The 57,671-nt window shown below is 46.7% G+C and carries 49 protein-coding genes and 2 pseudogenes (2 of these 51 cut by a window edge); 23 read left to right on the forward strand and 28 right to left on the reverse strand.

Annotated features, from left to right (window positions below):
- The 19 genes from V7D18_RS11320 to V7D18_RS11410 form a co-directional block, all read right to left on the reverse strand.
- Positions 1–556, reverse strand: the 5' portion of a protein-coding gene (locus V7D18_RS11320; protein WP_426154383.1) for a hypothetical protein. It extends 116 nt beyond the left edge of the window; 556 of the gene's 672 nt are visible here — the first part of the coding sequence; it begins with the start codon at positions 554–556; its stop codon lies off the left edge, out of view.
- Between the two features lie 20 nt (positions 557–576).
- Complete coding sequence (gene mobP3 / locus V7D18_RS11325; protein ID WP_426154444.1) at positions 577–1,797, reverse strand: MobP3 family relaxase; 1,221 nt, start codon at positions 1,795–1,797, stop codon at positions 577–579.
- A gap of 25 nt (positions 1,798–1,822) precedes the next feature.
- The gene (locus V7D18_RS11330) at positions 1,823–2,317 is read right to left on the reverse strand and encodes a hypothetical protein (RefSeq protein ID WP_426154384.1); all 495 of its coding nucleotides are present in this window, start codon (positions 2,315–2,317) and stop codon (positions 1,823–1,825) included.
- 10 nt (positions 2,318–2,327) lie between these two features.
- On the reverse strand, positions 2,328–2,822 hold the full coding sequence (locus V7D18_RS11335) for a hypothetical protein (RefSeq protein ID WP_426154385.1): 495 nt from the start codon (positions 2,820–2,822) through the stop codon (positions 2,328–2,330).
- A 5-nt stretch (positions 2,823–2,827) separates the two neighbouring features.
- A complete protein-coding gene (locus tag V7D18_RS11340) occupies positions 2,828–3,505 on the reverse strand; it encodes a hypothetical protein (RefSeq protein WP_426154386.1) in 678 nt (225 codons plus the stop codon).
- Positions 3,506–3,535: 30 nt separating this feature from the next.
- Positions 3,536–4,576, reverse strand: a complete 1,041-nt coding sequence (locus tag V7D18_RS11345) for a DUF5688 family protein (protein ID WP_426154387.1) — start codon at positions 4,574–4,576, stop codon at positions 3,536–3,538.
- Positions 4,577–4,626: 50 nt separating this feature from the next.
- The gene (locus V7D18_RS11350) at positions 4,627–5,046 is read right to left on the reverse strand and encodes a hypothetical protein (protein WP_426154388.1); all 420 of its coding nucleotides are present in this window, start codon (positions 5,044–5,046) and stop codon (positions 4,627–4,629) included.
- Positions 5,047–5,061: 15 nt separating this feature from the next.
- Positions 5,062–5,532: a hypothetical protein gene (locus tag V7D18_RS11355; RefSeq protein WP_426154389.1), complete on the reverse strand. Its 471-nt coding sequence runs from the start codon at positions 5,530–5,532 to the stop codon at positions 5,062–5,064.
- A 339-nt stretch (positions 5,533–5,871) separates the two neighbouring features.
- Positions 5,872–6,909, reverse strand: a complete 1,038-nt coding sequence (locus tag V7D18_RS11360) for a DUF3991 domain-containing protein (protein ID WP_426154390.1) — start codon at positions 6,907–6,909, stop codon at positions 5,872–5,874.
- Positions 6,910–6,952: 43 nt separating this feature from the next.
- Entirely contained in the window at positions 6,953–7,495 is a 543-nt protein-coding gene (locus tag V7D18_RS11365; RefSeq protein ID WP_426154391.1) for a hypothetical protein, read from the reverse strand.
- 13 nt (positions 7,496–7,508) lie between these two features.
- Complete coding sequence (locus tag V7D18_RS11370; RefSeq protein ID WP_426154392.1) at positions 7,509–8,195, reverse strand: DUF3846 domain-containing protein; 687 nt, start codon at positions 8,193–8,195, stop codon at positions 7,509–7,511.
- Positions 8,196–8,268: 73 nt separating this feature from the next.
- Entirely contained in the window at positions 8,269–12,408 is a 4,140-nt protein-coding gene (locus V7D18_RS11375) for a hypothetical protein (protein WP_426154393.1), read from the reverse strand.
- Complete coding sequence (locus V7D18_RS11380) at positions 12,405–13,484, reverse strand: hypothetical protein (protein WP_426154394.1); 1,080 nt, start codon at positions 13,482–13,484, stop codon at positions 12,405–12,407. Before V7D18_RS11380 ends, V7D18_RS11375 begins: the two co-directional genes overlap by 4 nt.
- Positions 13,460–13,783, reverse strand: coding sequence for a hypothetical protein (locus V7D18_RS11385; protein WP_426154395.1), 324 nt, complete (start codon positions 13,781–13,783; stop codon positions 13,460–13,462). The genes V7D18_RS11380 and V7D18_RS11385 overlap by 25 nt, the downstream gene beginning before the upstream one ends.
- Complete coding sequence (locus tag V7D18_RS11390) at positions 13,773–14,444, reverse strand: hypothetical protein (RefSeq protein WP_426154396.1); 672 nt, start codon at positions 14,442–14,444, stop codon at positions 13,773–13,775. Before V7D18_RS11390 ends, V7D18_RS11385 begins: the two co-directional genes overlap by 11 nt.
- A gap of 11 nt (positions 14,445–14,455) precedes the next feature.
- Positions 14,456–14,896: a hypothetical protein gene (locus tag V7D18_RS11395; RefSeq protein WP_426154397.1), complete on the reverse strand. Its 441-nt coding sequence runs from the start codon at positions 14,894–14,896 to the stop codon at positions 14,456–14,458.
- Between the two features lie 9 nt (positions 14,897–14,905).
- Positions 14,906–23,119: a DUF6908 domain-containing protein gene (locus tag V7D18_RS11400; protein ID WP_426154398.1), complete on the reverse strand. Its 8,214-nt coding sequence runs from the start codon at positions 23,117–23,119 to the stop codon at positions 14,906–14,908.
- The gene (locus V7D18_RS11405) at positions 23,116–24,132 is read right to left on the reverse strand and encodes a ParB N-terminal domain-containing protein (protein ID WP_426154399.1); all 1,017 of its coding nucleotides are present in this window, start codon (positions 24,130–24,132) and stop codon (positions 23,116–23,118) included. Before V7D18_RS11405 ends, V7D18_RS11400 begins: the two co-directional genes overlap by 4 nt.
- 2 nt (positions 24,133–24,134) lie before the next feature.
- Positions 24,135–24,947, reverse strand: coding sequence for a ParA family protein (locus V7D18_RS11410; protein WP_426154400.1), 813 nt, complete (start codon positions 24,945–24,947; stop codon positions 24,135–24,137).
- Positions 24,948–25,645: 698 nt separating this feature from the next.
- Here V7D18_RS11410 and V7D18_RS11415 point away from each other — a divergent pair.
- The 13 genes and pseudogenes from V7D18_RS11415 (at position 25,646) to V7D18_RS11475 (ending at position 37,632) form a co-directional block, all read left to right on the forward strand.
- Positions 25,646–27,097: a ParB/RepB/Spo0J family partition protein gene (locus tag V7D18_RS11415; RefSeq protein WP_426154401.1), complete on the forward strand. Its 1,452-nt coding sequence runs from the start codon at positions 25,646–25,648 to the stop codon at positions 27,095–27,097.
- A gap of 302 nt (positions 27,098–27,399) precedes the next feature.
- On the forward strand, positions 27,400–27,753 hold the full coding sequence (locus V7D18_RS11420; protein ID WP_426154402.1) for a hypothetical protein: 354 nt from the start codon (positions 27,400–27,402) through the stop codon (positions 27,751–27,753).
- Positions 27,746–28,453 (forward strand): antirestriction protein ArdA, encoded by a 708-nt coding sequence (locus tag V7D18_RS11425; RefSeq protein ID WP_426154403.1) that lies wholly within the window; start codon positions 27,746–27,748, stop codon positions 28,451–28,453. Before V7D18_RS11420 ends, V7D18_RS11425 begins: the two co-directional genes overlap by 8 nt.
- Positions 28,454–28,527: 74 nt before the next feature.
- Complete coding sequence (locus V7D18_RS11430) at positions 28,528–28,998, forward strand: PcfB family protein (protein WP_426154404.1); 471 nt, start codon at positions 28,528–28,530, stop codon at positions 28,996–28,998.
- Positions 28,988–30,145: pseudogene (locus V7D18_RS11435) on the forward strand (VirB6/TrbL-like conjugal transfer protein, CD1112 family); the annotation flags it as partial. The gene V7D18_RS11430 and the pseudogene V7D18_RS11435, both read left to right, overlap by 11 nt.
- A gap of 315 nt (positions 30,146–30,460) precedes the next feature.
- Complete coding sequence (locus V7D18_RS11440) at positions 30,461–30,922, forward strand: septation protein SpoVG family protein (protein ID WP_426154405.1); 462 nt, start codon at positions 30,461–30,463, stop codon at positions 30,920–30,922.
- Positions 30,923–30,976: 54 nt separating this feature from the next.
- Positions 30,977–31,360: pseudogene (locus V7D18_RS11445) on the forward strand (DUF7007 domain-containing protein); the annotation flags it as partial.
- Positions 31,361–31,405: 45 nt separating this feature from the next.
- Positions 31,406–31,801 carry a PrgI family protein gene (locus tag V7D18_RS11450; protein WP_426154406.1) on the forward strand — a complete coding sequence of 132 codons (396 nt, stop codon included), beginning with the start codon at positions 31,406–31,408 and terminating at the stop codon, positions 31,799–31,801.
- Positions 31,749–34,112, forward strand: coding sequence for a VirB4-like conjugal transfer ATPase, CD1110 family (locus tag V7D18_RS11455; protein WP_426154407.1), 2,364 nt, complete (start codon positions 31,749–31,751; stop codon positions 34,110–34,112). The genes V7D18_RS11450 and V7D18_RS11455 overlap by 53 nt, the downstream gene beginning before the upstream one ends.
- Positions 34,113–34,434: 322 nt before the next feature.
- Positions 34,435–36,096: a C40 family peptidase gene (locus V7D18_RS11460; protein WP_426154445.1), complete on the forward strand. Its 1,662-nt coding sequence runs from the start codon at positions 34,435–34,437 to the stop codon at positions 36,094–36,096.
- 21 nt (positions 36,097–36,117) lie between these two features.
- Entirely contained in the window at positions 36,118–36,387 is a 270-nt protein-coding gene (locus tag V7D18_RS11465; RefSeq protein WP_426154408.1) for a DUF4315 family protein, read from the forward strand.
- Positions 36,384–37,061 (forward strand): DUF4366 domain-containing protein, encoded by a 678-nt coding sequence (locus V7D18_RS11470; RefSeq protein ID WP_426154409.1) that lies wholly within the window; start codon positions 36,384–36,386, stop codon positions 37,059–37,061. The genes V7D18_RS11465 and V7D18_RS11470 overlap by 4 nt, the downstream gene beginning before the upstream one ends.
- Before the next feature lie 205 nt (positions 37,062–37,266).
- Positions 37,267–37,632, forward strand: coding sequence for a cysteine-rich VLP protein (locus tag V7D18_RS11475; RefSeq protein ID WP_426154410.1), 366 nt, complete (start codon positions 37,267–37,269; stop codon positions 37,630–37,632).
- A gap of 146 nt (positions 37,633–37,778) precedes the next feature.
- Here the strand turns inward: V7D18_RS11475 and V7D18_RS11480 are convergent, their stop codons facing one another.
- Positions 37,779–38,693, reverse strand: a complete 915-nt coding sequence (locus V7D18_RS11480; protein ID WP_426154411.1) for an FRG domain-containing protein — start codon at positions 38,691–38,693, stop codon at positions 37,779–37,781.
- An 87-nt stretch (positions 38,694–38,780) separates the two neighbouring features.
- On the opposite strand from V7D18_RS11480, the gene V7D18_RS11485 reads away from it, so the two are divergent.
- On the forward strand, positions 38,781–38,966 hold the full coding sequence (locus V7D18_RS11485) for a DUF4316 domain-containing protein (RefSeq protein ID WP_426154412.1): 186 nt from the start codon (positions 38,781–38,783) through the stop codon (positions 38,964–38,966).
- The gene (locus tag V7D18_RS11490) at positions 38,963–39,310 is read left to right on the forward strand and encodes a plasmid mobilization protein (protein WP_426154413.1); all 348 of its coding nucleotides are present in this window, start codon (positions 38,963–38,965) and stop codon (positions 39,308–39,310) included. Before V7D18_RS11485 ends, V7D18_RS11490 begins: the two co-directional genes overlap by 4 nt.
- Positions 39,311–39,459: 149 nt before the next feature.
- Here V7D18_RS11490 and V7D18_RS11495 read toward each other — a convergent pair whose 3' ends face one another.
- Positions 39,460–40,104, reverse strand: a complete 645-nt coding sequence (locus tag V7D18_RS11495; protein WP_426154414.1) for a hypothetical protein — start codon at positions 40,102–40,104, stop codon at positions 39,460–39,462.
- A 223-nt stretch (positions 40,105–40,327) separates the two neighbouring features.
- Between V7D18_RS11495 and V7D18_RS11500 the strand changes: the two genes are divergently transcribed.
- Complete coding sequence (locus tag V7D18_RS11500) at positions 40,328–40,663, forward strand: hypothetical protein (RefSeq protein WP_426154415.1); 336 nt, start codon at positions 40,328–40,330, stop codon at positions 40,661–40,663.
- On the forward strand, positions 40,587–41,987 hold the full coding sequence (locus V7D18_RS11505) for a relaxase/mobilization nuclease domain-containing protein (protein ID WP_426154416.1): 1,401 nt from the start codon (positions 40,587–40,589) through the stop codon (positions 41,985–41,987). The genes V7D18_RS11500 and V7D18_RS11505 overlap by 77 nt, the downstream gene beginning before the upstream one ends.
- A gap of 251 nt (positions 41,988–42,238) precedes the next feature.
- Here V7D18_RS11505 and V7D18_RS11510 read toward each other — a convergent pair whose 3' ends face one another.
- Positions 42,239–43,075 (reverse strand): helix-turn-helix transcriptional regulator, encoded by an 837-nt coding sequence (locus V7D18_RS11510; RefSeq protein ID WP_426154417.1) that lies wholly within the window; start codon positions 43,073–43,075, stop codon positions 42,239–42,241.
- A 167-nt stretch (positions 43,076–43,242) separates the two neighbouring features.
- Between V7D18_RS11510 and V7D18_RS11515 the strand changes: the two genes are divergently transcribed.
- From V7D18_RS11515 to V7D18_RS11540, 6 genes are all read left to right on the forward strand, one after another.
- Positions 43,243–44,436 carry an MFS transporter gene (locus V7D18_RS11515; RefSeq protein WP_426154418.1) on the forward strand — a complete coding sequence of 398 codons (1,194 nt, stop codon included), beginning with the start codon at positions 43,243–43,245 and terminating at the stop codon, positions 44,434–44,436.
- 391 nt (positions 44,437–44,827) lie between these two features.
- Positions 44,828–47,092 carry an ATP-binding cassette domain-containing protein gene (locus tag V7D18_RS11520; protein WP_426154419.1) on the forward strand — a complete coding sequence of 755 codons (2,265 nt, stop codon included), beginning with the start codon at positions 44,828–44,830 and terminating at the stop codon, positions 47,090–47,092.
- 12 nt (positions 47,093–47,104) lie between these two features.
- Positions 47,105–47,527, forward strand: coding sequence for a MarR family winged helix-turn-helix transcriptional regulator (locus tag V7D18_RS11525; RefSeq protein ID WP_426154420.1), 423 nt, complete (start codon positions 47,105–47,107; stop codon positions 47,525–47,527).
- A gap of 570 nt (positions 47,528–48,097) precedes the next feature.
- Entirely contained in the window at positions 48,098–48,517 is a 420-nt protein-coding gene (locus tag V7D18_RS11530) for an RNA polymerase sigma factor (protein ID WP_426154421.1), read from the forward strand.
- 699 nt (positions 48,518–49,216) lie between these two features.
- Entirely contained in the window at positions 49,217–49,480 is a 264-nt protein-coding gene (locus V7D18_RS11535) for a DUF6870 family protein (protein ID WP_426154422.1), read from the forward strand.
- A gap of 83 nt (positions 49,481–49,563) precedes the next feature.
- On the forward strand, positions 49,564–51,243 hold the full coding sequence (locus tag V7D18_RS11540; RefSeq protein ID WP_426154423.1) for a recombinase family protein: 1,680 nt from the start codon (positions 49,564–49,566) through the stop codon (positions 51,241–51,243).
- Here the strand turns inward: V7D18_RS11540 and V7D18_RS11545 are convergent.
- From V7D18_RS11545 to V7D18_RS11570, 6 genes are all read right to left on the reverse strand, one after another.
- Positions 51,172–51,858 carry a hypothetical protein gene (locus tag V7D18_RS11545; RefSeq protein WP_426154424.1) on the reverse strand — a complete coding sequence of 229 codons (687 nt, stop codon included), beginning with the start codon at positions 51,856–51,858 and terminating at the stop codon, positions 51,172–51,174. The two genes, V7D18_RS11540 and V7D18_RS11545, sit on opposite strands and share 72 nt — an antisense overlap.
- Positions 51,859–52,055: 197 nt before the next feature.
- Entirely contained in the window at positions 52,056–53,537 is a 1,482-nt protein-coding gene (locus tag V7D18_RS11550; RefSeq protein WP_426154425.1) for an L-fucose/L-arabinose isomerase family protein, read from the reverse strand.
- A gap of 61 nt (positions 53,538–53,598) precedes the next feature.
- Positions 53,599–54,225 carry a DUF4867 family protein gene (locus V7D18_RS11555; RefSeq protein ID WP_426154426.1) on the reverse strand — a complete coding sequence of 209 codons (627 nt, stop codon included), beginning with the start codon at positions 54,223–54,225 and terminating at the stop codon, positions 53,599–53,601.
- A gap of 20 nt (positions 54,226–54,245) precedes the next feature.
- Positions 54,246–54,899, reverse strand: coding sequence for a fructose-6-phosphate aldolase (gene fsa / locus V7D18_RS11560; protein ID WP_426154427.1), 654 nt, complete (start codon positions 54,897–54,899; stop codon positions 54,246–54,248).
- A gap of 42 nt (positions 54,900–54,941) precedes the next feature.
- Positions 54,942–56,465 carry a xylulokinase gene (gene xylB, locus V7D18_RS11565; RefSeq protein WP_426154428.1) on the reverse strand — a complete coding sequence of 508 codons (1,524 nt, stop codon included), beginning with the start codon at positions 56,463–56,465 and terminating at the stop codon, positions 54,942–54,944.
- 101 nt (positions 56,466–56,566) lie between these two features.
- Positions 56,567–57,671: the 3' portion of an ATP-dependent nuclease gene (locus tag V7D18_RS11570; protein ID WP_426154429.1), read on the reverse strand. The gene runs 752 nt beyond the window's last position; 1,105 of the gene's 1,857 nt are visible here — the last part of the coding sequence; the start codon falls outside the window, past its right edge — the gene reads right to left on this strand; the stop codon is at positions 56,567–56,569.

The following is a 57,671-nucleotide window of genomic DNA, read 5'->3' on the forward strand; positions in this document are numbered from 1 at the left end:
TGTCCAGCATAACGCATCTTGCGCAGCAGGACATCAGCACACGAAGCTCGTCATGGGAAAAGGAAAGGGTTGGAGCCATTTTCAGACCGCTGCGCTCCATAAAGCTGTCCTGAGCCTGTGCCGGATCATAAAACAGCAGTTCCCGATAATATTTCCTGCTGTTGTGCTTTGGAAGTGCTTTCTGACAGGTGACAAACTCATAGCCGAACAGCCCGGTACGGCGGCAGAGCAGAACGGTTCCGGCACTTTCAAATACCTTGATGTAAGAGCCTCCTGTCAGCAAAACAGGCTCCATCCGCTCCATGTCCGCAAAGGGCGGCTGTGTACACCAGCCCAGCGAGGCACGGGATTCCTCTGCGGCCTGCTCCAAAATCCTCGCTTTGCCGCTTTCATATTTTTCAAAAATAAGCTCCCCGTCCTGTGTGACCACACAGAAAAGGGAGCTTTCGTCATATACCTCGGCGGCAATATCGCTTTCCATGATACGTTCCACCCGAAAGCCGTTATCAGTCAGCCGAGTGAAAAAATCGCCAAAAAAATCTTTTTTTGTTTTCAATCCATTTTCCTCCCTGATGATTAATGTTCATAGCCCTTATCCTGAAATTTCAAAAACAGTTCCTTTTTGGCTTCCTTAGATAAATCCCCATGGTGAAGTTTCAGCCAATCCTCAAAGCGCCGGTCATTGTCGCGGCTTATACCAGAGAGCATATCCAAGGCTTCCATCAGCATACGCTCGGCATAATAGGCGCGGCGGACGCTTTGGTATTCCTCACGGCGCAGTTCGGATTCCAATCGGTTCAGAGCCTTTACCATGCCTAAAATACGGTTTGCGATAATCTTATCCGCTTCCCCGGCAAAGCGTTCCCGCTGTTTTTCAAGATACTCCTCGCTGCCGCCATAAAGCAGAGCCATCTTCATTTTGCTGTCAATATAGCTTTCTTTCTGCTCCCTGAGAGCGGGAGTGCTTTTCAGAAGATAGATAACCAGTTCATCCACCTGTGTTTTGATTTCAGGGGGTAAAAGCTGATAGGCAATCCTGCCTGTGGGCGGCAGGGTCGCTTTGATCTTGAATACCCGGTCGGCGGTTTCATTCAAAATCTCATCATCAAAATCAAAGCTGCCGGAAAGCTCGCTGTCCTCGTCATAGTCCTCCCGCAGCCGCTTGTACTGGTTTTTATTAAGCCTCCGTAAATGCTGTTCAAATTCATCCACCAGCTCATTGCTGATATTGCGGAGTTCTGCGGCAGATTTGTTTTTCTGCTCCCCAAAGGCACGGATTTTATCGGCAAAGGTATCCTTAATGAGCTGTCTGCGGATAGCGTTTGGAACTGCCGGTGGGGTAAAGGGGTTTTTGACCTGTGACGAGGTATCCCAAAACACCACATGGATATGGGGGTGGTGCTTCTCCTTGTGAAGCGCACATGCCCACTGCAAATGCTCGCGCCGGATATTGTTTTTCTCGGCAATGGTCATAATGTGATTTTCAATATACCGCTGCCATGTTTTCTGATCCGTCAGGTTCAACTCGGCGGCCGTTTCCTCGTCAAAGGAAATCACGCTGCGGTACATGGTGATGTGTTTTTTGGAATTGGCATACACCAGCCTTGCCACATCACGCCAGTCCTCAAACTCTGTGATAGGGCCAGGCATGAGCTTACCGAACAGGCCGTGGCTCATGCCCTCGTTTTTGGCGACCCTTGGGCGAGTGGCGATATACCGTACATGAGCATAATTTTTACTGGCGGTGCTTTTATAGTTGGGATTCTTGAAACGCTGCTTATAAACTAAACTGGAAATAAGCCCTCACCTCCGTCCGAAAGGGCTATCGTTCCCAATCTCCATCCTCCGGCTGACTGTATTCCTCGTCCTCGGCGGCCTTACACGCAAGGGCATAGTTTTCCATGGTGGTGCGGTATCGTCTTGTTTCCTCCAGAATAAACTTCATGCCCTCCGCCATGCTGGGCGGCAGGGTTTCATAGGACTTGTAGAACGCATAGCGATTATACTGCTCCTGTGGTCTTGCACACAGCATATCCAAAAATCCCTCGTACCCAAAGGGGCAAACCCGGCTCACTTCCTGACATGCCAGATTCACACCTGATAGGGTATCGCTGTCCCGGAGCTTTGACAGAATCAGTTCGCCAACCGATTCATTTGCTGCCAATTTCACTTCAATTTGCTCCGTGCCGTGAGCCAAAAGCTCCGATGCGGGCGTGCGAATGCCAATACTGCCTAAATGCACCGCCAGCTCATAGGCTTTGCAGGGAAGCTCCACCACCAACGTACCGCGTTGATAACGGATTACTCCAGTAATCATAAGAATCACCTTACCTTTCCGAATCTGTGGCCTCGTCCAATGTTATATCCGCAGCCATAGTACGGGAAAGCTGTTCAAGTTGGCTGCAAATACGTTTAGTGTTTTGATAGTGGGAATCGTCCAAAGTCATTTTTGCCTTTCCGTCCTGCCTCTGCGAAAGCACCACCTGAACCTCTCCGGCAGCAATATAAAAGGCATTGCACACCAGTTCCATGTAAGGATAGCCCAGCCTTGAAATATCAAAGGGGGTTGCATTGCACTTGCTGTTCCATGAAAACAGGCTGTGGGCAATGTCCACCACCTGCCTAGTGCGCTCGTCAAAATCACGTGTTGCCCGTTTCAGACCGGTAAAGCTGATGCCGTCCACCGTAACATACCGGCTGGCCGTCTCCCACAATTCAGGGTCGTGGGATAACAAATAAAAGGCCGCATGATAAGAGGAATCAATGGTGTCTGTCCTCTTAGTCAATGCGGCCAGCTTCATATATCTGTCTGCTTGTGTCATGGGCTTTAATACTCCTGTTCTGCTTCGTAATAGAAGCTGATAAAATCGCTTTGAATAGGGTCAATGCCGTATTCTTCGTCCAGTTCTTCTGTGTACTGTTCGATAATGGTAAGTTCGTCCTCGTCAGGATACTCGCTTTCTCCGCGCCCTACAGAGTAAGTGTAAACGCTGGTATTGACATCCGATTCGGCGGCGTCCTCCATAAACTCCTGAAAATGGTCGCTTGATTCCAGACTGTCACGGTCGCAGATACCTGGCATCAGAAAGCAGGTATAGCCGAAATCAGTGCGGACCTCCACCATAGAGTAGGTTAGACTGCGACTGTTAAGCCCCAGCTTTTCAAGCTCCGCCTTGGCCTTTGCCCCGGTAAGTTCCTCGTAGACCACAGCCGCTTCGGGGAACTCCGCAAGGGAAACCGGCTCCGTAATCTGCATATCCTCATAGGTCTGCACAAAGCCAAAATTGAGCTTATTAAAATTCACTTCCTCATTTTTGAAATCCTTTTGAAAGCAATGCCACGCTTCCTCACCGGAAAAACCGCCGTATTCCATATCTCCGGCCTTAATTTTGGCGGCAAGCATAGCATGAAGCATGGTTTCGTCGGTGGTAACGCCTAAAATGCGCATACTGTCTGTGCCTGCCCATGCGTCGCAGGCAGAGAAAATATAAATATTAGATGGCATTCATAACCCTCCTGTCATTTTTAATCCAAGTTAAAGCTCATGCTCCATATCCCTCTCTGGCTTCAGACCGATATAGTTCGACGTTTGCTCCAACCTCTGTTTTAGTTCAGCCGTTTCCTCCTTCACAGTAGCCATGGAAAGGGTATGTTCCTTCCCGTCATAGTAATAGACTTCATCTGACAAGCGATCTTCTATTGGTACAGCCTCCTGATTTACACCCATGACCATGGCCTGCAGCTCCGCTGCATTCAGTTCTCCGTTATCTTTCATCAAAAGCAATTCATGGATACTGCTGGGCAGGATAAAAAAGCTGGACTGTATATTATCAGATAGCTGCTGTAACACCTCTGGATACAGCAAGGTAGCAGCCCCGAACATTTTATCTGGATTGGTGAGTACATATTGCTCATACGGCTCCATTTTACAGGTTTCCGGCTTTTCCCACTTTACTTGATTCTGAAAAATAGGAAGCTCAAGCAGCTCTCTCATCATGGAGCTTAATGTTGTAAGTTGTGCCGGATTTTCCCTTATGGTATTGGCAAGGGCATCCTGATACACTGTTTCCAAATCCATCCCCCACGATGCCATCAGCTCATTCGTCACCCTTATGGTGGCCGTTCCTCGCTCATCGGTTTGAAGGGGAATTCTAAAAACAGCCGCTAAATCCGTGTCAGCAATTCCTTTGCCGGGAACCTTCTCCAGCAGGGCTTGATTCATGACTTGATTGACCAACTGAACCATAATCCGGTCTTTTATCTGCTCGTAATCCAACACGTTCTCAGGCAGATTTTCAAAAGGCCGGACTGTACTCTGAAAATAAGTAGACGATATTGCCATTAAAATTTCAGATAAGCTGACGCCGTTTTCATACAGCTCAAAATACCCGTTGAGATAAATTTGAGGAACCACCTTATCCTGCTCACGCCGTATGACCAGTCCATCCATCTCCTGATCATTGGTTTTCACGATATGGTTCAATTCCACCTTTGCATCCTGATAGCGTTCCGGAAAGTAGTCCTTAATCTGCTTACACACCTGTTCCAAAAATTCCGGATAATTCAATAAATTCATAAAATACTCCTTTCCTGTCTGCCGGGCGCAGACAAGTACATCATTATTTGTTACTCGAGAACCGCGCTCTTATCTTCGGCAAGGTAATATGCCATAAATTCCGCTACCAGCATAAGCCGCTTGGTCTGGCGCTCGCTAGCTTCTACGGTCTTAGGAGCTTCCAGCAGCCGTTCCAGCCCATACCTCCGCCCAAACGCAAGCTGGGTTTCCCTTGAAATCCCCGTCAGATAAGTAATCGCCGCAACATATTCACCTCGGAAATCCCGCAGCCGCAGGGATTCTGCGATTTCATGCAGGGCTTTTAGTCTGCGGTCGATTTCACAGGTTAAATGCAGGCGGTAGGGCTTTTCTATCAGTGCCTGAAAGCCGCCTGCGTCAATATATTCCCCCATCAGTTTCCGGTGGATGTTCCCCACCGGGAGAATTTTGTACAGCAGTTCTTCTAACTGCCCTGTATCCTTTTCTATCATCTGCGCTCCTTTCCGTCACAGCTTATCGGCAAATCGGCGCAGATTGTCCGTGTCCTGCAAAAAGCTGTTGATCTGAAAATCCTTTTTCTGCATATAGTCCACGCCCAGCGTGACGGCCTCATTCAGCATTTGGTCAAACTGATCCTCCGTACCCTCATGGGCTATGTTCATCAAAACCTTAATGAGCAGAAAAAAAGCAGCGGCGTCCACCTTGCCAGACTTCATGTGCATTTTGGCAATGCGGTTGGTTTGCTGCTCCACAATAGCTTTGATATCCTCAAGATGATAGATTGCCATAAACTCCTGCCGGATAATCCTTGCGATAAAATCAATGTCCTGACTATATCCCTCCACAGATAGCCCTTTCTCCACAAACTGGCGGACCAACTCCGAGGTCGTGGTACTGTTCTTGGCAGCAAGGGTATCCAGTGTTTTTAAGGTTTCCGGTGAAAAATTAATAGAGCGTTTCAAGCTCTTTTCGGGCATAAACAGCCTCCTTTCCATGGTGTTCCATTGGGAACCCCGCGATATAATGGAGAACCCCGTTACAGGCTTTGCCTGTAAGCTGTTTTCTTGGTGGGTGGAACCCGCCTATTCCTGCCTTAACTCCAAAATCTTAGATTTTGGCATTAAGTAGTCCCCACCGGCAAGCGGTGGGGGCATTGGTCGCTTCGCTCCCTGAAAAAGCGAAAAAAGAAGTATGGCACCGGCATCAGTAATGTTCCATGAACAAGGTCGCAGTCCTGCATACCTTAGTTCCATGGGCAACTGCCAATACGACTAAAATAACAACGGTGGCGACTGCACCGCCAATCAATAATACTTTCATCGAATTTCCTCCATTTCATTTTCCCTTTGAGAATAGCTCATCTCTGCCGCCAACAGTTCCAAAAAAGTAGTCAAATCCTTGTTGAAATCTTTGGTATTCGGCGTCTGAATAAATGTGGTATAGCCTAAATCGGCAAATATCTCTGAGGAAATTTCCGCACGGACCTGCCCATGATTATGGGGAGTACCGTCAGGAAGCTGTCCGTCCACATCGTTATCGTAGCAGAACACGATTTCGTCAATTTCCGGGTGGCGTTCCAAATAGCGATACAAAGCCTTATCCGACAGACAGCCTTCTGCTACCCTATGATCTTCCTGCCAGTCAATGCCGTTCAGCTTGCAGAGGGTTGCATGGCTCATGGCGTCGATGGGCGCCTCAAACTCAAAGACACGGTTAGAATGACCCTCCATACAAAATCCATAGGTCTTGTCTGAATTTTCTACATCCTGTCGAAAGCTGCTGTTTTCGCTGGGGGCGCGTAAAGCACAGTACCTTGGTCTGTTATTCTCATCAAAGCCAACGAAAGCACAATTTTGAAATGTATATCCGCTTTTTTCCGTCACCGCCTGATACACCTTGCCTTGATTTATCAAGGCATAGACAATCTCCTTATCAATGCCACGGGTTTGGGTCAGATAGGCAATGGTACGATTATAGTTTGTGGCTTTCGGCGGCAGTATAAGATCGCCTCTCGGCTTTTTTTCGGTTGGTGGCACATAATGTTCCGTCTGCTCATAAGCCCGGCAGCCTAAAATCATTTCAACCGCCGATTTGAAATCCTTTGCGCCCATATATTCCTGCACAAAGGTAATAATATTCCGCTTTTGCCCACTTGTGGTCTGCTCACTAAAGCACTTATAGCCACGGCCATGCTTAAACAGATATAATCCGCCGCTGTGTTTGACATGAACGGTGTTTGCATCACCTTTTTCAATCTCAAAGCCGTTCTGTACGGCAAAATCAATGATATTCGTGTCAAAGACCTGTTTCATCTGTTCTTCGGTAAATGGCATGGGCCTTGACTGTTTTCTCAATCTCACTCACCTCCATCATAAAACCGCCCTGCAAGCAGGACGGTCAGCGTTCCATATCCATATCCTTATTTTCTTCAAACAAAAGCTCCGCCGTATGCTCCTGAAAGGTTTTCAACATCTCCCTGATGCCCTCCGGCAGTCTACTCTTGGAGATATGAATATCACCGGCAATATCCGCTGTGTAGCAGTAGTCATAGGGCAAATACCTTGCGGGGATTTCCCCGGCAAGAGCTTTGGGTAAATCGTTATGCCCCTGTGAAACTACGCCATATTTACAGAGAAATTCCGTCTGACAGTGTTCACCGGAGGATGACAGGTCTATGCCCAGCAGAGCAAGGGCGATTTCTCCGGTTTTCTTCCCCTGTATCACGCCGGGAACCACGGCATAGTCCTCTTGTATATCGCCATGGCCGCAAACAAGCCGGGTATCCCCATACTGCTCCAGCATAGCCGTGTGCAGACGGTTCAAAATGCCTTTTGCATACTCTTTTTCTGCCGTTTGATAAGAGCGGTCAAGTTCATTGTAATCAATGAATGGCAGAATATATGCATTGATATAGTCAATGTATTGATCCAATTTACTCATAAATTTCTCCTGTTTATCGTTCCATTTCATCGTTACCGCCCAAAAACCCCAGCATACGCAGAACATCTTCCATATCATTGCTGGCAGGCGGCATCACTTTGATCTCATATTCGAAATGATGGGCTTCCTCGTCGGTGTACTGTTCCGGCTCCTGAAACCGTTCCGTGTAGTATTGGAGCTGCTTATCATTCAGCGAAATATCATTACCCTCTCCATCATCAGCACAAATGAAAAAGGTGCCACAGATAATATCACCGTGATCCATACGGCGGTTTCCGGGCAGGCCGTTCAGCTTGCCCTCGTCATTGCAATATAGGTGGCAATCCGGCTCCGGCAGCGCAACAAATTCGATACAACCGTCCACAAGCTTCTGCATTGCCCGGTAGTCATTCTCTATCTGCTTGGCATAGGGCGTTTTTCCCGGCTCCACCACCAACACCCGGATTTGATTTTCCTCCTGCTCCTTCTTTTGCTCGGCTTGAATGATATGAAACCGATCTTCGTTTGGAATAAGAGAAAGGGTTCTCCCATTATCCCAGCTCATTCCGAGCTGGCCGGCGTCATCCACATATTGAACAGTCCCCTTGAGTCCCACCGGCATATCTCGCTCGTTATCCATGCCGTCCAGTTCAATTCTTGTTCCGGGCGGGTATTTCTTCTTAATTTGCTCCACCTGATAAGGCTTCAAAAATCCTTGCATTTTGTCCTCCTTTTCCAACAAAAAAATTGGGGGCATCACCATTATCGGTGATGCCCCCAAGCGCTTTAATCACTTATTCAAAGAAAAATTCCACGCTATATGTGATATTTGACTTATTATACATACAGGTATGGGGCGTGTAGTAATACATTTCCAGCTTGGTATAGATGCCGGGCTGCAACGTGCCATACATATAAACCCCATTATAACTGTAAACCCGTGCAGGGTTTCCATCCGTAGCAGCAAAGGATGATCCGATTGAAGAATCGAAGGACACGGTTGGCAACTGCTCCCATCTTCCGGTTAAACGGTTGTAGCCTCTCACTTGGCCGTAATCATAGCTTGCGCTGTGTCCGCTGACAGCCGGAACCGTAAATGTCCATGAGGTTATGGTTGCACCATCTACGCCATCTTCAATAATCGTCGATTCCGGGCCGGTTAAGGTCATACCCCCGCCACGATTGGGATCAGCGACAAAAAAGATAATTGCCGCCCACGAAGACTCAGCACCTGTACTGTCTACCGCTTTGACACGAACAGTATTTTTTCCAAGGGGATAGGTCTGCGTTTCCGCATTCCGCCCTTCCCAAACATAAGTAATGGCGTCACCATCGGGATCGGTAGAAGCCGCTCTGATGGTAACTGCTGTTCCGGGCGCTACGCTGTTACCGCTTGGCGTTCTGGTAATCACCGGCGTTGTCGGCGCGGAGTTGGAAATCGTAAAGGTTGTTTGCACCCACTCCGACACGCCTCCATAATTATCCTTGGCTCTCACTTGTACGGTATGTGTGCCTGACGGATAATAATTATCGGCGGTCTTATTCTGATATTCATAGGTAATGACATCTCCATCAGGGTCTGTACTGTTGACAGAAATATTTACCAAGAATTTACCGCTTTTCACAGTCCTTGTTACGCTGGCAGTAATCGTCGGCTTGGAAGGGGCAGCATTTGAAACGGTGAAGGTGACAGCCGTCCAGTCAGATACGCCGTCAAACCCATCTTTTACGCGAACCTTAACCGTATGCGTACCAAGGGCATAGTAGTTATCCGAAGCCCTGCCATCAAATTCATAGGTAATCGGATCGCCGTCCGGGTCGGTGCTGGCGGCAGTCAGGTTTACAAGGAATTTTCCGTTCGAGTATGTTCTTGTGACATTGGCTGTTAGTGTCGGCTTGGTGGGGGCAGTATTGGTAACTGAGATATTCTGAGCGGCAGTAAAAACCCTGTCCAGCTCATCTGTTATCGTTGCGGTGAGCGTATAACTGCCGGATACATCGACGTGTACCGTACCGCCGTTGTTAGCCAAACCGCCCTTGAAGAACTCGGAAATGGCTGCCGAATTGCCGTCCTTAGTCAGCGACCAAGCGATGGATTTACCGTTCAGCTTTACATCGCTGCCCATATTTACGGCAAAGCTCTGCCCTGTATGAATGGTGCTGGGCATGGAGAAATTGCAGTTATACAGGGGATAGATGCTGATTTTCCCACTGTAACTGAACACTCTGCCCAGCGCATCGGTCATGGATGCGGTCAGGCGGTATTCACCAACCTCCGGGAAACGGATTTTGCCGCCCTGTGTGTTCAGGGTGCCGCTGACTGCCTGATCCAATGGGATAATCTCGCCATTCTTCATCAGCGTCCATTCCACCGGCAGCACGTTATTGTTGCCCCTTGTACGCAAATCAATCTGCGTATCTGTGTAGCCGTTAGCAGGTAATTCAAAGGATAGGGAAAGCACAGGCAGGACTTCCACTTTTCCGCTGTTAAAGAAGAATACCCGTCCTGTCGGGTCAGTCACACGGGCCTGTAAGTCATAGACCCCGGCACGCTTGAAACGAATAGAGCCGCCATTGTTGGTTAGCTTACCGTCTACATAGGTATCCCAATCCTGAAAACCATAAGTATTGTCTACATACCATACCGCTGTTAAGCCCTCCATGTCGGTCAGAACTGTGTTTACCGACAGGACATCATCTGTGTGAACGGCTCCCGCAAGGTCAAAAGTGATGTTCGGAACGGGATAGACCGTGATATTTTTGCTGTCGGTGAAAGTGCGTCCGGCTTCATCGGTGACAGAAGCGGTAACAGTGTAATATCCCTTGTCCGTAAAGTTGATGGTGCCGCCCTCATTGTCAAGGGTATTTTCAGCGGTTACGGGAATATTGCTTTTGCTCATGCTCCAAGACACCGGAAGTGTCCCGGCGTTCGTCAGCTTGACAGAAGCCGCAGCCGTGCGGTCGGTATGGGTTTCCTTTGCCAACTCCATGGACACGGTGATAACTGGATAGACCGTAACCGGAGCCGTGTAGGTAAAACTGCGGCCTGTATTGTCCGTAACCATGGCGGTCAGTTCATAGCTGCCCACTTCCTTGAAGCGGATTTTACCGCCGTTATCATCAAGCGTACCCTCAAAACCATCTGCCAGCAGGATTGTTTTTCCGTCCTTTTTCAAGCTCCAAACAGCGTTTAGTCCGTCGGCTTCCTTGAAAGAGGTTTTCACCTCAACCGTGGTATCCGTATGGGTCTTTTCAGGCAGATAAAAGCCGGTTTCTGCAACGGGATATACCACGATATTGTCCTCATGGGTGTAGGTGCGCCCGGTTTCGTCCGTCAGCGTCACTTTGAGAAGATAGCTGCCTTTTTTCGTAAAGCGGACAGAACCGCCCTCATTGGTCAGCAGCCCCTCCAGCACACCGGAAAGCGATATGCTCTCCCCATTGTAAACAACCGTCCATTCCGCTTTCATTTCCTGTATTTCGCTGGAAGTAACCGATACCGTGACGGCCTGATCGGTGTGAGCGGTTTCCGGCAGGGTAAAGGAAAATGCCGCCACCGGGTACACCTTGATTTCTTCTGCGACGGTGAACACTCTGCCGGATTTGTCGGTAACAGCAGCAGTCAGCGCATACACACCTTTTTCACGGAAACGAACACTGCCGCCCACGTTATGCAGCATTCCCTCGGCACAATCAGAAAGCGCCGCTTCCTGCCCGTCCTTGGTAACACTCCAATTTACCGAAAGCTCGCCCAACTCCTTGGTTTCTGCGGTAATAACTGCGGGAGTGTCCGTATGAGCGGTTTCCGGCAATTGCAGGCTGAGTTCCACAACAGGCAGCACCTCAATCTCAGCCTTGCCTGAAAACTCCTGGCTGGTTTCATCAAAGGCGGTGGCTTTCAAGGTGTATTTCCCTTTGTCTTTTAACTGAATGGAGCCGCCTGCATTAGTAAGTGTACCGGTGACGGTATCTGCCCAGCTTACCTCATTCCCATCCTGGTAAATATGCCAGTTAAGCTGCTGTTTTACATTTTTCGAGAGAGTAGTGCTGACGGTAAACGCCTGATCGGTATGGGCATACTGCTCTGCGGTTACGGCAATTCCAAACACCGGATATATGGTGATGGCTTTGGTAAAGGTATAAGTGCGGCCTCCATAATTCTTGGCCGTGGCGGTTATGGTATAGTTTCCGGGTGATGAAATTGTGATCTTACCGCCATTTTTATCCAGAGTACCTTTTAAGAAATCGCTTTGCTTGGCATCACCGCCGTCCTGTGATACTGTCCATTCCAACGATTTTACATTGCGCAAGGACGTTTTAACCTCAAATTCCGTACCGGCATGGCTGTATTCCGGGGTGATAATCTCTACCACCGCGGCGGGGTAGCTGACATGACCACCGCCGGAACCGCCGCTGCCGGAGCCGCTGTCATCATCATCAGAACGGTCAGGCTTGGTGGGTTTGACTGGCTCTGTCGGTTTTACCGGTTTGGTGGGTTCTGTGGGCTTCACCGGAACCGTGGGGGTCGGCGTAGGCTGTACAGGCTTCACCGGCACAGTAGGATCAGCCGGTTTGGGTGTTGGCGTTACTGGTTTGGGTGTGGTAGTAGATGGCTTGGTGGGCTTTGATGGTTTTTTATTGTCTTGTCCGTCCTGTATCTCGGTTGATTTGCCAGCCTCCGGTTTTTCATTGGAATCAGAAGAATCCGAGGGGGTATCCGATTCATTGCTGCCCTCTCTGTCTTTTGGGATGGTCACAGTTTTATCATCAGGAACTGCGCTTGGATGATTGGGTTCGTCCGTGATTGCCGGACGGCCATCGGACTGCCGGAGCTGCATGGAGCAGCTCCCAATACCCGCAATTAAAATAAGAAGGGCGATTATGGATAGCACCACAACCGCCCGTTTAGTTTGAGGGTTCATTTTTTTCTTCATAGCAAATCCTCCCGATTATATTCATTTTCTTGTTCAGGGGCATAGCCCTGTTCTTCCTGCGGTAGCATACATTCCACTTTATGAATGATTTTATCAAGCAGATGGCTGCGGTCAGGGTCATTTTCCATTCCGGCCTGCACCGCCAAAGCACAGATTTCCCGCATTTCCTCCGTTGTAAAAAGTGGGGTGCAGTCCTGTTTGAAATACTGCAAAGTAGAGCGTTCTTCTACGGTCATTCCGAATAATGCACCTTTGAAATGGCGTTTCTGATAGTCCTCCCGCCCATGAATCAGCTCCTTAGAGTTATCCGGGTAAAGGGCATAACAGGAAAGACCGTTTGTTACCGCTTTTTCTGCATCCAGTGGGCCGGTCAGCATTAAATCATCGGCGGTATACCCATAATCATGGAGCCGGTCATGTTCCAGCCGTTTGGCATAAGTATCAACATCCATGGGTTCGGCGGCCTCCCAAAACAGACCATGTGCAAGGGCAGCGGCACGGGACAACTCATAGGGATCTGCCACAAGAAAAGATACACGCTGCACGGTTCCGTACCGCTGGGCAATGGATTGAAAGTTCTGGTCGTATTCTTGGTAAGAAAAGGTGCGTACATCATTAGGGTGTTTAAATACGATTTCCACCGCAGACGGTTCAAAGGAGTGGGTGCAGAGATAGTCCAAATGCTTTTGATAATCCAGCTCCACAATATCGCCCATAACCGTTTCATCCCGCATACCCTTCAGATCAATCCAAAAGGTTTTAACATGCTCACTTTTGTTTCCGGCACCGTAAAAGTTCCATGTGTTGTGCTGACTGGTTCTGCGGGTATAGACCTCCGATTCCGTAAAGCACCATGTTCCTCCGCTGCGGCTCATCCAGAAAAAGCGCCGTTCGGCATTGCGGTCTGCGGCAGCTTCCCGCAGCTTCTCCGCATCATATCGAAAATCCGACTGGTAATAGTCCGTGTTCTGCTCCATAATTTTTTTCAGGGTTTCCAGTACATCCACGTTCAGAAAACTGGCATTGTTTCGCAGGGCATAGCCCTGTCCTTTCAACTCGTCCCGCAGTTCTGCCATAATATCCTCACGCCTCCCCCGGACAGAGCTGCCGTTATACCGCATTCTGTCCGCAAAATTCTCGCCCATATCCACAGAAAACAGCTGTAGGCCATGCTGTGAGGAAAGACAAAGTGGCAGATGGATTCCGGCTGTTCCTCACCGGAGGGCACCGCTTCAAAAATATCACGCAGATTGCCTTCTGATAAAGGGGCATTTTGCCGGATTTCATGGATTTTTTCACGGGGCAGGGTGAGCGTCCATAAGGAGTAATCGTCCGGACCGAATTTGGTCAGGGTGTTAATCTGGCTATATTCCATGTTCATCCTCCTGTTCCTGTGCGGCTTCCTGTGCGATACTCTTCTGGGGCAGATTGCTTTCTAGCTTTTCTACAACGGTATGCAATTCCTGTTCGCTCTCAAAGGTCAGGTCATCGTCATGCCGCCCGCGAAATACGCAGGAGACATATAAGACCGTCATTTCTTCCGCTGAGAAAAGCTGGTTTTCGTCAAGCAGGCCGGAGCGCACGGTATAATCTTTGAGCGCCCCCTGATAATTGGTTTCAAAGTAGTGTCCGAAAGTCACACCGCTGCGGTCATAATCATACTGCCATGTGACAAAGCGGATTTCATTGTCCTTGGACCGCTTGGCAGCAAGAAGATGATTGCCAAACTCCGAGATTAGGCGAAAATCCCGGACACCCTCACAATCCAGCGGCTTTGCGTTCAAATACAGGTCATTGCGTTCCTTTAAATCCAATAGCAGACTGTGAAGCTCATTCCGTTCTTCTACAAAAGGGCTGTCCCGCCAGAAACGCATAGCGCCGGTCTTTTCAAACCGGCAGATTTCCTCCTGTCCTTTATAAGCGGTGAGCATGACTTTGGGATCGTGTTCATCCGCTTCTTTGTGGATGGAGTAGCCCATAGCAGCTGCCTTTTTCACAAAAAGCTCCGCAAGTTCCGAGGTAATGTCGTGCTTCAAAAAAACACCTCCTATCTATCCATTTCTTCTGAATCTACTTCAACAGGTTCATTTTCCATCTCCAGCAGGCTTTTTCGGAATGCCGGAAAGTCCTCATCTGTAATGCCGTAATCGCGCCAAGCGTTCCAATCAGGGAGCGGGGGCGCATCCTCCATGGTCAGTTCAGAGTAATCCGTTATAGCCACTACTTCCGGTATATCACGTTCGCCCATCTGCATAGGGGCAAGAACGGGAATAAGCTGTGTGGCCAGATAGGTCTGGTCGTAACACTTGTCAATGAAGCCCAGACGGGTATTCAAAAGAAAATGACCATCCAAGGTTTCCATGGTGATTTTCGGAGCAAAGGGATATTTCGCAATAAAGGCAGCTATGTTTTCTGCATTAGCTTTGATACAAAGCTGTACATCCTCATTCAGCCCCTGTGTGTAAACTGCTAAGTATTTCTGATTCATACATTCCTCCTACCTTTCAAATTCATTTTCGTCCTCGGTTTCCGATTCGGATGCGTATACAGAAACCTTTTCTGGCTCAAATCCTTGACTGACAATGTTGGTAAACCATTGTGACATAAAATCCTTCAAATCCTGTACCATAGACGGCTTTGCCTGTGCTGTTTCATAAAAAAGCCCTATATCGTCCTGTAAGAACGATGTAGGGTGAATGGAACGATTCTGTTTGTCAATGGTAAAGGTAATTTCAGGGTCACGCATGGCGTCCCCGTTTTGCGTGTAATAGTGGGCAATGCTGTATTCCCCGCCGCCGATGGCTTCCAGCACCAAATCCTCAAAGCCATCGCTTTTCAGCTTCATATAATAGGCTTCTCCGTCAAGAATCGGGCCTGCAAAAACCGCCAGCTTTTGATACAGCTTTTGCTCTAATGTAAACCGTGTGGATGAGAGCTGTATCGTGACTGAATTGCTTTCCTCGCCATTTGTCTCATCTTCCAGTTCTTCCGTACTATCTTCATCTGGTTCTATAATCTCATCGGCGCTGTCTTTAAACTCTAGGGCAAGATCAAGCTCCACCTTTTTTCGCTGAAGCTGCGCCAGCTTTTCCTCGCTGTGAAATGGCTTCTGACTTTCCAGCTTCGCTGCCTCAAGCTGTCGGTGCAAATCTGCAAGCTCACCTTGGGAAACTTCTAAATCTCCTGCAATATGATCCGCCAGATTTTCGATACGGGTGATGTTGCCAAGGGCCGACTCTCCCATATCGGTGGAATAGCTGCGCTGACCGTCCAAAACAATCCGTACACTGCTCATCATGCCGCGCTGTAAGGAAACCGAAAAGCCCGCATAACTGCCCATATCCAGCGTATCGCCTGTTTGCCGCCCCAGCTTGCGGGCGCACACCATGAAATGCTCGGCAGCTTTGGTTCGCTCGTCATGGGTTCTGCCGTCAATCATCATCTGAAATTCAGCCGGTTTGTTTTGCCGGTAGGTTTCAAGGTCGGCGGTCATTTTTACAATCTTCTTTTCCGTACTTGTGATTTCACTTGGATATCGTTTAGAAATATCGTATTGCAAGCCATTGCGCTGACTCTGCCATGCAGATTTCAGCACAGTCAAACGGCTGATTTCGTTGTCCGTTTCCATCTTTTCCTTAATCCTTGGGTCAGAAACGGCAAGGGCTTTAAACTCGGCATACTGGAGCATGGTGCTGTCCACATCCTCACAGCTTCTGAGGGTGGAGCGCCCGGTCATGATCTGGCTGATATACCGCTGTTTTTGTTCGAGTATCTGCCACAGGTACGCATCAAAGGTCTGTTCCGTAATGTAATTGTAGATAGAGATTTCCGGATTATCATTGCCCTGTCGGAGAATGCGGCCGTTGCGCTGAATGAGGTCGGAGGGGCGCCACGGCACATCCAGATGATGGAGTGCAATCAATTTGTTCTGCACATTCATACCGGTTCCCATCTTGCTGGTGCTGCCCATCAATATACGGATTTCACCGGTGCGGACTTTTTCAAAAAGCTGTTCTCGCTGTACGTCCGTTCGCGCGTCATGAATGAAGGCGATTTCCTCCGGTTTTACACCTTGTGCAATCAAAGCTTCCTTTGTGGCCTCGTAGAAGTTAAAGCTGCCGTCCCCCTTCGGTGAGCCCATATCACAGAAAATAAGCTGGGCAAGCCGCTTTTCAGCGGTTTCGTGATAAATCTCCGCCGCTTTCCGGGCGCAGACATTAAGTTTGGTATTAGGATCGTCCGGCAAATCCGGGCCAATGGCTCTTGGATCAGTGGATAATAGGCGAGCCTCCAGCGTGAGCTTTAAGAAATTGTCCTCTGAACTGTCTACCTCACCGTTTCTGATTTTCTCCGCTCGTTCCCCAAGCTCCATGACAATACGTTTCTGTTCCGGTGTGATTTCCGTCTTGATGACCTGTACTGCGCCGGTTTTTAATTTCGGGGTAGGTAAATCCAGCATATCGGCAGTTTTTATGTCGGCAATCATCAGGAACATATTCATAAGTTCCGGTAGATTGTGAAACTTTGCAAACCGGTTCTTCATTTGATAGCCGCTGCCCTCCGGCTTGATTTCCAGAGAGGATTCAATCACGCCGTAGGTACTTGCCCAGCTATCGAACATCAGCAGACCACGTTCCTCCAGCGCTTTGGGCTGCAAGGTCTTTTGCAGTACATACAGCTCCCCCATGGTATTGGAGATCGGTGTACCGGTGAGATACACTACGCCTCGTCCGTTATTCAACTCATTGATATACTGGCATTTTTGGTGCATATCCATGGCACGTTGGCTGCTTACTCCTGTGATTCCTGCCACATTGCGCATCTTCGTATAAGAAAAGTTGTTTTTGTAGGCATGAGCTTCGTCCACAAACAGGGCATCTACGCCGAGTTCCTCAAAATTGACAATATCATCTTTTTTCTCTGCCTTGAACAGTCGGTCGTATCGAAACTGGAGATTGGATTTAAAAATCTCCATCTGCTTGAGCGTCCAGTCTTTGCCGTCACGGAATTTCTGCTCTGCAATGGCGTTAGTGATGGCTTCCAGCTCTGCCTCCATTGCCGCAAGCTGGCGCTCTCTGGATAAACCGATCAGTTCAAAACTACTGTGTCCCATAATAACAGCATCATATTCTCCGGTGGCAATCCGGCTGACAAAACGGCGGCGGTTCTTTTTTTCAAAATCCTTTTTCTCTGCCACCAAAATATTAGCGTTTGGGTACATCTTCATATAGTGGGTTGCCCATTCGCCAACGAGATGATTCGGCACGGCATACAAGGGCTTATGAATTGCCCCCAGCCGCTTCATTTCATATCCCAAGCCGATTGCGGCATAAGTTTTCCCGGCGCCCACCTCATGTGCCATCAACAGATTGCCGTCCCCGTAAAGACCGTGGGCTATTACATCCCGCTGATGCTTGCGCAGGGTAATCCCCTCCGCCATATCCGGTAAGAGTAGGTCATCCCCGTTGTACTCACGGGGCCTGATATTGTTAAATCGGTCATTATAGAGTTTGGTCAGGCTTGCACCGCGTTCCGGGTCGGCAAACAGCCAGCTTTCAAAAGCCAGTTTGATTTCGGCCTGTTTTTCACGAGCCAGTATGGTTTCCTTTTTATTGAGAACGTATTTGGTTTTTTCCTCACCGGTGTCCGGGTCAATATAGTCTACCGGGTCTTTGACTTCCACCGGCCGTAAATTCAGAGTAGTTTCCAGTATGTCATAAGCGTTCATCCGGTCTGTGCCGTAAGACTGGTTGACTGTTACAGAAGTTCGCTCGGAACTTTTGCTGGTAATGTGATAGGCGCCGCTGTATCGGGAAAATTCTAGGAAAATGCCAAACCGCCCCTCTTGATTGCCCGGTGCGGTCTGGAAGGTATCGTACATAAATTGCTGGTAAATCTCTGGGGGAATCCAAGTGGACCCCAGCGTAAAGCTGATGTCCAGTGGTGTCAGAGGTGTAGGCTGAACCAGTTTGAGGGCTTCCATGTTGCGGTTGAACCGTTCTGGTTCTTCCTCTGCCTTTAAGATAGCCGTAGTCAGCTTATCCTTTACATAGCCGCTCAAATACTCATCTGCGGTTTTCCAGCCGGTATGCGGATTGCCAGTGTAATCATCCGGGTCTTGGTAAATTTTTTCGCCCAGTTCCTCTATAATTTCGTCTGGAGTCGCTTTTCGGTGGTCGGAACGCTGATAGAGCCAGGACATATAGCCAAGGTCTAATTTTCCTTTGACATTGAGAGAAACCATCAGGGCTTCCTCTGCGGAATGGACCGCTTTCGGCATGACTTTGGGCTTAATGGTGGCTTTGTAGAAGATAGCGGTCTTTTCCCATACGTCCTTTTGACCTTTTTTCTCCGCTTCAATGGATCGGAGCAGAGGGGCATTGGCATCCCTCGAAAACGCCATTATGTTGGCGTAGGAATTGAGAAATCCCTGCTTCTTTACAAAGGCATCATAAACATGGTTCAGATGGTCTATATGCTCCTGAAGCTGCTTTTCATATTCCATGGTTGGCAGCTCATGGAGGTCAGCATATTCGCTGGTTTGATAATCGATCAGGCTACGAATAGCTGCCGTAACCTCCAACATGCCCCGGATTCGCTCGGCTTTTCGTCCGGTTATATTCTGCTTATACATCCGCGAATTTTCACGGTAATAGAGTTCGCCATCCATCAACCCATAGCTGAAATTGCGCACATTGGGATCGGCAGGGATAGACTCCGGCAGCATTTCCTTTTCGTCCTCGTATTCTGAGGTAGCTTCGGTGTATTCACCGTCCAGGTAGGAAATGGCACGCCCCAGCCGTTCGTTCAAGTCATCACCGGAAATGGGGTGACAAGCGGTAGTCTTTTCATTTCCGAACATGGACTCATCAAACACCATTTCACCAAGTACCATTTCCGGGTGGTCGATAAAATAGCTATTCATGGGAATGCCGTCTGCATTTTGCTCCACAGAAAGCCATGGGCTGTTTTCTTCGTCCGTCACAATTTCCCGTTCTCTTTTTTTGAGGAACAAAATATCCGTGGTGGCTTCCGTTCCGGCGACTTGCTTAAAAGCGTTATTCGGCAGACGCACCGCACCGATCAGTTCCGCTTTCCCAGCTATGTACCGGCGCATTTTGGAATTGGCTTTATCCATGGTGAACTTGGAGGTAATCAGCGCCAGCATACCACCCGGACGGACCTTATCCAGCGACTTGGCAATAAAATAATCATGGATGGGGAGGTTATATTTGTTATAGCGCGGGTCATCCACCTTGATGGCATTAAACGGCACATTACCTACCATCACATCAAAGAAATGGTCGGAAAAGACCGTCTTTTCAAAGCCCATCACCTGAATATCCGCATCCGGGTAAAGGTGCTTGGAGATATGGCCGGGGATTGGGTCAATTTCACAGCCGTAGAGTTTGGAGTCATCCATGCTATCCGGCAGCACAGAGAAAAAGTTTCCTGTGCCTAGAGCAGGGTCTAAGATATTGCCGCCCCGAAAGCCCATGTTTGCAAGTCCCTGATAGATATGGCTGATAACGCTCTGCTCCGTATAATAGGAAGTCAGGGTGCTTTTCTGTGCGGCCTGAAATTCCTCGTCGGTCAGCAGTTCTTTAATTTCTGCATATTCCTTTTCCCAGCCGCTTTTATCAGGCGTCAGTGCATTGGCAAGGCCGCCCCAGCCCACAAACCGTGCAAGGGTAATCTGTTCTTCGGCAGTTGCTATGCGTCCCTGCGCCTGCAATTCCTTTAACAGCCGGATAGCTTCAATATTGTTTTTACATTTGGCTTTCGGGCCGCCGTCATATAAATGATGGTCGGGGGAGTAACGGTAGTTCAAGCCCTCGCCCCATGCACGGGCGTGGAAATCATCCATAATGGCATGGCTATAGTCATCATTAGACTGATTGACAAGGGATGCTGCTTGGATTGCTGCCTTGGTTTCTTCGCTGTTATCTCCGCTTTGTACTGCCTCCACTACCATAGAAGCAAGCTCACCCTGAGTATAATAATCTTTCAGGGGCTTGCAGTCCGCAATTTCGGATAGCGGCACACGCTCTGTAATTTTCAGGCTGTTCAGGTTTTTAAGTTGGGCAATATCACCGATTTCCACTGTGCGGCCGTCGTGCAAGAATTTGATGATCTCAAATACCCGGTCATGGTAGTAAATACGGTCACCTTCCATAAACGGCAGGGGCATTGCTTCTTCGGAATTTCCGTCAATCACGCTATCATTGTTATCGTCCGTACTGTCCTCGTAGCTATCTTGTGCAATGGGAGTCATATCGAATAATGTAAGCTGACGTTCAGGAGCTTCCTGTGTGGAATTTCCATGAGCAGGGATATATAGGGTTTTGCCCTGTGCCTCCAACTCAGCCTTATCTTCCTCTGACAAAAACTGATCCTGTCGAACCAGTTCCATAATTCTGGTTTCCGCTCTGTCCCAAGTCCAGTTCTCGTTGATTTCCACTCCGTCATGCTGATAATCAATGGAAAATCCTTTCCCATCGTAATTTAACCGCTTGTGTCCGCCATTTTCTAAACCACCGGAATAACCGCCGATGCCATGTTCTTTTTTCAACACAGCAACACGGTCTTTTTTTCCTGGAAAGGAAACCATAGCCTGATATATTCTTAGTCTCCCACCTGAAAATCCATAGCTGTTTCTGAGAATTTCATCAATAATTTCCTGTTTGGATGGTGGTATGGGTGTATTGGGATTCACATAGCGGTCATCTTCTATGAGCAGGGCAATGTTCGCCGCAACCTGTTCCCATGTCAGGTGAATTTTAACGCTTTCCTCCGGTTCAAGAATAGTAAGGTGCAGCCCATCATCATAAGTCCGTGCTTTTATCAAAATCTCATCCAGCTCTATTTCTCGACTACCGCCTCCATAGGTTCTGCGGACAAAATCAGTCCGCAGTTCGATATCCGTTTCTTCCTTGAAATAATCCTGAATGGTTTGCTGGATATAGAGTGACTTGGACTGATCCCGCAAGAATACATGGATATACCGGTTGTCGGCAGTATCCGTTGGGTCAATGTTTATTTCTGACTCATCTTCATCCGGTATGCCTTGCATTTCGCCCACTTCATCCGGTATGGAGAAATCGTCAATCATGCTGTCAGCTGAACTAAACGGGTAAGCACCCATCAAAATGAGTTGATCAATACGGCTTGTAAGCTCCGCGTAGCTGGCGGTAAACTGCTGTCCATCCATTTCAAAGGTCAGCCCTTCACTGTCGGCAAGGATATGCAGAAAGTAATCTCCGGTTTTCGTCATATACTCCGTATCCAGCTTGCCATAATAGGCTTTTAAGATTTTTGCCTTGGTGGTCTGCTTGTGTCCGCCTTCAAAAAACTTATAAATCTCCGATACCCATTCCCTCGTATCGGGGGTAATATCGTCTGCACAAAGCACCACGTCAATAAGGTCAGAAATTTCTTCTTCGTCCAGCGGCTGAACCGTTTGGGGTGGTATCAAAGCCGGTGCTTCCTGCTCGGCTTTCGGCGGAACAACAAAAAAGCCGCTCACAGACGGCTGTTTACCATCTGTGGGCGGCTCTACGTTTTCTATTATCGGGGTTGCAATACCAATTCGCTGTTTACTATTTCCTCCGCTGTGGAGGTTATCATACTCATGTGACTGGCTCTCTCCAGAGTGTCCTCGGTGTCCGGTATCGGCTGGGCGCCTAGTAACTCCTGTATCAGACGTTCCTTGCGGTTCTCGGCTTCCTCGTCCACTTTCAAAATCATTTCGTTGATTTTGCCCTGTGCTACCAGTTCCGACAGGCGGTGCGGGTGGTTCTCCAACATGTAGTTCTTCCACAGGCTTCCGAATCTGCCCACCGGTGTCCGGTCGGTTTCCTCGTTCTCCGAGATTTGTAGGTTGGGATACATCATCCCGTCCTTGCCCTGCCGATAAGTGAGGTTCATTAACGGTTCGGTTCTCATAAATTTGGCTCCTTTCGATTTTTATTTGCTGAATTTCCTGATGGATTTCTTTCAGTATAGGTCTGGCAAGGGACACCGTACAGCTTCCCATTGCCATAAAAAGCTCCAAGCTGTTAAAGTGGCTGATATTCTCGAAGGCATTCTGCTCAAATAGCTCTGTGGAAAGTCCGCATTTCCGAAAGACAGTATAAGCAACGCTGTCGGTAACAAGCTCCATAAATTCCGCTTTTACCGCTTCCAGAGGAAGCCCATACAGTATGTTGCTTTCATCTCGCACCTTGAAATTTTCCATGTAATTCGGTAAAACCTGTCGCACACGCTTCTGTACCAATTTATATAGGCACAGTTCTATGCTGGAGGTAGGTGTATGATACTTTTCATGGAACTTCACCAGCAAACCGGGCGTGTACTGATCCTCTAACTCCCACAAATAGTTTAACACTTTTTTGAAGCTCTGTGCATCCCCATTAGTGTCCATGAAATCAAACAGGTGCTTGATGCTTGCCGTTGGGTTTACCATGTCAATAACCGCAATGCCTTTTGCACCCCGGTTAATGTTTCGGTTAATCCGCTTGTCATGCCACTCGTCAAAAGTAGCCAGCTGGCTTGCGTCAGGGCGTTGGGCATAAATCAGAACGGCATTATCGAAAGAGCGCTTATAATACCTTGCCACACAGGACAGCAAACCTTTCCACTCCGCAGGGTTCTTCGTGTATTCCTGCACCGACTCTTTATACAGGTCAGAAAGAAAGGTTACTTTACTCAAGATGCCACCTCCTTATTCTGGTTTTCAAAGTACAGAGCCAGTGCCTTATCAATGGTTTCCTCAATTTCTTTTTGTGTCTGCTGTGCAGTGAAATACTTAGAAATGACAGCAGACTTTATTTTCACGGGCTGCGGCTTACTACTTTTGGGTTTACGGGTTTTCTCGCCTGACAAGATTTGCACGATAGCAGTATCAGTCAGTTTTCCAGTTTCATAGTAGCTATGAAACAACTCCGCCTTTTTCATATCCACCTTATAGCTGTCTGAATCCATAAGGTCGGCTATCTGCTGTTGCTTTGCCGTGTCCTCTACAAAGGAAAGGTCATAGGCGGCAAGGAAAGATATTTCTTCCGTATCAACCTTTGCAATGAGTGGTTCAATTAAGTTGGAAATACGGATATAACGTCCCACTTTTGATGCAGAAAGTCCATATTCCTGTCCAACCTTTTCTCTGCTTTCCAACTTCTGTTCAACTTGAACAGAAGTTGAGTTTTCCTCGAAGCCATGTGGGTTTAAGAGCGTTTCAATCTCTGCTAAAAGGTCGCTTCTCTTGCCCTGTGATTTAAGTGCTTCATAATGCTGGGCAAGACAATAGGCGCGTTCCGAATGGCTCATGTCGGAGAAGGAACGTTGGCGCAAATTGGTTTCTGTAACAATTAAAACTGCATCCTCATGGGTCAGGTTTTCACGGATAATAACGGGGCCTTGAGTCAGCCCCGCAAGTTGAGCGGCATTTTTACGATTGTGTCCGCTGAGAATAATGTACTGTTCATCCTCGGTATGCCAAAGAATAATAGGGAGCAGAATACCAAACTGGCGAATACTCTCCACCATATCTGCTAACTGCTGTCCTTCATAGAGCTTAAACCTGTGATTTGGAAAGGACTCCATCTGTGAAAAGTCCATTTCTAAGATACTGCCCTGCACAGGAGCAGGGGCGGTATCTTGCTGAGGTTCGATACTTATCATTTCTTCAAAGTCTACGAAACGGGCTTTCGGTTTGGGTGTAGCCATACTTATGCGCTCCTTTCCGCTATTTTTTTGTGCGTCCCTGCAAGCAGTTCGTCCGCAAACTGTTCATAAGCGATTGCGGCAGGATTTTCCGGTAAGAACTCGCAGATAGTCTGATGATATCCCACTGACTCCGCTACCTTGATGGAACGTGGGATGTGTGTTTTGAAAATAGGAACCTTGTCCGCAAATCCACGCTGAATCATATCATTTACCTGTGCGGACAGAATGGTGTTGGGGGAATCCATGGTAATCAAAATCCCCTCAATACGCAGACGGTGGTTGCTGTTTTTCTGGATAATCTGATAATGCTTTAGAATCTCTGAAAGCCCCTGTGCTGATAAAAGCTCCGCTTGTGTAGGGATTATAATGCTGTCAGCACACATCATTACATTAATCATTGGCGTACCCATTTGCGGCATACAGTCAATGATGATGTAGTCATACCTGTCCTTGATGGTATCAACGTATTGTGACAGGATGTGCTCACGAAAATCCACGTTACAAAGATTTCGCTCAAGGGTGAAAAGCTGTGAATTGGAGGGAATCAGGTCAACACCATTGTCTGCCTTGAATATATAGCTCTCCAAGGCAGGCAGCGGTTCGCCCTCCACCAGTTTGCGTAACATAGTATTGATTGTAACCTCCAGCTTATTGGTGTTGCTCACACCTAAAATGATACTGGAATGCCCCTGACCGTCAAAATCAATCAGGGCGGTACGGTGTCCTTTCTTAGACAAAAGATAGGCAAGCGTGGTCGCCGTGGCCGTTTTGCCCACGCCGCCTTTTTCATTGATAGTTGCAATGATTTTTGCCATCGGTGTACTCCTTTCTGGATAAAAATTGGGCTTGGGTAAATGGGTAATGGGTAAATAGGGTATAAAAAAATTGGACTAAGATTAGCGGAAACCCTTTGATATAGCGGTTTTCACTTACTTAGTCCAATTATAACAGAGTCACCCGTCGGACCTGTCGGACCCGTGTCTCCTGTCGGACCCGTTGGACCCGTAGCTCCTGTCGGGCCTGTTGGACCAGTATCTCCCGTCGGACCTGACGGACCTGTGTCTCCTGTCGGACCCGTTGGACCCGTGTCTCCTGTTGGACCCATGTCTCCTGTTGGACCTGTTGGGCCGGTATCTCCTGTCGGACCTGTCGGACCCGTGTCTCCTGTCGGACCCGTTGGACCCGTAGCTCCCGTCGGGCCTGTTGGACCAGTAGCTCCTGTCGGACCTGTGTCTCCCGTCGGACCCGTTGGACCCGTAGCTCCCGTGGAGCCTTTTATAATAGGAAACTGCGAAATAGCCCGGTAAAAGGGCAAACAAATAAAATATGAGCTATCACATTACACAGGATACCGCCTAATTGGACAAGATAGGCGGTATTTTTGTATCTGGATAGCAGAACTTCGGGTCAAGTTGGCCCGAAGTCGAAAGGGGGGATTGCGAATATCCCGTTGGGCTTGATTAAAAATCAGGCCCTTTTTTCATGCCATAAAACAGATAAGGAGGAAAAACGCATGGCAAAAAATGAGCCAAATAAGCCGGACGAAGTAAAAACCGCCCCGGCACAGGAACCCACAGCAGAAGAAAAAAATACGCCAGCTCCCATGCCGGAGATTGGCGGCGAAGCTCATGTCCCGGAAAAGATTGCCGAAGAACCAACGGCACTTTCCCATGAGAACGGAGCTGCCCCGGATAAAACTGATAAGGACAGGCCAGAAGAACCTATGCCCATTGACATTCCCGCCCCCAATGATGTGGTTGTTCCCTTTGACAAAATCAATGAGATTGTTTCGGGAAAACAGGCAGCGGCAAAGGAAGCGGAAACAACAGGCCCAGCAGATAAAACGGCAGAGCCGGAGAAAACAAGCCCGGGTAAGGCAACTGACAGCAAGCCCAAAACCACTGAAAAAGCGGACAAAAAGCCTGCTCGCCCTGTCAACCAGGAAAAAGCCCCAAAAGCCGTAAAATCGGAGAAGTCGGACAAACAAAAACAGGTCGCAGAAGTTGGCGGCTGTACTTCCGCTTCTCCACAAGTGACGAAACAGGCACAGCAGGAAACGCCGCCCCCTGCCCCGGAACTGCCCTCCGAACCGAGGGAAGCACCACGCCCCGGCGAACAGGAACAGATTGTTTATTTGAACCTTTCCGAGCTTTACGCTTTCAAAGACCACCCGTTCCAAGTCCGGAACGATGAAGAAATGTCTGCTATGGTGGAAAGCGTCAAGGACAAGGGTGTTACCCAACCTGCCATAGTACGCCCCCGCGAAGATGGCGGGTACGAAATCGTATCCGGCCACCGCCGCCAAAAAGCCAGCGAATTAGCCGGATTTACGGATATGCCCTGTATTATCCGCAACATGACGGACGAGCAGGCCATCACGCAGATGGTAGAGGACAACACCAATCAGCGTGAAAATATACTGCCCAGTGAACGGGCCAAAGCCCTGCAAATGCAGTTGGAGGCCATAAAAAAACAAGGCGCACGAACCGGCAACGGACAGCGTTCCAATGAGGTTGTAGCCGAGCGCAACAAAATGACAGTCAAGCAGGTTCAGCGGTATATCAAGCTCAATGAGCTGGTTCCCGACCTCATAAAAATGGTGGACGAAAAGAAAATTGCGTTCACTCCTGCTGTGGAGCTTGCGTTCATTGCGCCCAAAAGTCAACGGTATATTGCTATCGCCATTGAGGGTCAGCAGTCGGCTCCCTCACTGTCACAGGCACAGCGTATGCGTGACCTTGACCAAAAGAAGCTCTTAAACCCCGATGTGATTGACGGAATTATGTTAGAAGAAAAAAAGGAGGCAGACAAAGTGATTATTTCAAGTCAGGAACTTTCCCAGTATTTCGGCAAGGAGAAAACACCCCGCGAAATGAAGGATACCATTATGAAGCTGTTAGAGGAAAACAAGGCGAAGCTGAAAGAAGTTTCAGCTCCTCAAAAGAAAGCCGAACAGGAAAAATAAGCACTTCGGGTCAGGTTGGCCCGAAGTCGTTGTATGCGGGGCTTTGCCCCGCGCCCCAAAGCTCTAAGGATATGAATATATTCCCCGTCGCCGCTTGTTGGGTAGCATAACCGGGAAAATCGGTCAAGAGCTTGTCGCCATAGGCGGTGCTTCGCACTCTTGACGGATTTCTCCCGGTTATGCTTTAAGGCAGTCAAGCGACGGGGATATAGATTCCTTTGAGCCGCCCCCTTTCCATGAGTGGAAAGGGCAGGGGGATAGGTTGACACATTCAGCGCAAAAAGAACGGAGGTGCTTTTATAATGAAACGACCTTTAGCATACATTACTGCCGCGTGGTGCGGCAATCACGATACAGACACCAAACAGGCGGCGCAATATTGCCGGGCAGTTTACGAAGCCGGATTTTCCCCGGTTTGCCCGACCCTGTATCTTCCGCTTTTTCTCAATGACGCAATCCCGGAGGAACATAAAAGCGGCATTGATATGAGCCGGGATCTCCTGCGCCGCGCCCATGTGGTAGTTGTTTGCGGTGATGGCATGAATGAAGATATGAAGAATGACATTGCCATAGCCGGGCGGCTGAACATCACGGCAACTACACTGGACGGGATTTTAACCGTGAAAACACAGGGGCAGGAAAAAGACCATGCTTGAAGCCTTTGTTACCAATCTTGGACGGTATAACGAGGGATATTTGGACGAGGAGCCTTTGAAGCTCCCCGCCACTACCGAGGAAGTGCAGGCTCTTTTGAAGCGAATTCATGTGGATGGTCTACGGTATGAGGAAATTTTCATTACCAATTATGAAACCGACATTCCCGGCCTGCGTGACTGCTTGGGCGAATATGAAAGCATTGACGAGTTAAACTTCTTGGCTTCCCTGCTGGACGATATGGAGGAATGGGAGTTAGAAAAGTTTTCTGCCGCCGTGGACTTCGGGGAGTACAACAGCGTACCCGCCCTAATTAACCTTACACAAAATCTGGATTGTTTTGAGTTTTACGCCGGAGTTGAGAATGAGGAAGATTTAGGACGCTTTTATATTGAAGAAATGTGTACGCTGGAAATCCCGGAGCATTTGGCAAACTACATTGATTATGAAGCCTATGGGCGGGACATGAGCATGGACGAGGACGGACGTTTTACCGAAAATGGTTATGTGGTGCGGACAGGCGACAGCTTTACCGAGATTTTCAGCAGCAGGGACGATATACCGGACGAATACCGGATTTTCGCTTATCCAAAACCGAAAAGACTCACTATCCGTGATACGCTCAAACAGTATCAGCAGATGGTTGATAACGCACCCGTCCCCTCAAAAGACCGCGCCGCCCCGGCTTGTGAGGAACGGTAAGCCACTTCGGGCCAACTTGGCTCGAAGTCCTCCCGACTGTGTGATTGCAGACAATGGCAGGAAAGGAGGTCTTTATGCAGGAAGATATTGAACGCCGGACAGTTGCCCTATCCGTCAATGCCACAAAGCTGACGGGCCGGACACTGGCAAAGGTGCTGGCGGCAGCACTCCGGCAGATACAAAAGGGCCATCAGAAACGGCAAACCCCGCAGGGCAGACAGAGCGTAAAAAAGCTGATGAATCATGGCGTTTCTACGAACAGTCTTGACCTGTCCGGGGATACGAAGCTCTTTGACCGTGTGGCCCGAAAGTACAATGTAGACTATGCTTTTCACAAAACCGGGCCAGACAAATATTTGTTATTCTTCAAGGCCGGACAGGCGGACGCGATTACCGCCTGTTTTGGCGAATATACAAAGCTGGTGCTGAACCCAGGCAAGAGCAGCCCCTCTATTCTGAAACAACTGAAAAACTTTGCCGACAGGGAGCGCACCAAACCGCATCAAAAGGAACGAAAACGGGAGGTGTCGCGGAATGAACGATAAAATCCGTAAATATGTGATTCCCAACGGTCCCTATCTGTTCGTGCTGTGGTTCTTTCTAAAGCTCGGCACAGCCTACCGTCTTGCAGGAGGTTCAGACTTTGGTAATAAGCTAATCGGCATGATAAAGACTATAAGCCCAGCGTTTGCTTCCTTTGCGCCAGGCTTTGTGCTGTCTGACTGGCTCATTGGCCTTGCCGGGGCGGTCATGCTCCGGCTGGTGGTATGGTACAAGGTAAAAAACGCAAAAAAGTTTCGGAGGGATGTGGAATATGGCTCGGCCCGATGGGGAACAGCAAAGGACATCAAGCCCTTTATCGATCCCAAATTCACCAACAACGTAATACTCACAGGCACAGAGCTTCTTACCATGAACACGCGACCCGCCAATCCCGCCAACGCCCGAAACCTTAACTGCTGTATTATAGGCTCCAGCGGAAGCGGGAAAACTCGCTTTTGGCTGACCCCACAGCTTTTACAGGCTCATTCCTCCTATGTGGTGGTTGACCCAAAGGGCGGCATTTTAGAGCAGGTCGGCTCTTTTCTGAAAAAGCAGGGCTACAAAATCAAGATATTCAACTCCATTGATTTTGCCCGGTCAATGCACTATAACCCGCTGGCCTACTTAAAGACGGAAAGCGATATTTTGAAGTTTGTAAATGCTTTGATTGAAAACACAAAGGGCGACGGCAATTGGAACCCCGGCGTATTCTCCCTCATACGGCAGCTTTCCGAAACGGTTGTTTTGCCGATTGCCGGACTGGTCCTTACCTTTGTCATGTGCTATGAGCTGATTCAAATGCTCATTGACCGGAACAACCTGCACGACATTGACACATGGATTTTCTTCAAGTGGATATTCAAGACCTTTGTCGCGGTATTGCTTCTTTCCAACACGTTCAATATCGTGATGGCGGTATTTGATGTTTCCCAAAGCGTCATTAACAGTGCAGGGGGCGTGATTGCAGGAAATACGGCAGTAAGCCCTGATATGCTGGACAGCTTGGAAACCCAGCTCATGACAATGGAAATCGGCCCTCTGCTTGGCCTGTGGATGCAATCCTTTCTGATAAAGATTATTGTCGTAGCAATCAACATTGTTGTGTTTGTCATTGTGTACGGCAGAATGATTGAAATTTATTTACTCACCAGTTTAGCCCCTGTGCCAATGGCGACCTTGGTCAACCGGGAAATCGGCGGCATGGGCCAGAACTACCTAAAATCTTTGTGCGCCGTAGGCTTTCAAGGCTTGCTGATTTTGGTATGCGTGGGGATTTACGCAAAGCTGGTGCAGAGTATCGCCGTAGGCGGCGACCCCATTGGAGCCATATGGACGGTAATCGGCTATACGGTCCTATTGTGCTTCACCATGTTCAAGACGGGAAGCCTTGCGAAATCCATTTTCGGAGCGCACTGACAACTTCGGGCCAACTTGGCCCGAAGTGAGAAAGGAGAAATTTTTACTATGAGCAATGAAAAAACAACGGTTCCGCAGGAAACGGAACAAGCGGCTTTGCCGCTCAAGCTGGACGTTACCGCCCGGCTCATTGAAGCAAAGGGCAATCTTGTAGGCTTTGCCAGTCTGAAACTGAACGACAGCTTTGTAATTGACGATTTCAAGATTTTGCAGAATGACAAGGGCATTTTTGTGGGTATGCCGAGCAAGCCGGATAAGACCAGCAAAACCGGCTACCGGGATACGGCTCGCCCCATCACAAAGGAATTTCGCGCCGAGCTGACCGAAGCCGTGACAGCGGCCTACCATGCAGAGCTTGAAAAGTTGCAGACCCGCGCGGCTGCCATTGCTTCCCCGGAAAAGCAGTCTATCCCGAAACAGCTTGCGGAGGGAGCCAAACAGGCGGAACAGGAAAATGCCGCCCGTTCTACTACGGCAAAAGCCAGTAAGGCCAAAAATGCAGAAAGATAACTTCGGGCCAAGTTGGCCCGAAGTGGAAAGGAGGATTTTATGCTCTACCAACAGCCGGAACAATCGCCGTGGGGTAAGGTACAGACCTGTGACGTTCTCTGCCCCGGCGTGTTTCTTGTAAGTACCGCCAGTCATGGCGGCACAATGGTTGCAAAGGATATGGCGGCGGTGCTTTCTCCCGCCACTATCAAATGCGGCTTTCGCAACAGCGGTTTTCTCTGCTTTGAGGAAGATACGCAGGAAGATGTTGCCCTGCGGGAGCTTTTGGATAAAAAGCTGTGGACGGTTCCTGACCGCATTAAGGATAAGGCCGCTTTTGAGGAAAACATCAATCAGTCACTTCGGGAACACAACCCGGACTATTGGCGGGTACGGCAAGCCGGACTGGAAAAGACCCCGGCCCGGCAGACGGTTCCCGCTCACAGCGCAGAACGCTGACACTTCGGGCCAACTTGGCCCGAAGTCAGAAAGGAGGATGTTTTATTGGCCTATGTAAGCGTACCGAATGATTTATCAAAAATTAAAACCAAAGTAGCGTTTAATCTTACCAAACGCCAGCTACTATGCTTCGGAGCGGCGGCGGTAGTCGGGATTCCGACGTATCTTTTTACCCGTACCGCCATTGGCAATACCGGGGCTATGCTTCTGATGATTGCCCTTATGCTCCCTTGCTTTCTCATTGCCATGTATGAGCGTGACGGACAGCCGCTGGAAAAGGTGGTGCGAAATATTGTCCGCACTAAATTTCTATGGCCCCGCACACGCCCCTATCAGACACAGAATTTCTATTCCTATCTAAGCAATCCCGGAAAGGAGGTTTCACCCAATGGCACAAAAAACAAAACGCCCGTCCGTTCCCGTAAAAAGCGGAAAGCCTAAAAAGCGTGGGCCGCAGTCGGCACAGCAGACCATTCCCTACAAGGAAATGCTGAAAGACGGTATCTGCAAGGTGCGGGAGGGCTACTACACAAAGACCCTTTCCTATGAGGATATTAACTATGCCGTGGCTTCCAGTGACGACCAAAGCACCATTTTTAACGGGTACTGCGGCTTTCTCAATTACTTTGACAGTGCCTTGCCCTTTCAGCTTTCCTTTATCAACCACCGCTCCCGCCCGGAGAACCGTTACAGCGTGAATATATCCCCGCAAGACGATGATTTTAACAGTATCCGTGGCGAATTTACCGCCATGCTGGAACATCAGATTGCCAAAAGCAACAACGGGATTGTCCGTTCCAAATACATCACGTTCGGGATTACTGCGGACGGGATCGGAGCGGCCCGCCCCCGCTTGGAGCGTATCGAAGCGGATATTGTAGGAAACTTCAAGAAGCTTGGCGTACAGTCGGCTACCCTCAATGGGCGGGAACGCTTGGAAGTGCTGCACAGCCAGCTACACCTCGGAGGGCATGAGCCATTCCGCTTTTCGTGGGATATGATACCCAAAACGGGCATGGGAACAAAGGACTTCATTGCGCCCACTTCCTTTGACTTTCGCCAAAGTCGCGCCTTTCGTGTGGGAACCACATCGGGCGCGGCTCTGTATATGCAGATTATGGCTTCCGAGCTTACCGACAAGCTGTTAGCGGAGCTTTTGGAGGTGGACGCGGAAATGACAATTACCCTGCATATCCAGACGGTAGACCAGACCAAAGCGGTGAAAACGGTCAAGGCCAAACTGACCGACATAGACCGTATGAAAATGGACGAGCAGAAAAAAGCCGCCCGGGCCGGGTATGACATTGACATACTTCCTCCGGATTTGCTCACTTACAGCAAGGACGCGGCGGCACTGTTAGCAGATTTACAAAGCCGCAATGAGCGAATGTTTCTGCTTACGTTCCTTGTGGTGAATACCGCGCCCACCCCCCAGCAGTTGGAAAATGACATTTTCACCGTGTCGGGCATTACGCAGAAATACAACTGCTTGCTGAAACGGCTGGACTTTCAGCAGGAACAGGGCTTTATGTCCTCGCTCCCTCTTGGGTACAATGGAATCGAGATACAGCGGGGTATGACAACAAGCTCCACGGCGATTTTCGTTCCCTTTATAACACAGGAGCTACGCATGGACGGGCAGGCATTGTACTACGGCATGAACGCTCTTTCCCATAATGTTATTATGGCAGACCGCAAAAAGCTGAAATCCGCCAACGGCTTGTATCTTGGCTCCACCGGTTCCGGCAAGAGCTTCGCCGCAAAGCGTGAGCTAATCAACGTGTTTCTTGCTACCAAAGACCGGATTATCGTGGTAGACCCAATGGGCGAATACGCCCCGTTAGTCCGGCGGCTTGGCGGGGAGGTCATAGAAATATCGCCAAACAGCCCCCATCACATCAACCCAATGGACTTAAAACTGAACTTAGCCGGAGAGGACAGCCCGCTTTCGATGAAAGCGGATTTTTTATTGTCCTTATGTGAGCTGATTATCGGCGGCAAGGAGGGGTTACAGCCCATTGAAAAAACGGTCATTGACCGTTGTGTGCGGCTGGTGTACAGGGAGCTTGCCCTTGGGATCGGGGACGGGAAAATGCCGCTTCTGCAAGATTTGTATGAAATCTTGTGCCAGCAACCCGAACCGGAAGCCAGACGGATTGCAACTGCCTTGGAGCTTTACTGCACCGGCTCCCTTAATATGTTCAACCACCCTACCAATGTACAGACCGACAGCCGCATTACCTGTATCGTGCTGAAAAGCATGGGCGAAAACCTAAGAAAAATCGCCATGCATACCACAAACGAGCTGGTAACACAAGCAGTTGACGAGAATTTTTCCAAAAGTCTTGCGACCTGGTGCTACTATGACGAATTTCATATTTTATTGCAGGATGCACTTTCTGCCAGCTACTTTGTCCGTGTGTGGAAAATGCTTCGTAAAAAGGGCTGTGTACCAAGTGCCCTCACGCAGAATGTGAAAGATCTGTTAGCCAGCCGTGAGATTGAAAATATCTTGGAAAACAGCGACTTTATGATACTGCTGTCACAGGCACAGGGCGACCGGGCGATTCTCGCCAAACAGCTTGGCATTTCAGAACATCAGCTTTCGTATATCGCTCACAGCAATTCCGGGGAGGGACTTTTGTTTTTCGGCAATACCACCATTCCCTTTGTAGACCGTTTCCCCCGTGGTGAAATCTACAATCTGCTGACTACCCGCCCAGAGGATATAAGGGAGGCCCAAAATGAGTGACACGGGCAGGCCGGGCCGATTGCGGTTTACGCCAAAGGGGCAGGCGGGAACTTCGAGCCAACTTGGCCCGAAGTCAAAAAACCGGACTGCAACAAAAAAGAACAGCTCCCGCAATATGACACCGCCGGACGCACCTTCGACTGCCACAAACAGCACTGACCCAGTTCTTCCCGACACAGAAACTAAAAAGCTACGGTTTGAAGATGAAGCCGTTCCCAACACTTCTTCATCTGCGGAAAGCACTTCTGCCACTTCGGGCCAAGTTGGCCCGAAGTCGGGAAAGCTCCAGCAGGACAGCAAGAAGCCCCGCCCCTCGGAACGTCTGCGACATGACGGGGAACCGCCACCCGGCGGTGAAGCTACCACAGGCGGTACGGATTCCCATTATGGTTCTACTGGCAAAAAGACGGCGCAGGACGGCAAGCGAATGGAAAAATCAAAGCTCCGCATGGAAAAAAGCGAAAAAAAGCTGAATACTGCCCGTGAGAAGTTGACGGATCAGAAGCCGCAAAAAAGACCCGGCCCCATTAAAACCATCAATCGTGCCGCCCGATATCAGTCATGGCGGTATGTACATGGGAAAATCTATCAAGTGGAGCATGAAAACGTGGGAACGGAAGCCGCCCACAAAACGGAGCTTGCCGGGGAACATCTTGTCCGGGGCGGTACACGTTTTATGAAGCATCGTATCCGTACCCGCCCCGCCCGGCAGGTTCGCAAGTGGGAAAACAGACATATCAGCGCAAGAGCTGATTACGCCTACCGTCAGCTTGTGCAGGACAATCCGGGCTTGAAAAGCAACCCGGTTTCCCGGTTCTGGCAGAAGCAACAGCTAAAAAAGCAGTACCGAAAGCGGGCAAAGGAAGCGGCAAAGCAAGGTAAAAAAGCAGTACGCTTCACAGAAAAAGTAACCCGGACGGTTGCGGCCTTTGTAAAGCGTAATCCTAAAATTCTATTGCTTGGGCTGGTGCTGTTCCTGCTGATTGTGGTTCTGCAATCCTGCATGGCGGGAATTACCACCATTGGAAACGGTTTGATTAGCGTGGTAGGCGGCACTTCCTACGGTTCGTCGGACAACGATATTGAAGCCGTGGAAGAACGCTATACCGCACTGGAAAAGGATTTGCGGGAACGGCTCTCTCGAATAGGAAGCGATTATCCCGGCTATGACGAGTACCGTTATTCCGTGGACGAAATCGGGCATGACCCCTTTGAGTTGGCTTCCTATCTCACCGCCAAATACGGCGGTTACACCCCAGCGCAGGTACAGGCCGAACTGCAAGCCCTGTTCGGACAGCAATATATCCTGACCATCACGAAAACGGTGGAGGTGCGTTACCGCACAGAAACCGACACTTGGACGGACGAAAACGGCGAAACCCATACCGACACCTACGAGGTTCCCTACGATTACTATATCCTCAACGTATCCTTGAAAAACAAATCATTGGGAGCCGTGGCTCTTGCCAATCTTGACCCGGAACAAACGGAACGCTATGCCATTTACCAAAAGACCAAAGGCAACCGCCCTTATCTGTTTGAGGGCAATATTTACGCCCATGCGGGAGAATACACCGATTACGACATTCCGCCACAAGCTCTGGCCGACCCGGAATTTGCCGCCATGATTGCCGAAGCGGAGAAATATTTAGGCTACCCCTATGTTTGGGGCGGTTCTTCCCCCTCCACTTCCTTTGATTGTTCCGGCTTTGTATGCTGGGTCATCAATCAGTCGGGTGTAGGAAGCGTGGGACGAACCACCGCAACCGGGCTTTTCAATGCCTGTTCCCATATCTCGCCGGACGAAGCACAGCCCGGCGACCTGATTTTCTTTCAAGGAACTTACGATACTTCCGGCGCAAGCCATGTGGGGATTTACGTTGGAAACGGCATGATGATCCATTGCGGCTCCCCCATACAGTACACTTCGATCAATACAAACTACTGGCAAAGTCATTTTTTAGGCTATGGGCGTTTGCCCTAATGAAAAACAGGAGGTGATTTTTTGAACGCAAAAATTGAACGTGTTAGCAAGGACATACAGAAAACAAAGGAAAAAATCAATGAGTTTCAAATAAAGCTGCGGGAGCTGGAAAAGCAGAAAACCGAGCTTGAAAATCTGGAAATTGTAGACGCGGTGCGCGGCATGGATATTTCCCTGACCGACCTTGCCGACCTGCTGAAAGTAGCAAAGGCAGGCGGCGCCACTTCGGGCCAACTTGGCCCGAAGTCCGCAGTAGCTGCCCAAACTGAAAAGGAGGAAATCGAAGAATGAGAAAATTTCGTATGACGGCGGTGCTGTGCGCCTTTTTTTTAATGGCATTTTCCTTTAGCACCGTGGCCTATGCCAGCGGAGGTGAGGAAACCCCGGAGGTAACAGAAGCTCAGGCGACTTCTGAAACAACCAGCGACCCTAATCCTTTTACCCCCGCCGGAACGGGAACCGTAGTCAATACCGCCACGGACGAGGACGGTAAGCAGTTTTACACCATTACTACCCCGGACGAGAATGTATTCTATCTTGTCATTGACCTTCAGCGGGAACAGGACAATGTATATTTTCTGAACGCTGTAACGGAAAAAGACCTATTGGCTCTTGCGGAGAAATCCGAGGATACCGAGGAAAATGAAACCGCCGCCATTTCCACTCTCGAACCAGAAAGCAATTCTAAAACGGACATAAACTCTGGAACTGCTTCGGAAACCTCTACGGAGTCGGAGCAAAAAAACAATCCCACCATGCTCCTGCTGGTGCTGGCGGTTGTTTTGATTGGCGGCGGGGCCGGATATTACTTTAAGATTTACCGTCCGAAACAGGAACAGGCCGCTTTGGCAGAGGACGAATTTGATGAATACGAAGCCGACCCCTACGACGAGCAGGAGTGCGATACCCCGCCGTGGGAAGTGGACGGGGAGGTTTCTGATATCGGGGAGGACGAGGACGTATGAATTTTACAGGCAGCACCTATGAAAAAATAATGAAAGAAAAGCCCCGCGCCTACCGCCCAGCCCCACCGCGCAAGCCACCGAAAGAGTCCCCCTGCCGGGATTGCAGTTATTGGAACGGCTCTGTCTGCGTAGGTGTTTGCTACCGGGATTTGATATTGCCGCAAAGGGAGGGAACTTCGGGCCAAGTTGGCCCGAAGTCGGACATATGAGTGCCGACCCCCGCGAACTAACCCGCCGGGAACGTGCCGCAATCCGTAGGCTGGTAACGGGAACCTGTGCCAACTATGACCCGGAATACGGCTGTCTGCCGCTGAATTGTGCGTGCTATATGCTGAACAAGTGGTGGACGGGCGAATATTGCAAATATTTTCAAAAGGCCGTTCTTCCGCTTGACCCGCTGCTGGAAGCTACGCTGACGGGCCGGAAAGCTCCCGAACTGGATAACTGCGCTATTTGTGGCAAGCCTTTTATCCCGGAGGGAAAACAGGCGTATTGCTCGCCAGCCTGTGCCGACACTGCCCGGCGCAAACGACAGCGGGAATATATGAGGAGAAGGAGGACTGACTGTTAGCTTTTGGGGCCTGAAAATTCACTTGTGATTGGGCTTTTCAGAGCCGGAACCGGAGCGGGGCGTATTCTCATATGTCCTGCCTCACAAAAGCTAACATAAAACAACATCGGGTCAAGTTGGCCCGATGTTTCCTATAAAATGTTTTATTAAGGGAAATTGCAAATATCATCTGCATTTTGTCTGTAATATCGCTCAAGATAATGACCTATTCCATCAAGCCCGGGAAAAACAGTTTTTTCATTTACATCAAGAAAATCAAGTTCTTGTAGAATGCTGTGTTTACTTGAAGCTGCAACAATAATATTTGTTAAAAAACGTTGGTCGTTTGCTGTATCAAGTCTCATTCCATCAGGTAAAAGTGTCATTTTATTTTCATCTGTAATCATATCTTCTAAAGGTTCTTCCTTTTGCCCCCACAGTAAGAATCTACTGGATTGGGCACTCATTCGTTGGTCAATATAGGCAGGCACAAATAATACTGGCAAAGTTTTTTCTAATCGGTTTTTATCATAATCAATATACCCTTTAATGCCGCTCATAATGGATTTTATCATTTCTTCCCTTGTACAAGCCGGGTTGGATTCTAAGCAAAAGCGTTCGTTATATGACCAGTTTTGGAATGATGAAGTGTTGATGATCCATACCACACCATCTTCTTCACTTTCGCTTTTACAGCAGAAATAGAGTGCAATTAAAGGATTTGCAGTAAAATCAAGGAGTCGCGTGGGAACGCCAAAGTGTTGTGCATATTGTAACCATACAAAATCATCACTTTGCGGAATATTGGGTAAAAATCCCCCGGCCTCTTTTTTGAAATGGGATAGAATTTCATTTTCGTTTTTTGAGTAAACTCGGCCCGAATATGAGCCTTCCACCACAATTGAAGATTTTTGCGGCTCGGAATATTCACGAAACAATCCAGGAAGTAAAGACCATTCTTTATTCCTCATGCCTCGAAATATAAAACTACTACCTCGATATGATTGACGAAATTGAAATTCATATTTTTTCAAAAGAGTTAACAAGTCACTAACTGTGTATATTACATTTTCATTTCCCATAATGCACTCCTTTATATTTTGCAATTCATCTTGTTTAATTATATCAGTCTACCAACACATATTCAACGAAAAGAAAGGAGTTTTACCATGAACCCAAAAGACAATTATCTTAGAAACACAGAGCTTTCCACGGAACAGAATTACAACATGATTGATGGGATTGCGAATAATGCCCCTCTGCCTGTTCCGCAGGCCATACCGGAGAAAAAACCCAAAGACAGGGTAAAAGAGCCTCCGGAAAAACGCCGGAGGCGGGAACGGGAGGAACGGTGAGCCGCCCCAAACGCAGGCGGGGCGTTCCCCTTTATATTTGGGTGAGTGAGGAAGAATACGCCGCCATTGGGGAACGTATGGCACAGGCCGGAACACAGAATTTAAGCGCCTATATTCGCAAAATGGCGCTCAATGGTTATGTGCTGAATGTTGACCTTGCTCCCGTTCGGGAGTTGGTTTCCCTGCAACGCAGATGCGCCAACAATCTGAATCAGGTTGCCATTCATGCCAATACCTACGGCGTTTATCCGTCCGAAATTGCCGCCCTGCAAAAAGATTATACTGAGTTATGGGGCCGGGTTTCAGAGGTACTTAAACAACTTACGGCAATAGTGGAGCTATGACAAACACGTGGGGGTGATGATGCATCCTCCATCGCCCCCATACAGTTTCTATGTTATGAACAGTAATTGAACTTAGCGATTGTATATTTAAATATATACCTTCTTAAATAAGCCATTTTATTTTAGCGTTTAATTGAAATACTCGCAAATTATTTTTTGGAAATATTGGGAATTATAGTTTTATCAATTTCTACATAAATATCAAACCGTTTATCAGGTGTTACAATCGTCAATTTGTTGATGCCGTCATTAACGGAATCATACAAATTTCCGTTTCCTGAGATGGTTATTACACCCTCTATACTAGATTTGGATTCTATCCTATCACCAATGTTTATCGAATTATAATCATCAGGTTCTAAAGTTGTGGCAGAGGCAGGATTTGCACTTCCATATCTTTTTAAATCTCTACTTTGAGATTTCTCACTAGCATAAAAGGTGAGCGACAGTCCTTGTTTCAGTTCATTTGTGTTCAGCTTTGAGGCCAAAAATGTATCATTAATTATGAAATTACTTATTGTAATGCCTGTATGACTCAAATTGCTTATTTTTACGTATATAATTAGGTGAAGTATAGGAACAACTGTCCACAAATCTGGACTTTGTTTTCTATCTAAATATAAAATGTTTGGTCTAGCATTGGTTGAAAGTAGGCTGGGAGAAAAACGCAACTGTTCGATTTTTAATTTTGTTGTATTTCTTCTAAAATTCAAAAATGAAATCACTAGACTTATAAGTGAAAAAATCAGTGCAACAGATGAAATTGTTATAGTGATATAATCTTTTATTTGCATATGTATAATCTCCATTCCCTGCGTAATTGCGTTATATTAAGATCGCACTATCAAAACACTTTTTATAATGATACCACTGAATATTCAAAAAATCTATCCCAATGCCATAAATTCGGGCCAACTTATCCCCAAGTCATGGCATTGGATTTGTGTCAATTCGACATCCTTGTGTTTATTCGCCTGGTGACTCATACTGTGAAAAACTTTTTTAGGAGGGGCTACCATGCCAGATTACAAAGAAATGTACTTAACCATGATGAAAGCTGCCAATAAAGCACTGAAACTCAATCAAGAAGCGATAGAGCATATTATCTATGCCCAACAGAAAGCAGAAAATATGTATATCGAAGCGGATGAAACTCCGCTCTCCATTCTTCCATCAACCCCGGGGGAACAAAAAAGTTGTACTGACCGATTGCTTTTCGCTTATTTCGGGTCAACTTGGCCCGAAGTTGTTTTTTCGAGGAAAGGAGGAAACGCACATGGCAACCACCCGCCTTATGACCCGTCACACTGGAAGCGGCATGACTATTATGGAAACCCTAAAGGACGGTTTTGACTACGGGAAAAATCCAGATAAGACCCGCAACGGTGATTTAATTCTTGCCTATGAATGTGACCCCACCACGGCTGACGCAGAATTTTTACTCTCCAAAGCAAAGTATAAGGCAATCACAGGGCGGGAGCAAAAACGGGAGAATGACGTGCTATATTATCAAATCCGGCAGGCGTTCCCACCCTGTGAAACAGATCCCGAAACCGCTCTTAAAATCAGCTATGACCTTGCCATGCGCTGGACAAAAGGCCGGCACGCCTTTTTCGTGGTTTCCCATGTTGACCGTCCCCACCCTCATTGCCATATTTACTACAATTCTACCTCGCTGGACTGCACCCGGAAGTTTCGGGATTTTATCGGTTCAGCCCGTGCGGTGCGGCGGCTCTCTGACCGGATATGCCTTGAAAATGGACTGTCTGTTATCATCAATCCCAAACGCCACAACAAGGGAAAATTCAAGCATTACGGGGAATGGCTGGGGGAGCACAAGCCCGCTACCTTTCAAGAAAAATTAAAGGCACAGATTGACATTTGTCTTGCAACGAAGCCGCCGGATATGGACACCTTTTTACAGACAATGGCGGCGGCTGGTTATGAAATCAAGCAAGGGCGCGGCGGCACAATCAGCTTCCGGGCAGAGGGACAGGAACGCTTTACCCGGCTCCGTGCTTCTACGCTTGGCAAGGGCTACGGGCAGGAGGATATACAAGCAGCGATTGAGGGCAAAGCCGCTCCGCAGGAACGGCGCAAGGTCAATCTGATTGTGGATATTCAATCCCGTATGAAAGCCGGAAAAGGCCCGGCCTATGAACGCTGGGCAAAGGTATTCAACCTCAAGCAGATGGCGGCAGCCTTACAGTATTTGCAGGAAAATGGTTTGCTGGAATATGCTGATTTGGAGCAAAAAACCGCAGAGCTTACCGACCGTTTCCATATGCTTTCAGACAGCATAAAAACCACCGAAGCCGCTCTGCGTATCAATGCAGAGCTAAAGGCGGCTGTGGTGGATTATGCGAAATCTCGGCCTGTGTTTGAGGGGTACAAGGCGGCGAAGTACAGCCGGAAATATCTTGCGGAGCATGAAGCGGACATTGCCGCCTACCGGGCGGCGCAGGACACGTTCCGGCGTTTGCTGTCCGGGGCGAAGCTCCCCAAAATGAATACGCTCAAAACGGAGTTTCAGCGGTTGTCGGCCGACAAGAAAAAGGCTTACCGAGAGTATAGGGAAACCAAAAAGGCCATGCAGGAAATTGTAACAGTGAAAAGCAATATAGACCACCTGCTCGGCCTGACGGACGCGCAGAAAAATAAGGAAATGGAGCGATAGCGAACATGACGCAACATGAGGTGCAACGCACCGACTTCGGGCCAAGTTGGCCCGAAGTCGCAGGGTTTGGGGAAGGCACTCCCCAACAAGCAATTTTTGAGTTTTCCCGTCAGGGAAAATCTCAAAAATGTGCAAGTGTCAATACACTTGCCCTGCTTGCCGGTTAGCGTCCACGGAAATGTAGTCCTCAGATAGCAAATTAGAAAATATTATTTGACAGCAATTATCACTTATATTTTGCAAACCTATTTTTATGACAGGCTCATTAATTTTTTCATTTTTACTTCTGTATCTGTATCTGGTGCAGGAGCATTGACAAATAACTTAAGATTCATATTATCTGCCACAAAGAAACTGGTATGTTCAAATGTCAATTCCCCTAAAATTGAGTGATTGAAAATTTTATAGTTTCCTTTTTCGTTTTCAACATCATGCATTGACCACCATTTATCGAATTCCTTACTCTCCTTTTTTAATTTCTGAACAAATTCAGTTACCCAGGGATCTTCAATATATTTACCACATTCTGCTCGAAAACGTGCAACCAGCCCTTGAGCCTGATTGTCCCAATTATGAAAGAGTTCTTTGAATTTATAATTTGTAAATATAAGCCAAATATAATTTCTTTGTGCAATGTCAATTTCACCAAAATTTAGCATGGTTAATTCGGCGGCTCTGTTCCAAGCAATAATGTTCCAGCGGGTATCAAATATCATGGACGGAGAAAGCGACAAGCTATCTAATATACGCTGTAGCATTGGATTCACATCATGATGGTATGGAGGAATATCGACTGGTGAATTTTGATTTGCCAAGGTATATAGATGGCGTATTTCATCATCATTCAGCATTAATACACGGGACAAACTTTCTAATACTTGTGAGGACACCTGTATATCTCTTCCTTGCTCTAACCATGTATACCACGTGATTCCGATGCCAGAAAGAGAGGCAACTTCTTCCCGTCTTAGTCCGGGTGTTCTGCGGTGGGAGCCTTCTGGAAGTCCTACCTGCAAGGGAGAAATTTTTGCCCTGCGAGTTTTTAAAAAATCACCAAGTTCTTTATATCTGGATATTTCCTCTTTCATGTGAAAAGTTCTCCTTTTTATAAAATGCTAGAAAATAGAATGTGCCAAGTCTTAAACAGGTAGTATTAATACTACTATAAACACTTATCTAGTAATAGTATAAACCTTTGAGTATACTAAAATCAAATCTTTTATAAAAAGAGGAAATAGGAAAAGAGGTCAAGTTCATGGAATTAGAGAACAAAAATAACGCTAAAAAAGCTACTTTAAATAAGCGTTTAATTTTATTAATGTCGGTTGCAAGTGGATTGACGGCAGCAAATTTATATTACATACAACCGCTACTAGCGGAAATTGCACAATATTATCATGTTACACAAGGATATGCTGGTCTTCTGGCAACCTTAACGCAAATTGGAGATGCTTTAGGGCTACTTCTTATTTTGCCTTTAGCAGATATCCTAGAAAGGCGGAAGTTGATTTTAACTATGATATTAGGAACGGGTGCATTTCTGCTCCTATTATTTTTTTCACCAAACATGATAATTGCATTAATTGCTTCCTTTGGAATTGGTTTTTGCTCTGTGATACCTCAACTTTTAATCCCTTTCGCTGCACAATTAGCAAGTCCTAGTGAAAGAGGAAGGGTAATTGGCAGTATTATGAGTGGATTGTTGATAGGAAACTTACTTTCACGAGTAGGTAGCGGATTCATTGGGAAATATATGCTGTGGAAAAATATCTATTTCATAGCCGCATTTTTTATGCTACTGCTTTGGGTGGCTTTACGTTTGGTGCTTCCAAAAAGCTATGGAGATTCAAAAATAAAATACAGTGAATCTTTAAAATCAATGGTAGTCTTAATAAAACAGTTTCCTCTATTGAGAGAATCTGCTATCGTTGGTGCTATGGCATTTTTGGCATTCAGTGCATTTTGGACGACACTTACATTTTTACTGCAAGGTTCGCATTATCATATGGGAACTGATGTGGCCGGATTATTTGGTCTGGTTGGAGTTGTGGGAGCATTTTTTTCTCGTTCGGCAGGCAATCTTTCGGACAAAAAAGGGGCACGATTTACAGTAGGGATTAACATTGTTGTCATTATAGCTGCCTATGTGGTATTGGGTATTTTAGGAGTTCAGTTATGGGGACTTATTGTGGGCGTTATTTTACTAGACTTGGGTGTTCAGTCCTGCAACGTCAGTAATCAGACAAGAATTCATCAGTTAAGTGAAGAAGCACGTAACCGTATAACAGCCATTTACATGGTGTCATATTTTTTAGGTGGGTCTTTGGGTTCATGGCTAGGAACATTCAGTTTCCAACATTTCGGTTGGATTGGGGTGTGTATTGTTGGACTAGCCAGTCAGTTGATTGCCGGTTATGTGCATATAAAAGGAAGCAGGAATATTAGATAAGTACTTTATCAAGTTCTCTGTTACGAAATTTTTTGTTAAAAACGAAGTCAACTGACCTTGTTGCATATTGAAGACCATTTTGGATTAATAAAAATTTTATTTTTATTAATCCAGAAAACGGGATTGATTAAATTATAATCACTGCTTTTGGTATTATGATTATTGCAAATGTCTTCTAAGTAAAAATTCGAGTTTATAAGTATATCGCAAACGAGTTCTTCCGCCGTTATTTTTTTTGAAAATATTAAGTTAGTACAGCTATCATAAAAAAGTTGTTATGCCGATTTTTCCACAGAATTCTATTATGGTCATTGTAAATTAACAAAAGTAGTGATAAAATATAGTTAACCCACTCATATATTTACCGTGTCATATATAGAAAGGAAAAAGCATGACTGAAAATAATTATATTCTAGTATCAGGTGCAAGGGAACGAAATCTAAAAAACATAAACGTTCTGATACCCAAAAAAGAAATTACGGTTTTTACAGGTGTTTCCGGTTCAGGAAAATCATCTTTGGTATTTGATACAATAGCAGCAGAATCGCAAAGACAATTAAATGAAACCTACACCAGCTTTATCCGCCACCGTATGCCGCATTACGGAAAGCCTGATGTGGACACCATCGAAAATTTGTCTGTAGCCTTTATTATCAATCAAAAAAGATTAGGCGGTAATGCCCGGTCAACGGTTGGTACAATTACAGATATTTATTCTGTATTACGTCTATTGTTTTCCCGAATTGGAGAACCATTTGTAGGTTATTCCGACGTATTTTCATTCAACAACCCGGCTGGAATGTGCGAACATTGTGAAGGCTTAGGAAAAATTGAAACCATTGATATTGAAAGACTGTTAGATAAAAATAAATCCTTAAATGAGGGAGCTATCCGATTTCCAACTTTTGAACCTGGCGGTTGGCGATTAACCCGCTATATTCATTCAGGCTTTTTTGATAATGACAAAACAATTAAGGACTATTCTGCCGAAGAACTGGAGCTGTTACTTTACGCTGATGGAATTAAGGTTAAAAACCCTACCCCCGAATGGCATAAAACCTCCTTGTATGAGGGTTTGCTTCCACGCATTGAACGGAGTTTTCTTAAAAAAGAAGATGGCGAAAAGGTTAGATATGGAAAAGAGATTGAGCGGTTTGTTGTAAAACAGGATTGTCCCCACTGTCATGGAACACGCTTGAATCATAAGGTACTGTCTTGTAAAGTGAACGGTAAAAATATCGCGGAATGTTCAGATATGCAAATTAATGAGCTTTTGGACTTTGTTCAATCCGTTCATGCTCCTATAGCCGCTACAATAGTTTCGGAACTTGTTAATCGGATTCAGCACATGGTATCTATTGGGCTAGGCTATTTAAACTTAAGCAGAGAAACATCTACACTTTCAGGCGGGGAGTCTCAAAGAATTAAAATGGTTAGCCAACTTGGCAGCAGCTTGACTGACCTTACTTACATTTTTGACGAACCGAGTATAGGGCTACACCCTCATGACATAAGCAAAATTAATGAGCTTATGCGGTTGTTGCGTGATAAAGGGAATACTGTTTTAATAGTAGAGCATGACCCGGACATGATAAAAATTGCAGACCATATTATCGACATGGGGCCGGGTGCGGGAACCGATGGGGGTAAAGTTGTATATCAAGGGAATTTACAAGGTTTGAAAGCAGCGGGTACACTCACAGGAAAGTATTTATCGTACAGCCCGAAAATAAAACCCGATACCCGCACCCCGAAAGGCTGGCTTTCTATTCAAAATGCAACCATGCATAATTTAAAAAATCTTTCGGTTGATATACCAAAAGGAGTAATGACTGTTATAACCGGAGTTGCCGGTTCAGGAAAAAGTACGCTTATTAATGGGGTATTGCCACGGTTATATCCAGAAACTGTTTTTATTGACCAGAAAGGAATTCAAGCGTCAAAACGTTCCAACATTGCGACCTTTACAGGTATCTTTGACATTATCAGAAAACTATTTGCGAAAAGGAACAACGTAAGCGCTTCCCTATTCAGCTTCAATTCACAAGGTGCCTGTCCTGCCTGCAAAGGTCTAGGAGTTACTTATACAGATTTGGCGTTTATGGATACAATTGTTACGGTATGTGAGGAATGTCACGGAAATCGTTATACGGACGAAGTGCTTGCCTATCAGCTAAGAGGAAAAAGTATTGCCGATGTTCTTAAAATGACAGTTACGGAAGCCTTAGAATTTTTTCAGGAAAAAGAAATCGTAACGGTATTAAAACGACTTTCAGACGTGGGTATCACTTATGTTTCTTTAGGACAACCATTAAGCACGCTTTCAGGTGGTGAGTTACAGCGAATTAAACTTGCTTCCGAACTTGAAAATGGTGGTCAGATTTATGTTTTGGACGAACCGTCAACGGGTTTGCATATGGCTGATATAAAACAATTGATTGGTGTAATGAATCGCCTTGTAGAACAAAATTCCACTCTTATTGTTATAGAACACAATTTGGATATTATCTGTCAAGCAGATTGGATTATTGACATAGGCCCCTATGCAGGACAGAATGGTGGTAAAATTATGTTTACAGGATTACCGAAAGATTTAATCAACTGTCCAGATTCTTTAACTGGAAAGCACCTGAAAAAGTATATTAATGAAAAATAGGAGGTTGACTCAATGGCTATAAAAGAGTTAGAGGAAAGTTATGTTCCTTTTCAATGCATGATTGTATCAGATTCAAATCGGTTCAATGTTGAGGGTGTTTCAACGGCACAATACTATATACTCGATACATTGAATAAGCAGGGGGCGAAAACCACGAAAGAACTTGCTGAAATGAGAGGTATCTCACAATCAGGTATTTCAAAATTAACAAAGCGTTTGCTGGAAAAAAAGTATATTATTCAGGAAAGACAGACGAATGACCGCCGCTCTTACAATATTGTTCTTACCAAAGAGGGGAAAGCTTTTTTAAATCGTGTTGAGGATTTTGGAAATGAAATTATGAACCTAATTGAAGAAGCATTGACAGAAGAAGAAGTCCAAGCTTTTTCGATGATGTGCAAAAGGATTACGAGCTTATACGTAGAAAAGCAATAGACATACTTAGCTGAATACAAGAAAGTATCTGCCCTACGGTAAATAAAAAAAACCGTGGTTATGGCAGATGTTTCGTTGTGCTGTAATTGCATAGACAGAGCCAAGCAGCGGTTTTGAAATAAAATCAAAGCCGCTGCTATTTTTTTCAAAAAGGAAATTGCAGGGGGCGTAATAAGTGCGCCCTGTTTTAGTTAGCGGCTTCGGGATAGGAGGTTCTTATGTATCCAAAGCCGCTGTTTTATTTTGGGGAGGAACCGTTGCTATATTGTAACGGTTTGGTTTAGCTGACGCTCCACTTCTTCTAAAATTTAAAAAAAGAATTTCAAAAAATACATACGGCTACTGCGCCCATTTTTCATATGACACCATTCGAGCTTTTTCTCGAATAGGTGTTTTTTTGTTTTCTTGCTTTTTGAACAAGCAACTGTGCCACTTCGGGCCAACTTGGCCCGAAGTCCGGGCAGGCCCGCCAAAGCATAGCGGCCCCGGCTGTCGTTCCCCGCCCTCTCCATTCATCAGACCGTAGATCCTGTGGAGCAATCCGCAAACATGATGAATGGAGGAATAAGAATGGACAAGCCATTAGTAACGATAAAATATAAGACCGCCAATGGAAGTGAAATTTGTGTTGAGGTTTCAACTCCGGTCAAGGAACTGCTGGAACAATCCACCCGGCAAATTCAATCCCAAAGGCGGCAAGACAGGCGGTATCTTGATTATACGGATTTCATAGACGGTTTGACCGACGCGGCTATGAGGTATACAGACCAAAACGATCCCGCCGACCTTGTGATAAAAATGGAAAGCTATAAGCAGCTCCATCTTGCTATGAGCCAGCTTTCCGAAGCACAGCGCAGGAGGTTACATCTTCATTTTGTAAACGATCTGACACACCGCCAGATTGCTGAAATGGAGGGCGTAAACCGGGCAACCGTAAGCCATTCGATTGACCGTGCCCTCAAACAGCTTCATAAGCTCCTTGCCGATTAACAATACTGTACTTACCGGGCGGCTTCGTCTTTTGGCGGAGTCGTTTCCCGTTTCAAGTTTAAATTCAAAAACTGTCGGGCGTTTTCACTTTAAAATTTTTTAATATGGGGTCACACCTTTCGGCATTTAACTGTCCTAAGAAGTGAGAAAAAGTTATTTTTCTTTTCTGCTCTTTGACAATCGAATACCGATAACCCGGATACGTTCAATCAAGAGGGAGCCAAGTCATAGGGTACGCCAAGACCGCCCGTTGAAAGGGGGAAAGACCAAACGGAGCGTGAGCGATTCCTACCAACTGTGACAAGGCAGATATGGCAGTCTGCCCGGCGATAATTTTTTGATTGACACAATGATACTTACGGTTTGAACGCTTCACAGCATTGACCGTCGCGCCATCAGCATGGGGCGGGGTGTAATTCCCATGAGGGCGGTTGCCGTCGCCTGTCCGGGCTATCGTTTTTATATAAAAGGAGTGCTGCGCCGCTTTTTTCTGTCTTACGACAAGCAAACTTATAACGGCGCGGCATACTCCCGATTGATGAATGGAGATTTGAACTTCGGGACAACTTGGCCCGAAGTATGAGGAAAGATTAACAGCCATCACTTTTGATGATAAAAATGGTGGCTGTTTGTGTTTCCTCATAGGACAAACGGGGAAACGCATATATTGAATCATGCAGAGTAAGGAGGGCATGATAAATGATTACTTCCGCATTGATTGACAGTTTTATGAACGTAAACATGGATACAGTGGATCGGTCAAAGCTGGCTGATATTAGCACTCTGGAATTTGATAATACCTTGCCGAAAGAAAAACGGCCTGCTTATGTTTTGGAAAGACTAAAAAATCCGTTGTGCTTCCGCTGTGGTGAAGTAGGTATAAAACTTGAATTTGACGATAATGCACCGCCGATTCAAGAAGTGCTTACCAACTTTATGATACGCAAGAAAAGCGGCTTATAATGCGGCTTTGTGCCTTCGACAACATTGTTCGCATTACGCCAAAATGGTATAATATAGGTGTAATGTGATAGGAAGGAGGACACATGGCCAGAGTAGCCAATAGGCAGAGCATTACAAAAACAGCTTTAAAAAACAAGGTATGGTATGTAGCTTTTTATATCCGTCTTTCCCGTGAAGATAAGCGCGGAAAGGACGAATCCGAAAGCATTACCAACCAAAGACTGATTTTGACAGATTTCCTTGAACAGCAGGACGATGATGATGAGTATGTTTTCATAGGCGAATATGTTGATGACGGCGTGAGCGGTACGACAGACGAAGAGCGCGAAAACTTCCAAAGGCTGTTAGCCGATATTCAAAAAGGTAAAATCAACTGTGTTATCGTGAAGAACCTTGCCCGAAGCTTTCGTAACAACGGTGACCAAAGCTACTATCTTGGCGATTGGTTTCCCCGAAACAATGTACGGTTTATTTCTCTTTACCAACAGCCCATTGACACTTACAAAGACCCGCAGAATGCGCAAAACATAGCGGTTCCCGTTCAGGGCGTTCTGAATGAAGAACATGCAAGGGGCACATCAGAAAGCGTCCGCAGAACTTTTGATAAGAAGCGGGAAAAAGGTTTGCATATCGGTTCTTTTGCCTCTTATGGCTATCAGAAAGACCCAGAGGATAAAAATGCTCTTATAATAGATGAAGAAGCCGCCGAAAATGTCAAAAGCATTTTTGCATGGTTCTTGGAGGGCATGAGTAAAAATGCCATTGTCCGCAAACTCAACGACAGCGGTATCTTATGCCCAGCGGCTTATAAGAAAAGCAAGGGCATGAAGTACAAGAATCCTAATGTCATAGACGGGAATCCTCTGTGGTGCGCTATGAGCGTCAGCAACCTTTTAAAAAACCGCATTTATGTGGGTGATATGGTACAGGGGCGTTACCGTGTTAAGAGCTATAAAATTCATGTACAGGAAACGGTTCCCGAAGATGAATGGTTTATCGTTGAAAATACCCATGAGCCAATCATCAGCCGGGAGGACTTTGCTAAAGTGCAGGAGCTTTTGAAAAAGGATACCCGCACCGCACCAAAACAAAAAACTTTATATCTGTTCAGCGGCTTCTTACGCTGTGCGGATTGCGGCAAGGCTATGACACGAAGCAAGGTTAGAGGAAATGTGTATTACTATTGCCGCACTTACAAAGACCAGTCAAAGACTGCTTGTACCAAACATACGATTAAACACAACCATTTAGAACAAGCCGTATTATATGCCATTAAGCAACAGGTTTACATTGCGGTTTCTTTTTCGGAAATGGTTTCACGCATTAACACCGCTCCGCTTCAAAAGAGCCAATCTATCCGGCTGAATGAATTGATAGCGTCAAAGGAAAAAGAGCTTTCCAAGATTTCACGCTATAAGCAAGGAATTTATCAGGACTGGAAAGACGGGGAAATTACTCATAAGGATTACCGCCAAATGAAGGAAGACTACGAGCAGCAAATAGAAGCCATTAACGAAGTTATAGGAAATCTGCAAGAGGAAAAGGCAGAGCTTGAAAATGGAATTGATGTAGAAAACCCATTTTTAGTAGCCTTTCGGAAGTATGAAAACATTAACCAACTGACAAGGGATATTTTGATTGAGCTTGTTGACACAATCAAAGTATATGAAAATGGCAATATTAGCGTTAGGTTAAAATTTGCCAACGAGTACCGCAGAGTTGAGGAATTCATTGAAGTCAACACCCATGAAAACGCGGTTTAGAAAAACCGCATTTTTAAAGGCAGTTTGTTTTCCTAATATAAATGCTCCGGTCGGACCTGTCGGACCTGTGTCTCCTGTTGGACCGGTTGGGCCAGTATCTCCCGTCGGACCTGTCGGACCCGTATCTCCTGTTGGACCTGTTGGGCCGGTATCTCCTGTCGGACCTGTCGGACCCGTTGGACCGGTATCTCCCGTCGGACCCACTCCAACAATATCGTCCTGTACAACTACTAAAGTTCCCTTCAACGGAACAACTAAGGAAAAAAATACCGTAGCATTACTGATATTTACAAGAGATACCGTAACAGGTGCAGAAGCAACATCTATAATACTAACACCAAATACCTCTCCCGTTTTTATTGGTGAACTACCTTCCAGTAAATCTCCCTGAGAAGAAGATAATGCAAAGGATGCCCCATTTGTTGCCTGAGATGACTGAGTCGCCAGCCACCAGTCGATTACATATCTTCCGGTCTCCAAAAAAGTAATTACTCCTGTCGCCGGGTTGTAAGTGATGTTACCAAACAAATAAACGATTGTATCAAAAAGCACATTTGCACCAGAGGCTACACTTGTGGATGTATTTAATTCTATTTGAAGAGCATTGTTAGCCATAAAGAATCCTCCAATCGTATCAATCAGGCGTTCCATAGAAATACGCCTATTAATAATGTATGTTTACTAAAAGGATTCCGATACAACTGACTTCTTTGCTGAAAGAATCAGAAAAAGGAGGAAAGTCCTATCCAAAATGGATGGCTTTCCTCCTGCATTATTACATTTTCTATTACAATTAAATCTTTCCTGACTGATTAGAAAGAAAATGGATTCTCAGTCTTGTAAAGCATTCCTTTTGGCTGGTTAAAGCCAATTTCTTCCACTCCAAGATATTTAAATATTTCAAATAAAGCTTTTCCGTAATGTCCGAAAGCAACAGCTCCGTGATGCGGGAAATTCTTTTCAATCAGCACATGACGGTAGAATCTTCCCATCTCCGGAATAGCAAAAATTCCGATGGAACCGAAGGAACGGGTTGCTACAGGAAGCACTTCACCCTGAGCTACATAAGCCCGGAGAATGTTATCAGCTGTGCTCTGTAAACGGAAGAATGTGATATCTCCTGGAAGAATATCTCCCTCCAGAGTTCCCTGGGTTACTTCTTCCGGAAGCGTTCTTGCCATAATCATCTGATATTTCATAGAGCATGAGGAAAGCTTTTTGGAACAGGTATTCCCGCAGTGGAATCCCATAAAAGTATCCTGGTGAGTATAATTGTGCTTTCCTTTGATATCGCCTTCATACATATCATCCGGAACTGTATTGTTAATATCAAGAAGGGTTACGGCATCTAAGCTCACACAGGTACCGATAAACTCACTGAGTGCTCCGTAAATATCTACTTCACAGGATACAGGAATGCCCATTCCGGTTAAACGGCTGTTTACATAGCAGGGAACAAATCCAAACTGGGTCTGGAATGCCGGCCAGCATTTTCCGGCAATGGCAACATACTTACGATATCCTCTGTGCTGCTCTACCCAGTCCAGTAACGTTAACTCGTACTGAGCAAGCTTTGAAAGAATATCCGGTTTTTTATTTCCTTCTCCCAGTTCTGCTTCCATATCTTTTACTACATCAGGAATTCTGGGATCTCCTGCATGCTTATTAAATGCTTCAAATAAATCAAGCTCTGAGTTTTCTTCAATCTCAACGCCTAAATTATAAAGCTGCTTAATGGGTGCGTTGCACGCCAGGAAGTTTAATGGGCGTGGTCCGAAGCTGATGATCTTTAAGCTGGAAAGTCCTACTAAAGATCTGGCAATCGGAAGGAATTCTTCTATCATATCCGCACATTCCTCAGCTGTTCCAACAGGATATTCCGGGATATATGCCTTAATGTTTCTCAGCTTTAAGTTATAGCTTGCGTTTAACATTCCGCAGTAGGCATCTCCTCTGCCCTGGGTTAAACTGTCTCCGCTTTCTTCTGCAGCGGCGATAAACATAACCGGTCCGTCAAAATGCTTTGCAAGAAGGGTTTCAGAAATCTCGGGACCAAAGTTTCCAAGATAAACGACCAGCGCATTGCAGCCTGCATTTTTAACATCTTCTAACGCCTGCACCATATGTATTTCACTCTCTACAATACATACCGGGCACTCATAAATATTAGCTGCATCATATTTTGTTTCATAAGCTTTGATCAGAGCTTTTCTTCTGTTTACTGATAATGTTTCTGGGAAACAGTCTCTGCTGACTGCAACGATACCTACTTTTAATTCCGGGATATTATTCATATTATGACTCCTCCTGTTATCCTAAGGCGTTTTTTTTCGCCTCATCATACTTTAATATTCTTTAAATAGAAAGATTTTCTCCTGTAATACCTATGTACGCTTCTTTTGGGAGACCGCCTTCCTCATGTCCGATCAGCCACTTATTCTTTGCAAACAGAAGCTTATCTTCTTTATTAACGGCCTTTTCAAGCGGTATTAAATCGGTATTGGTTCCCTTGGGAAGAATGACCACACAACGGAAACCGCCTTCCTTTGTATGGCACGGTGCATAATGAAGTGTGGTGGCATAAACCTCCACTACCGTCCCCCTGGGAATAAGAAATGCCTCCATATTGCCTGAATCATAGGTGTATTCCGGGGTAATATCCTGCTGCTTTCCCAGAATCAGCACCAGATCAGTGGCAGCAATGTTAATTTCGGAATTCCTGTGATACTCTGCAGCATTTAATTTTTTATTGTGACCGTTGCAAAAACCCACCTGTATGGGCATCTGTCCGTATAAATTCTTCTCCATCTCTTTGCATACGGAAAGTTCTTCCAGTTCCTGTACAGAGGCAACGTATGTCACATCCTCCGGGAGCGGAGTTTCCTCCATCTTTTTTAAAAGATCTCCAATTTCATAACCCGTTACGATCTTTCCATAAGAACCAAAAGCTGGATCTGTTACCGGTTTTATCTCTAATCCCATGATAATCCCTCTCTTTTTCTCTATTCTCCGAATACTGCCAGATAATCCTTTTTGAACTTCTCAATTCCCTGGTCTGTCAATGGATGGGCTGTCATCTGCAGAAGCACCTTATAAGGAACGGTTGCAATATCTGCACCAGCCTTTGCACAGTCAATTACATGAATGGGGTTGCGCACGCTGGCAGCTATAATCTCGGTTTCAATTCCATGAATCTGGAAAATCTCCATGATATCGTTTATTAAATCAATTCCCGGCATGGAAATATCATCCAGACGTCCGAGAAATGGTGATACGTAAGTTGCACCTGCTCTTGCAGCCAGAAGTGCCTGAGCAGAAGAAAATACAAGGGTTACATTGGTTTTGATTCCTTCGGAATGAAGAACCTTAACAGCCTTTAACCCCTCCGGAGTCATGGGGATCTTTACAACCATATTGGGATGGATTGCCGCAATCTCCCTTCCCTCTTCGATCATGCCCTTTGCATCGGTAGTGGTTGCTTTTACTTCCCCGCTTATGGGGCCATCTACGATAGAAGCAATTTCCGCAATTACTTCTTTAAAAATACGCCCTTCCTTTGCGATGAGAGATGGATTTGTGGTTACTCCGCATATAATTCCCATCTCATCTGCCATTCTGATTTCTTCTACATTTGCCGTGTCAATAAAAAAACGCATATTCTCATCCTCCTGCTTTCTTCGTGTTGGTAAACCTGTGTTTTATAAACCTGCCAGTATCTTATAACTGCCTTTTAAATCCTCATAAAGTTTCTTGTATAGCTGGTGATAGTTCTCATACTTCTCTGCTTTTTCTGCATCAGGCTCTGTGGACTTGTCTTCGTAAATCAGCGCTTCACAGGCAGACTCCACACTTTCATATAATCCACAGCCCACTCCGGCAAGAATGGCCACACCTAACGCAGGTCCTTCCGTCTGAGCCACTGTTTTTACACTGCACTGATACATATCTGCAAGCATCTGACGCCATACCGGGCTTTTTCCTCCGCCTCCGCATGCCATCATCTGATCCACAAGAATTCCCATCTCTTTTAAGATGTCATTGCAGTCGCTTAAGGAATAGGACACTCCCTCCATAACGGCACGCAGCATGTGCGCCCTTGTGTGTATGGCAGAAAGTCCGAAAAATACTCCTCTGCAGTCCGGATCAAGATGGGGTGTTCTCTCTCCCATCAGATACGGAAGATATAAAAGCCGTCCGCTTCCCGCTTCCACCTTCGCCACTTCTTTATTGATGATGTCATAGACATCAATCTTTTCTTTCTCTGCTTCTTTCACATAGTCCCCGCAGAACTGATCCTTGAACCACTTTAAGGAAAGACCGGCTCCCTGGGTGACGCCCATCACATGCCACGCACCTGGTACCGCGCAGCAACAGGTATGAACTCTCCCCTTGGGATCAATGGTAACCTGGCTGCTGTGGGCAAATACCACACCGGAGGTTCCGATTGTGGTAAACGCAGTTCCATCCTTCACGACTCCGGTTCCTACAGCTGCTGCTGCGTTGTCTCCGGCACCGCCGACTACCTTTGTCCCGTCAGATAAACCTGTCCGCTCTGCAATCTCCAGAAGAACCGTGCCGGTCACTTCACAGGATTCATAGACCTTTCCCAAAAGTGCAGGGTCGATATCCAGCTTTTCAAGCACTTCTTCTGACCAGCATCTGCCCGGAACATCAAGAAGCTGCATACCGCTGGCATCGGATACCTCTGTCGCATAGTCTCCTGTCAGAACAAACCTAATGTAGTCTTTGGGTAAAAGGATATGTCTGCACCGGCTGTAATTCTCCGGCTCATTCTTCTTTACCCATAAAATCTTGGCTGCTGTCCAGCCGGTTAACGGCGGGTTTGCCGTAATCTCAATCCACCGCTCTCTCGGCATGATGGAAAGCATATCCTCTACCTCTGCACCGGTTCTCTGGTCACACCAGATAATAGAGGGGCGGATCACCTCATTCTTCTCATCAAGCATAACCAGGCCATGCATCTGGCCTGATAAACCGATCCCCTTTACCTCATCCTTTGAAACTTTGGATTCCTTTACTACCCGGGAAATCGTCTCCAGAACCGCTTCCCGCCAATCCTCCGGTTTTTGCTCCGCCCAGCCGTTATCCGGCTGATAAAGAGGATACTCTCTGGAAGCAGAAGCCACAACCTGTCCTTTCTCATCAAACAGAACGGTCTTCGTTGCAGATGTTCCCACATCAATCCCTATCAGATAATTCATCCTCATACCTCCTGATAAAATCACTTACCCCAATTATAATATACATGCTGTAAAAAAGCGTGCTTTTATTTGTCCAAGTAATAGCACTTTCTTGCCTTTTTTTAATTTTCCATTTTTCTATTTTCAAAATATACAAACCGGTCCGTGGCATCCAGTATATCTTTAAAATCCTCTCTGGGAGCCAGATCAATATACTTTCTCAAAATCTCTCCTTCCTGTTTTTTGTAGGGTCCGTAGAAGATGTCAAACAGATTGTGGCCGCGCATATATATTTTGAATTCCTCCATATGCTCCTTTAATTCCCCGGGACTTTCCATGTTCTTTCCCACTGCCTCCAGAAACTGTTTTCCGCTCTTTAACCGGTGAAGATACTCATTCCATTTTTCAAACAGTATCCGGTAAAATGCTTCCTCACTTTCCACAATTCCCAGCTGTTCCATGATTTTGGGATTAAAGAAGTAATTTTCAAAGGAATAATATTTTAAAATGAGCACATTCCTTCTGGTCACCTTAGGAAGCCGGTCAATTTCGTCCCTGCCTCTCTCATCGTAGTACCGGCACAATTCCCCTGCCAGTTCTTCCGGGTCCCTTCCGTCCCCATCCCGGATCATCAGAAACTGATCCCGTAAATAAACCTGATTCATATACTTTAAATTGGCATAAGTCTTGATATTGGTGCAGCTGTTTGTGGTAATGATGGAAATTCTTGATAAGTTCCCTTCCTTGTCATAAATCTCTGAATAATACTTCTCAAGCAAAAGTGGCAGTCTGCTTTTATCCTGCTTTCCTTCCACAATAAATACAAAGCTTACTCCTAAAAGATCTATGGCACCGTACCCCAGATCATCAAGAATCACATCGATATCCGTCTTCTCCTTCACAACCGAGTACCCTCCCCGGTCAAGAACCACCTGGCGGATCTGCCGTCTGGTGAAATTAAACAGCATATTGGGAGAATGGGTGGTGAAAATAACCTGGTTCTTTTTGGACAGGCGGTACAGGATCTCACTGGAAGTCTTCTGAAGCTGGGGATGGAGAAATATCTCCGGATCCTCCACAATGATAATATTGGGAATTCTCTTCCCATCCTCTGTATATGCTTCCAGAAGGGACAACATGTATAAACTTCTCATTCCGTTGCTTAAGTTACTGATGGGGCTTATCTTACCCCGCTCTTCATGATAGGTCTCCGCCATCACCTTAAAC

It is taken from the genome of Lacrimispora sp. 38-1, from assembly GCF_049890855.1.
Taxonomy (GTDB): domain Bacteria; phylum Bacillota; class Clostridia; order Lachnospirales; family Lachnospiraceae; genus Lacrimispora.

Excerpts from the sequence above, each read along its gene's own strand:
- V7D18_RS11330 (WP_426154384.1), bottom strand. The coding sequence starts at position 2,317 with ATGATTACTGGAGTAATCCGTTATCAACGCGGTACGTTGGTGGTGGAG.
- V7D18_RS11335 (WP_426154385.1), bottom strand. The coding sequence starts at position 2,822 with ATGACACAAGCAGACAGATATATGAAGCTGGCCGCATTGACTAAGAGG.
- V7D18_RS11340 (WP_426154386.1), bottom strand. The coding sequence starts at position 3,505 with ATGCCATCTAATATTTATATTTTCTCTGCCTGCGACGCATGGGCAGGC.
- V7D18_RS11345 (WP_426154387.1), bottom strand. The coding sequence starts at position 4,576 with ATGAATTTATTGAATTATCCGGAATTTTTGGAACAGGTGTGTAAGCAG.
- V7D18_RS11350 (WP_426154388.1), bottom strand. The coding sequence starts at position 5,046 with ATGATAGAAAAGGATACAGGGCAGTTAGAAGAACTGCTGTACAAAATT.
- V7D18_RS11355 (WP_426154389.1), bottom strand. The coding sequence starts at position 5,532 with ATGCCCGAAAAGAGCTTGAAACGCTCTATTAATTTTTCACCGGAAACC.
- V7D18_RS11365 (WP_426154391.1), bottom strand. The coding sequence starts at position 7,495 with ATGAGTAAATTGGATCAATACATTGACTATATCAATGCATATATTCTG.
- V7D18_RS11370 (WP_426154392.1), bottom strand. The coding sequence starts at position 8,195 with ATGCAAGGATTTTTGAAGCCTTATCAGGTGGAGCAAATTAAGAAGAAA.
- V7D18_RS11375 (WP_426154393.1), bottom strand. The coding sequence starts at position 12,408 with ATGAAGAAAAAAATGAACCCTCAAACTAAACGGGCGGTTGTGGTGCTA.
- V7D18_RS11380 (WP_426154394.1), bottom strand. The coding sequence starts at position 13,484 with ATGGCAGAACTGCGGGACGAGTTGAAAGGACAGGGCTATGCCCTGCGA.
- V7D18_RS11385 (WP_426154395.1), bottom strand. The coding sequence starts at position 13,783 with ATGGAATATAGCCAGATTAACACCCTGACCAAATTCGGTCCGGACGAT.
- V7D18_RS11395 (WP_426154397.1), bottom strand. The coding sequence starts at position 14,896 with ATGAATCAGAAATACTTAGCAGTTTACACACAGGGGCTGAATGAGGAT.
- V7D18_RS11405 (WP_426154399.1), bottom strand. The coding sequence starts at position 24,132 with ATGGCTACACCCAAACCGAAAGCCCGTTTCGTAGACTTTGAAGAAATG.
- V7D18_RS11410 (WP_426154400.1), bottom strand. The coding sequence starts at position 24,947 with ATGGCAAAAATCATTGCAACTATCAATGAAAAAGGCGGCGTGGGCAAA.
- V7D18_RS11415 (WP_426154401.1), top strand. The coding sequence starts at position 25,646 with ATGGCAAAAAATGAGCCAAATAAGCCGGACGAAGTAAAAACCGCCCCG.
- V7D18_RS11420 (WP_426154402.1), top strand. The coding sequence starts at position 27,400 with ATGAAACGACCTTTAGCATACATTACTGCCGCGTGGTGCGGCAATCAC.
- V7D18_RS11425 (WP_426154403.1), top strand. The coding sequence starts at position 27,746 with ATGCTTGAAGCCTTTGTTACCAATCTTGGACGGTATAACGAGGGATAT.
- V7D18_RS11430 (WP_426154404.1), top strand. The coding sequence starts at position 28,528 with ATGCAGGAAGATATTGAACGCCGGACAGTTGCCCTATCCGTCAATGCC.
- V7D18_RS11440 (WP_426154405.1), top strand. The coding sequence starts at position 30,461 with ATGAGCAATGAAAAAACAACGGTTCCGCAGGAAACGGAACAAGCGGCT.
- V7D18_RS11455 (WP_426154407.1), top strand. The coding sequence starts at position 31,749 with ATGGCACAAAAAACAAAACGCCCGTCCGTTCCCGTAAAAAGCGGAAAG.
- V7D18_RS11470 (WP_426154409.1), top strand. The coding sequence starts at position 36,384 with ATGAGAAAATTTCGTATGACGGCGGTGCTGTGCGCCTTTTTTTTAATG.
- V7D18_RS11475 (WP_426154410.1), top strand. The coding sequence starts at position 37,267 with ATGAGTGCCGACCCCCGCGAACTAACCCGCCGGGAACGTGCCGCAATC.
- V7D18_RS11480 (WP_426154411.1), bottom strand. The coding sequence starts at position 38,693 with ATGGGAAATGAAAATGTAATATACACAGTTAGTGACTTGTTAACTCTT.
- V7D18_RS11485 (WP_426154412.1), top strand. The coding sequence starts at position 38,781 with ATGAACCCAAAAGACAATTATCTTAGAAACACAGAGCTTTCCACGGAA.
- V7D18_RS11495 (WP_426154414.1), bottom strand. The coding sequence starts at position 40,104 with ATGCAAATAAAAGATTATATCACTATAACAATTTCATCTGTTGCACTG.
- V7D18_RS11500 (WP_426154415.1), top strand. The coding sequence starts at position 40,328 with ATGCCAGATTACAAAGAAATGTACTTAACCATGATGAAAGCTGCCAAT.
- V7D18_RS11505 (WP_426154416.1), top strand. The coding sequence starts at position 40,587 with ATGGCAACCACCCGCCTTATGACCCGTCACACTGGAAGCGGCATGACT.
- V7D18_RS11510 (WP_426154417.1), bottom strand. The coding sequence starts at position 43,075 with ATGAAAGAGGAAATATCCAGATATAAAGAACTTGGTGATTTTTTAAAA.
- V7D18_RS11515 (WP_426154418.1), top strand. The coding sequence starts at position 43,243 with ATGGAATTAGAGAACAAAAATAACGCTAAAAAAGCTACTTTAAATAAG.
- V7D18_RS11520 (WP_426154419.1), top strand. The coding sequence starts at position 44,828 with ATGACTGAAAATAATTATATTCTAGTATCAGGTGCAAGGGAACGAAAT.
- V7D18_RS11525 (WP_426154420.1), top strand. The coding sequence starts at position 47,105 with ATGGCTATAAAAGAGTTAGAGGAAAGTTATGTTCCTTTTCAATGCATG.
- V7D18_RS11530 (WP_426154421.1), top strand. The coding sequence starts at position 48,098 with ATGGACAAGCCATTAGTAACGATAAAATATAAGACCGCCAATGGAAGT.
- V7D18_RS11535 (WP_426154422.1), top strand. The coding sequence starts at position 49,217 with ATGATTACTTCCGCATTGATTGACAGTTTTATGAACGTAAACATGGAT.
- V7D18_RS11540 (WP_426154423.1), top strand. The coding sequence starts at position 49,564 with ATGGCCAGAGTAGCCAATAGGCAGAGCATTACAAAAACAGCTTTAAAA.
- V7D18_RS11545 (WP_426154424.1), bottom strand. The coding sequence starts at position 51,858 with ATGGCTAACAATGCTCTTCAAATAGAATTAAATACATCCACAAGTGTA.
- V7D18_RS11550 (WP_426154425.1), bottom strand. The coding sequence starts at position 53,537 with ATGAATAATATCCCGGAATTAAAAGTAGGTATCGTTGCAGTCAGCAGA.
- V7D18_RS11555 (WP_426154426.1), bottom strand. The coding sequence starts at position 54,225 with ATGGGATTAGAGATAAAACCGGTAACAGATCCAGCTTTTGGTTCTTAT.
- fsa (WP_426154427.1), bottom strand. The coding sequence starts at position 54,899 with ATGCGTTTTTTTATTGACACGGCAAATGTAGAAGAAATCAGAATGGCA.
- xylB (WP_426154428.1), bottom strand. The coding sequence starts at position 56,465 with ATGAATTATCTGATAGGGATTGATGTGGGAACATCTGCAACGAAGACC.